This is a genomic window from Candidatus Pandoraea novymonadis, assembly GCF_003004665.1.
Classification (GTDB): Bacteria; Pseudomonadota; Gammaproteobacteria; order Burkholderiales; family Burkholderiaceae; genus Pandoraea; species Pandoraea novymonadis.
This window is the reverse complement of sequence record NZ_MUHY01000001.1, coordinates 403700-461370: the sequence shown is the minus strand read 5'-3', so window position 1 is coordinate 461370 and position 57671 is coordinate 403700. Positions and strand designations below refer to the sequence as shown.

Sequence of the window (57671 nt, the reverse complement as noted above, 5' to 3'; positions counted from 1 at the left end):
TCGATGATTCGTAGTCCATCGATAGTGTGATTGGACTCAAATTGTAACGTAATGACTTCTTCTCCTGCATCGATCTTTGCAATACAGAGTGGCTTGGCCATGAGTCGCAAACGATGGGTCTCGATAAGCGCTTTGCCTTGCTCTGGCAATTTTCCGAAACGGTCGATGAGTTCTTCCTGAATTTTGTCGATAGCAGCATCTTCGGTACAGTTCGCAAGTTTTTTGTAAAGTGATAGTCGTTCTTGTACGTTAACACAATAGTTACTGGGCAAGATGGCGGGTAGATGAAGATTAATTTCTGTAGTGACTTGCAATGGTGCCATGAGATCAGGTTCACGACCATCCTTGAGTGCGCTGACAGCATTTTCGAGCATGTCAGTGTAGAGTTGAAATCCGATTTCGTGGATTTCTCCCGATTGCTTACTACCAAGTACTTGTCCTGCACCACGAATCTCTAGATCATGCATCGCGAGATAGAAACCCGCACCCAGATCTTCCATTTGCTGAATGGCTTCGAGACGTCGCCGAGCTTGTGTTGGTAGTGCCTGTGGATCCTGAACAAGGAGATAAGCATAAGCTTGGTGATGAGATCGACCTACGCGACCGCGTAGTTGATGCAATTGTGCTAAGCCAAATTTATCAGCACGATGCATCAGAATTGTATTCGCTGTAGGGACATCGATGCCGGTTTCAATGATTGTTGTACAGAGAAGCACATTGGCACGTTGTGTCACGAAATCACGCATTACGTGCTCGAGGTCGGATTCATGCATCTGCCCATGAGCGACGACAATTCGTGCTTCTGGCATCAGCGTCTGGAGGTGTGTGCGTTGATTTTCGATGGTTTCTACTTCATTGTGGAGATAATAAACTTGTCCCCCACGCTTGAGTTCGCGAAGCATAGCTTCACGTATCACGCTATTTTCCTCGCGCCGCAAAAAAGTTTTGATAGCCAATCGTTTCTGTGGGGCGGTAGCAATAACGGAGAAATCGCGTAGACCTTCGAGGGCCATGCTGAGTGTTCGAGGAATAGGGGTGGCTGTCAGAGTTAGTATGTCCACTTCTGCTCGGAATGCTTTGAATGCTTCTTTCTGTCGAACACCGAATCGGTGCTCCTCATCTATTATTACAAGACCTAAGCGTTGAAATTGAATATCATTTGATAATAGTTTATGTGTGCCGATAACAATATCAATTTTCCCTTCGTTGATTGCTTTGATGCTTACGTTGATTTCTTTTGTTCTCTTGAAGCGTGACAGTTCGGCAATACGTATAGGCCAGTCAGCAAAGCGGTTCGAGAATGTTTGAGCATGCTGTTCGGCGAGCAGTGTAGTGGGCGCAAGGATCGCGACTTGCTTGCCATCTAGTACGGCGATGAAAGCTGCTCTCAAGGCAACTTCTGTTTTTCCAAAACCCACGTCGCCACACACTAGACGATCCATAGATTTTTGACTGGACATATCACTTATGACAGCGGCAATAGCAGCAGTTTGGTCAGGTGTTTCCTCAAAACCGAAACTATTGGCAAATTTTTCATATTCCTTTGGTTGCAGATTAAAAGCATAACCTGAGCGAGCGGCTCGGCGAGCATGAAGATTGAGCAGTTCGGCTGCAGTATCACAGATTTGCTGTGCGGCACGTCGTTTAGCTTTTTCCCATTGCCCAGAACCGAGCATATGCAATGGAGCACTTTCTGGATCGGCACCGCTGTATCGAGAGATGAGATGAAGTTGTGAAACGGGTACGTAAAGTTTACTATTACTCGAATATTCGAGGTGTAGGAATTCTGTTTCACCTTCTCCTAGATCCATGCTGATGAGCCCTAGATATCGTCCGATACCGTGTTGGCTATGAACTACCGGATCACCAATTTTGAGCTCAGCTAAATCACGAAACACTGATTCGACAGAGGTGGCTTGCTGTTGGCGTTTACGTCCTGTACGACGTGCGATGCCTTCATACAATTCCGTCTCTGTCAGGATTGCAAGATTTTCCGATGGCACAGAAAAACCTATTGCTACAGGCGCGATGGTGATAGAAAAGCATGCATCGCTTTCTAAGAAATCAGCTAATGAATTAACGATAGAGGGACCTAAGGCATACTTCCGTAGCAATTGTAGTATTGTTTCACGACGTCCAGCAGAATCGACGCACAATAAGACGCGTTCAGTCGTTTCACTTAGATATCCACGCAAGGCCGAGAGTGGATCTTCATTGCGGTGATTGATACCTAGTTTTGGTAGGGCAGTTGCCCAACTGCTATCTCCTGGGGCAGTGAGTGTCAGTCGTGCAAACGATTTTGCAAGAGTAAAAAATTCCTGATGTAGTAAGAATAATTTTTCAGGCGGTAACACAGGTCTTTCGTGATCATGGGAGAGGAATTTGAAGCGTTGTTGTGTGTCGTTCCAGAAGCGTTGTATAGACGAATCAAGATCACCAATAAATACCAGATGAGCATCTTTGGGTAGGTAGTGGAAGAGCGTGGCAGTTTCATCAAAGAAGAGTGGTAAATAGTATTCGATACCGCCGGATGGGATTGCTGAGCCGATGTCCTTGTAAATTAAACTACGGGTGGGATCTCCTTCGAAAACTTCTCTCCATCTTCTTCGAAAGGCCGTGCGTGAGGCTTCGTCGAATGGAAATTCTCGTCCAGGCAGTAGTCGCACTTCCTTAACAGGATAAACACTGCATTGGGTATCAGGGTCGAATACACGGATACTCTCAATAGTATCGTCAAATAAGTCGATACGATAAGGTCTCGATGAGCCCATTGGGAAGATATCAATTAGTCCACCCCGCACGCAGTATTCCCCAGGGCGCATAACTTGAGTGACGTGCTCGTAACCGGCCAGTGTCAGTTTCGATTTTAGGTTTTCTTGATTAAGGCGCTCACCTTGATAGAAAAAAAAGGTGTAAGCGGCCATAAAACTGGATGGAACTACTCGGCATATGGCAGTAGTGACGGAAATAAGTACGATATCACAAAGTTTTTCTCGAAGATCGTGGAGGGTGGCCAGTCGTTCGGAGACTAAGTCTTGATGTGGGGAAAATGTATCGTACGGTAGTGTTTCCCAGTCTGGAAGACGACGTACGCGCGCAGCAGGAGCATACCAGCTCAGCTCCTCCTGAAGCCGGAGTGTATCGGTGGCTTCTGAACAAACCACGGCCAGTGATGGCACGGTATCACGATAGGTTTCAAAATACCTGGCGATGAGCAAAGCGTCTGCAGAACCATATGTACCTTTGAATACAAAGCGTTGACCCATCTTAACAATTGAGATGGGTGCGGGTATTGTGCTGCTATGAACTGCGGATTTTTTTGACATTAAGATCCATCGAAACTTTATTTTAGTATGTATGGAGTCTGTGTGATGAGAAATGCTACGCACACAGGCTGTAATGGCAGTGTTCCAAGGGGAGTAACACGACGGATTCCCGAAATGCTAAGTATTATAAAATTTTAGTTTTACTTATATCTATATTTATATTGTGACCGACCAAATTTTTGCACTTATACCATGCGCCGGCGCCGGTTTGCGGGCCGGTCTCAGTATTCCTAAGCAGTATTGTAGTGTGGCTGGCAGAGCAATATTGCACCATGCTTTAGCTGCATTCGATGCCTGTCCAGAATTTTCACGAACACTAGTCGTGTTGGCTCCAGATGATAATCATTTTGATGCGCATTATTTCAGAAATCTTCGTTTTTCGGTTAGGCGTTGTGGCGGAAGATCGCGTCAGGAATCTGTATTGAACGGATTACACGCACTTAGCGATTTTGGTGCACACGATTCCGATTGGGTGCTGGTGCATGATGCAGCACGTCCTGGCATTACAACGACGTTAATTCGAAAGTTGATTAGCACACTGTATAATGATCCCGTTGGCGGTTTGCTGGCTTTGCCTATTGTCGACACACTGAAGAGTGGTGTTTTTTCGGTTGGTTCATCGGGTTTAGCTGAGGTCAGAAAAACGGAAACGCGTGATGGCTTATGGCAAGCTCAGACACCGCAAATGTTTCGTCTTGGTATGTTGTGTTTGGCGCTTGAAAAGGCGTTAGATTCGTGTATTGAGATCACGGATGAATCGAGTGCGATCGAGCGACTAGGTCACCATCCTAAACTAGTGTGCGGTAGTTTGAGAAATTTCAAGGTAACGTACCCTGAAGATTTTTTTTTGGCAGAGACTTTGCTAAGTACACCGTGTGAGTTTGACTGATGGCTGCTTCATAAGCGCAGCATATTTCCATATCTTTTGATTATATGACTGGCATAACTGCCACGAGGATTTCCAAATGAGTATTGCAGCGTTGCCTAATTTACGTGTTGGCCAAGGTTATGATGTCCATGAATTGGTACCAGGTCATCAACTGGTCATAGGTGGGGTAAATATACCTTTTGAAAAACGTCTATTTGGTCACTCGGACGCTGATGTTTTGTTACATGCGGTTACTGATGCTGTGTTGGGTGCATCAGCGTTGGGGGATATCGGAAGATATTTTCCGGATACTGATCCACAATTTAAAGGCTTGAGTAGTGTTTTTCTGCTTAAAGAGACGATGCATCGTGTTCGTCAGGCAGGTTACGAACTGTTGAATCTCGACTGTACGGTGATTGCACAAGCGCCTAAACTTTCACCATACATTGATGCAATGATCGTAGTAATTGCTGGTGCGTTAGATACATTAAAAACACGGGTAAATGTTAAAGCAAAAACCAATGAAAAATTAGGATATCTTGGGCGTCAGGAAGCGATTGAAGCCCAGGCGGTTGTTTTGCTTGTGGAGATGAGATCATTCTAACTGTAGAAGAGTATGAAAAATGCTATCTTAAAATCTTGTGTAGATGTTTTTCGTCCTATTGCCGTTTCAGCATGTATCTTAATGAGAATTGGTATCTGCTTTTATGCACAACTAAGCGGATCATGAGAGTTTCAACGAAATTATCAAAAAGCCCCGCGAAAGCGGGGCTTTTTGAGTAAACCTTACAGCGTTGCGCCGCCAATAGTTCGATTACATGAACATAGTTCATTCGTTTGTAAACCGTCGAGAATTCGTAGAACTTCTTGCGGATTCCGACCGACGTTTAGGTTATTGACCGACACGTGTTGAATCGTGTTTTCTGGATCGATAATAAAGGTGGCACGTAGAGCAACTCCAGCTTCTTTATCGCGAATTCCAAGTTGATCGATTAGAGCTCCTTTGACGTCCGCAAATGAGTAATGATTTAGCTTATTCAGATCCTTGTGCTCACGCCGCCATGCCAGTTTTACGAACTCGTTGTCAACCGATCCACCTAGTAGTATCGCATGGCGTTTAGAAAATTGATCGTTTAGCTTACCAAATTCAACAATTTCTGTTGGGCAAACAAAAGTAAAATCTTTAGGATAAAAATAGATAATCTTCCATTTTCCAGGGAATGAAGCTTCGGTAATGTCTTCGAAAGCTGAAACATTGTTTTCTTCGTGATGGTTAAATCCTGGTTTTACAGCCTTGACTGAAAAGGATTCTAGTTTTTCTCCAACGGTTTTCATCTATTTACTCCTTAATTGTTCACTGAGTTTTTTGAGCTGGCGAGTTATTATGATTTATGACTTTTTTTACAAAGAGATTTTGGCGATCCAGATTGGATGTAAATGTATTAAATATTACGGATAAAAACATTATGCACTATTAAAAAATATCAATTTTTTTGGTCATCGGATATGACATAGTTAATGTTCACTTTGTATTTTTTATCAGAGTTGATTTTATTTAGCTGAATCGTTTTTAGTAACTAGGTTGATATTCCATAATTAACAAAAACACTTACAATGATATTGGGTTCACTGGGGATCGTACACTATTTTAGTGATGAGTTGCTCGAGTAAGGTGTTTAATACACTTTATTATCAATGGTAGGAATTCTTTCGTATCGAAAAATTAAATGCACTTCATCATCGATGTTTTAGTTCCTTATGGAAAGCGAATGCCGGCAATGACCATTTGTCCCTGGTAACTAATGATGAAAGCATGGCCGGTTGTGGCAATTTTCTTTGTAAAAAATATTTTTATTAAATGGAATGGTTAGAGGAAGCCTCTATTGTCCGTGAGGCAAGAAGTGGTTCTGCGGCAGCCTAGTGGTAATCGAAATAGAGAAGTCGAGGTAGTATATTTTCCCAGGGAGTATATTTTCAATCTATCTATGCAGTATTTTGACCCAAATTGGTTCCATTAGTAATGACAAGTACGTAAGCTCCCTATCAGTAAAGGGTTTAGAGTTTCGCCTTGTAAGGTTTTGCCTGGTAAGCGTGCTAATCTAGCTTCTTCGGTTAGCAGGGGCTAAATTTTTTATTATAGTAGTTAGATGTCGCTAAAATTCACTCAGTATCGTCGACAATTCGACCTGTTTCATGTAAAATAAACGCCGTTTTGCGTTAATAAACGATAATCGATTGGGTTACTTTTCACTAGACTTAGTATTAGCAGGGTTTTTATTGCGTGAGTGGCGAAATTGGTAGACGCACCAGGTTTAGGTCCTGACGAGAGAGATCTCGTGCCGGTTCGAGTCCGGCCTCACGCACCATGGAGGTTCTAGAACACGAGTTCGTGTCACTATGCTGAGAGTTGAGGTAATTGGTAAGATGTCTAATGCGCAATCGTCTTAATTAAACTTTTCAAGTCAAAACATCTCAATGCAAAGACGGACATGAAATTATGCCGTGTTTGGCCTGTTGACTTAGATCGAGATTTTTACATCTGTCGTACCTAGCTGTTTAACTTTTTCGATTTTGTTTATCGCAAATAATTCTTGCGAATTTTTTTGGAAAATGTGTTGTTAGTTCAGTACCAGTTGATATTAAAATTCGACAATGGTGGTTTGTCTTCCCCTCGCGGATTCCGATGATGTCTTTGAGTTAACGATTTTACGAGGTTGTTGTCATGATGGAGCAAGCCGCAGTGACTCGCCAAACGTTTGATGACGTTATGGTTCCGAATTACTCCCCAGCGACGATGATACCGATTCGAGGATTGGGTTCGCGAGTGTGGGATCAGATAGGTAACGAGTATATCGATTTTACAGGTGGAATTGCGGTCAATGGTCTAGGCCATGCCCATCCTGAATTGGTAAGGGTAATTCAGGCGCAAAGTGAGAAGATTTGGCACGTTGGGAATGGTTATACTAATGAGCCAGTTCTCCGTTTAGCGCGTGGACTTACGCAAGCCACATTTGCTGAAAAGGCATTCTTCTGTAATTCTGGATTGGAGGCGAATGAAGCGGCATTGAAGCTGGCACGGCGTTATGCCACTGATCATGCTATAGCACGTAATGGTGTGCAGAAGAGCGAAATTATCGCTTTTTATAACTCTTTCCATGGCCGTTCGTTATTTACGGTGAGCGTTGGTGGTCAAGCAAAATACACCGAAGGTTTTGGTCCACTGCCGCAGGATATCAAACATCTGCATTACAATAACCTAGCTGCTGTTGCAGCCTCTATTTCTGAGAAGACATGTGCGGTGATCGTTGAACCGGTGCAAGGTGAAGGTGGGGTGATGCCGGCTGATCCTTTATTCTTGAAGGGATTGCGTCAATTATGTGATAAGAGTGGTGCCCTCCTAATTTTCGATGAGGTGCAAACAGGAATGGGCCGTACAGGATTTTTATATGCGTATATGCATTATGGAGTGGTGCCAGATATTCTGACAACTGCTAAGGCATTGGGCAATGGTTTTCCAATTGGTGGGCTTTTAACGACATCGAAGATTGCTGCTAGTTTTTCACCGGGTACGCATGGCTGTACTTATGGTGGAAATTTTCTTGCTGCAACCGTGGCTGGTCGTGTGCTCGAATTGATTAACACCAAAGACATTTTGGATGGGGTGAAAGCACGTCACGAACGTTTTATTACAGGTCTAGAAGCGATTAACGCGCGTCACGGCGTGTTTGCGAAATTTCGTGGTATGGGACTATTGCTTGGTGCAGTACTTAATCCTGCTTTTTCCGGAAAGGCAAAAGATATCGTAGATGCAGCTCAGAATGTTGGCTTAATGTTGCTTGTGGCAGGACCCGACGTGATTCGTTTTGCTCCACCGCTTAATATCCCAGAAGTTGACATAGATGAGGGTCTTGCTTTATTCGAGAGAGTCGTGAACACTGTATCCTTATCTAATAAGGTTTGTTGAGATTTCCGCTATATCAAAAGAATACCCCGTATAGTGTATGAGAGGATGTCTTATATATTAAATCCTTTCCTCTCTTGATTCTGAAGAATAAGCGTCGTCGGAGGAGATATATGTCTGGCGAGATTGACCAATTTAGGCCATCAAACTTTTTTAAGAGACCATTAAGGATTTTGTGGTTATGGAATCTCATCACTTCTCTTCTTGATCGAATTCGCGATAGAGCAGTAGTAATTTGTAAGATAAACTATACAATTTTTCATTAGAATGATGTGATGTCTGCATATTCTGGATATATATGTATTTGATGCTGTTATTACTCAATCAGCTTTTAAGTACTAGGGTTCTGAATGTAATAACGAGATATTAATTTAAATTTTTATTCTTTATTCTGAATCTTTCATATTGCTTATTTTTTTGACTTTACTAAATCAGTTTTTATAGCCAATTAACCACGATACTCCTTTATTTTCATTATGTGTCTGATCACAACTCTTGCAGGTCTATGCTATGGCCGTTTTTATGGAGGCGTCCTTGTGGTTATCTTGCTTGCTGGGGGAGTGCCTTTTTTTGCAGAGGCGGCTGGTAAAAATAAAGAACCTTCAGCATTGAAGACAGCTAAAAAAACGTTAGAGAAGAAAAGACTGTGCACGAATATGAAGCCATTTGTCAAACGTACCACCTTAACGTCTGTTGCCAGACGGGGTGGTATGGTAGAAATAAAAAAAGATATACGTGTTAAAAAAAATGGTATTTCGATCAATAATGTTCGTCGAGCGTCTAACAATATTGTTTATAAAAATGCTAGGAAACGTAGTGTTGGTACCTATCGAAAAGTTAATTTTTCACCGACTCCCCAGCGTTTATCTGCTGGACGGATATTTGGTTTGCATGAAGTGCCAGATGTATTAGCATTACGCTCTAGTGTTGCTTATGTGCTAGATGCACATACTTCCGAAGTTCTCTTAGAAAAGAATTCACGAGCAGTTTTGCCAATAGCTTCTATCTCGAAGTTGATGACAGCAATGGTAGTGCTTGATGCCAAGCTACCAATGACAGATATGATGGTAATCACGGATGAAGACCGTGATTACGAGAAAGGGACAGGCTCGCGTCTTGCTATTGGTTCGAAGCTTAGTCGTGAAGATATGTTGCATATTGCGCTAATGGCCTCAGAAAACCGTGCTGCTTCTGCATTATCACGTTATTTCCCAGGGGGACGAGCTGCTTTTATTGCAGCCATGAATCATAAAGCGAAAGAGTTGGGCATGCATGACACGATCTTTGCAGATTCAACTGGGCTCACGAGCCAAAATGTATCGAGTGCGTTTGATTTAGTTAAGATGGTAAAGGCGGCTTATCAGTATCCAGAGATACGACGTTTCTCTACCGATAGCTCTTATGAGGTGAGCACTGGGTTAAGGGAATTGCTTTATCGTAGTACTAACTATCTCATGGGGCATAGTGATTGGGACATCGGCTTACAGAAGACGGGTTACATTTCTGAGGCAGGTCAATGTCTCGTGATGCAAACTACAATCGATGGTCGGTCCATGATTATGATTTTGCTTGATTCAACAGATAAATACTCGCGATTTGCAGATGCAATACGTGTTCGCAAGTGGTTGCAAGAAGGCAGGACCGCGTCATTCCCACATATTGCCAACAAGTTACCGCGCACACAGGCCGCTGCTGGCTGCGAGCAGAATTCGTTTTTTTCCATAGCTGCTGATGTGAGTCAGTCTTTATGATTTTTCTAACATAAAAAATACCTATGTCGGTTGGCTAATAAATTCAAATTCAAATGTTGTTAAGCATTTGAATTTGTCTAATTCAGACTAGTTTTGGGTTGGAAAAATAAATCTAAAGAATCAGTATTGTGATTAAATACATTCTAAATTTTAGCTTCTTATTTAAGAAGAGTTATTTCACTGGATTATCAGGGAATTCATAAAATCGAATCTTTCGCTCTTCATGACCCTTCCTCTTTATTATTACGAATAATCACTTGATGAAAAAGTGAATTCGATATCTAGCCAATTTCATGATGGTTGGTCTTCTCTCTATTGCAGAAACGAGTTTTCATGGCAAAATCATCACTCAATTATTTTTGAAATTCAAGAAATGTAAGAATATGCAGTACCGTGCATTCAGATTTTATGGTTATATATCCCTTATAAGATTGTCGGGGACTTTGAGGAAACTCAGTATTATGAGTGTAATCAGCTGCAGTACCTAGACTAGAAAGTATGGCATAGACATCTTTTTTGAATTATTATGGATTTTAGATGCCTGCTGAAAAGAATAGAGTTAATTTATAATTCGACAAGCGCTTTTTGTTTGAGCAATGCTTCCACGCACTCTCGTACTAGTACCGGCCCTCGATAAATTAATCCACTATAGATTTGAACGAGAGTCGCGCCAGCGTCAAGTTTATCTCGTGCATCTTTGCCAGAGAGAATTCCGCCGACACCGATGATTGGAATGGCATCGCCTAGCTCAGCTCGTAGAGCACGAATAATGCGATTTGACGCATCGAACAAAGGTCGACCTGACAAACCACCAGTTTCATTGGCGATAGGTAGATGGTTGACGCTATCACGCGATATTGTGGTGTTAGTGGCAACAACGCCGTCAACTTGATGTCGAGTGAGTAAGCTCGCAATTAGTTTAATTTGTTCGTCCTCAAGATCAGGGGCAATTTTTAGGACGATGGGCACATAGCGATCATGTCGCTCAGATAGTGTGTATTGTTTTTCTTTGAGAGATCCGAGTAGAGAATCGAGCTCTTTAGATTCTTGTAGTTGACGTAGATTTTTGGTATTTGGTGATGAAACGTTGATGGTTATATAGTTTGCATAGGGGTAACACTTTTCTAGACAAATTAGGTAATCGTCCACGGCATTTTCGATGGGTGTGTCGGCATTTTTACCGATGTTCAGACCTAATGGGCCTTTCCAGCGCGTAGATTGTATGTTTTCTAAGAATTTTTCGATACCCGCGTTATTGAATCCCATTCGGTTAATGATGCCATGTGCCTGTGGCACATGAAAAAGTCGTGGTTTGGGATTGCCTAGTTGTGGACGGGGAGTAATGGTGCCCACTTCAATGAAACCAAAGCCGAGGGTGGCAAGACCATCAATACAGTTACCGTCTTTATCTAGACCAGCAGCAAGACCTACTGGATTCGGAAAGGTAATACCCATGACAGTAAGAGGATTTTCTGGAAGGCGTTCACTCATAAGATTCGCTAAACCTAGTGATGCAGCCTTACGCAATATCGAAAGTGTTATGTGATGAGCTCTTTCGGCATCGAGCGAGAATAGGGCGCGGCGGGCTAAAGGATAGAGCATCGAGAGCATGATAGATATAATTTAGTAAATTCAAAGAGAGCTCATTGTATCGGGTGTTGCGATGTGCCGAGGATATTTGTACGCTTGTAAATAAAATGATCACGTTGGATATTGAGCGTTTTAACACTTTAAGCACTTAGATTCTCGAGTAGTAGGGTCGGACCTTTTAAGATGTACTTACTGCATTTGTGTAACAGTAATTTGATTGAGCGCACACTATACTATGCCCTGTGGGCGGGCTCCGTGGACCTAATGTGTGTTATGACAATTGGCGTGAAATAAAAATTGTCAGGTTGCTTGCTTTTTGAATAAGATTCATTCTATAATTACTTCATTCAGACGCGGGGTGGAGCAGTCTGGCAGCTCGTCGGGCTCATAACCCGAAGGTCACAGGTTCAAATCCTGTCCCCGCAACCAATTCTTAGTTAGGAACGCCGTTAATAATTATTCTAGTGCTAGTGGCGTTTTATTTTTTCTCATCTAAAGAAAATCTGTGTTTTTTCTGAGCATTCAATTTGAGATATAACTTTCAAAGTTCATTTTTTTGAGTCTCTCAAATATCGAAAGATCCTTATATAATTAAAGGATATCTTTTATAAGAAGAAGACTTTTTTGGTTGCGACGGTGGCCGTAGCTCAGTTGGTAGAGTCCTGGATTGTGATTCCAGTCGTCGTGGGTTCGAATCCCATCGGTCACCCCAAAAAATATTCTTGCTTTCTTATATTGCTGCTCGCAGCAGCAGGGGATCATTTTTAACCTAACAATTGGATGCCACTCCCAGTGAGTGTTTGATTGGCAGGGAAAAGATGACCACAGGGGACGAGATTCTATAGAATAACTATATTTAGAATTTTGCCTGGATGCAATATTCATTATGATAATTCTCCTATCGCCTGCTAAGACCCTTGATTACGAAACACCATCTCAAGTCAAAACTCACACTGTCCCTCAATTTATCGAGGAGGCCGCAGAACTAATTGAGGGTTTACGCACGTTGAGTCCTGAACAAATTAGTTCATTGATGCGTATTTCAGCATCGCTAGCCGCTATTAATTTTTCTCGCTACGCTGAATGGACGCGGAATTTTGATGCTAATAATGCGAAACAAGCCATATTGGCTTTTAATGGTGATGTTTACGAAGGGTTATCAGCACGGACCTTGTCCGCTGTTCAACTCGAATTCGCTCAGAATCATCTCCGGATCTTTTCTGGCCTTTATGGTGTTTTGCGGCCGCTCGATTTATTAAAACCTTACCGACTTGAAATGGGTACTCGCTTTGCAAATTCTCGTGGTCGTGACCTCTACACTTTCTGGAGTGAGCGTGTGACACATTCACTTAATGCGTTATTGCTTGAATACCAACCATCGCGTCGTGTATTAGTTAATTTAGCTTCCCAAGAGTATTTCAAAGTAGTCAATCGTCGTATCGTCGATGCGCCTGTTATTACTCCTGTCTTCGAAGACTGGAAGGGCGGCAAGTACAAGATTATTAGTTTCTATACTAAGCGTGCACGCGGAATGATGGCGCGGTTCGCTATTGAGAATTCTATCTCCGATATCCATCAGCTTAAGAACTTTTGCAGTGAAGGTTATGTGTTTGATGTCAACGTATCGTCTGAAGCGCTATGGATTTTTCGTCGCAAAGTCATTTCATAAATAGTTATTTTAATGTGGAATTTTTCTATATTAAAAGTTTAACGTAATGACTTGATTCTTTGCTGATGAGAGTTGACTCAACGTGCGTTTTTCTTTTTGCGTTTACGGTTCACTGCATTAGCGCGCGAATTGGATTGTGAATACTTGTTTGAATGTGCTGTTGATTTTGGAGCCTTAATCGTCAGAAATGGCGTTGTATAATCGAATGCCATCATGTGTCCATCCGCGTAGCCACAGCGGATATGTATGGTGTCTGCCTCACCGTTATTTCGTTGACCAATCCCATCTAGAGTGACGACTTGTGTGACGTAAATTTTTTGTTTATCTTGATCGAACGGACCATCCCATGCCTCTATTTTTGCATCATCTTTGCTCGTGGCATCGGGGTTGTATTCGAACATGGAGTAACGGGGGAGTGTTGATATTACAAAACTGGCATGGGCTGCACAGTCCGCGATCAGCAGCTCTACATGACGTTCATTCACAAATTTTTTTACAAGTGAATGGTGTTGTTGGAGTGTTACCGCATGTGTGGCATTGGATAAAAAAAGTGCTGCAGTTGCAGCTGTATATAAGAAGATACGAATTAGAATTCGATTAGACATGTCGATAAATATCTTCTGGATGTGTTATCCGCAAGGAATGGCTCTAGTTGGATCCAAGTAAATGATGCTAATAAGCAAGATGCTGTGACATCTATTGATAGATATAGTGAGTATCCAAAGTTTAAAAGATGTGTTTCATCCTAAATATGGGTGCATGTGTGAAGGATTGTCTTTAGAAATGCTCATTTTTAGATTGTTTCTAAAAACCTATATAAGTGGTACAGATACACATCGAGTACATACAAGATTCTATATTCCTAATTTTTTAAACCATAAGCGTTACTTAAGTAGTTCACACAATAATTGACGTTATTTTAGACTTCGACACTGTTACATTAATTGAGAAAATAGTTGCCAGTCTAAAGTTTCTCAGCTTTTGCCTACATAAGGTAACCTCAAGATTTTGAACTGATAGGATGGATGATAGGACCGTTTATGGGGATATTCTATAATCGGCAACATTACTTACTATGTACGAGCCGAGATATATTTTTTCTAATTCTGAAACCTTGTTGGAGGAAATCACTGATGACATTGTTTGATCGTAAGTATTTAGTATCCTGCTTGGTAGTCAATGTATTAATGTAGGGCTGACTAAAAATAATATTATCAAGGAAATTGTCCCTCATTTAGGATATTAATTAATGAAAATGTGGATGATTGGGCTCTATGTCCTCCGGCATTTCCACATGTACCACTTCACCTATAGGGTCAGGATAAAGAGGTGTACCACAATCTTCGCAGTATTCAGGAACGAAGAGGCTAGCGTGTTTTCGTATTTTGGTGATTCCACATGTCTTGAGCAAGTTTATTAGCATTTCAACTGTATCATTTTCGACCTCGCCGTTTTCACTGCCATATAAGGGCCAAACCATGCCATAAATTACATCGTTGCTGTCTCGTTGTGTGAATGAAATACGGTACTCATCAATATTTTTTTCGCCGAAACCTGCAATAATGGCTCGTAGTTCTATCGGTTTTAATGCGAGCCTTTCTTCTAAGTAACGTAATCCTGTTCGAATTGTATGTGGACGTATGCGTTCGTCGGCTTCGCGGCAGCTGGCATAATAAGCATCTGGTAGCAGAGTTTCGATCTCGCAGCCTGGTAGTAGAGCACCAAGGTTAGGGCCACATTGGGCAGCCCATTGCTCTCGGCAATGAATACGTTCAGAGTGTCGTGCGCCATCTTCTTGCCAACGGAACATTGGAGAGTCATATGGGACTGCGATAGCAGCGAGTAAAAAGCGAGGGTCTGCGAAGATCGGTGCGGTTTCTGGTAGATCTCTCGTCAGTTGAGATGCTTTTTCACGGTCGATTGCAGCCTGTACTAACCGTTGAGTTAGTCGCCATGCTTCGCAATGTGTGCGTGGTAGCTGATCGATGCTATATAGGAATGGAGAAAAAAAAACACGTCCTTTTTCTGCAACTATATGACTTTCAAGGTGATTTGAGATTGATAACAATAACTCTGATTTGATCGGGCCCGATGGAATGGAATAGCGTGTCCATGCTAGCATTGGTATGGCGATAAGAAGGCCATCCCACGATTGTCCTTCTCTGTCAATTTCTGCCGATTCACTTTGCGACTCAATGAGGTTGGCGAGAGTACCATAGACATCACTATGGTTGGTTTGTAGATGTTCGAGGGCGTTGTCGAGCGTAGATTGATTACCTTTTTGTAAGAGACGAAATAGAAGTTTATTAAGTTGTCGCTCCCAGAAACGGTCTTCTATACGACTGCTGGATGCAGCAAGTGCAAGGGTATGGCTGACAAGTTTTTCAGCATCAGGCGTTAGACGTTTAGTGGTACGTGAGCGCATAGCGTTACAAATCATATATCGGGATAAAGCCGAGATTGTACGGCATGCTTGTCATCGTCGGATCGAATCGGTGGTCAATTGATACGAATGTCAATATTTTTATACCGCCATTGATTGACGCGTCTCTAGATGCAATAAGTCATACTTACGACTCAGTCCAGCGGCGTAGCCTGTCAATGTTCCATTAATACCTAATACACGATGGCACGGTATGATTACAGAAATTGGATTAAGTCTAATAGCATTACCTACCGCACGAGTGTAATTGACGCCTCCAATAGTCAGTGCAATGGCGCTGTAGGTGGTTGTTTGACCGTATGGAATGGTGCATAGTTTTTCCCAGACAACCTGCTGAAATGGACTTCCATGGTTAAGTAACCTAATACTGAATATTCTGCGACCATCGTGAAAAAATTCATTGAGCTGCTTGTTTGTTTTTTGGAGTATCGCCAGTCCTTGACCATTTTTCCATTCAGATGATATTTTTGGAAAATATTTCTGTCCTTCAAAATATAGACCGGAGAGTGCATTACCATTAGAGAGTAGTAAGATATTGCCTAGTGGGCTGTTGTAACAGGTTTGGTAGATCATTTTAATACCTTAGAAGATATGTGGTTTAATGTTCTCCAGAAACTTAATGTTGCATAAGCTCAACAGTGTTACTTATTTTTTGCGAAGCAGCAGAGTATTAGCAGCCAGGCTTCTTATAAACCTAACGAATACACATAAAAAATATTAAATACCTTACCTAAAGATGTATTGGCAGAAATCGTTTTTGCACCGATACGTTAAAAAAGTTTTTATGAGGTATTTCGCTTGACTTTCTTAAGTTTTATTTATTATTTCTCAAGTTAATCGTTAATTAAGGACAGCCTTAACATACTTTTTGCATATTTGCGGTATGCGGGAAGAAGGAACTGTTTAGAAATCTAAAAATTATCCTGGTTTGCTCAGAAAAGTTTTAGTACGAGGCCGCTAGTCAATAATGTAATTCAAAACACAAAACACAAAACACAAAACACAAAACACAAAACACATAAGTTCGAATAACGGTCTTAGGTGGTGCTAAATAGTTATGGTGACTCTCATTGATAAGATTCGCCTTCAATTTTTTATTCTTTGATTATACTGACACGTTTCCTCACGAAGATCGTGATAGACGATAGATAATCCAATTTTAAAAGTATTAACCTATGTTTGGTAGTGACGACTGAAGTGCTTAGGACACCGATTTTTCAAAGATAGCAAAGCTGTAGAGGATTTTAAAAAAGTATTAAATTCCCAAAAGGGATCGATCGGAATGCATCCAGGTGGTCTTTTATTCAGCTGTGCAGAGCAGAGGATTAATGAGCATTTAAGTGTTTTAGGAACCACTGAAGGACAAGAAATTACAGGATGCGAGTTCAAATAGTATTTGAAAAATAGGTGATAAAAAGTTGCTGGTCGTTCTATCTACAACAGAAAACGTGCATTTCAAATGCAAGTAATTTTTCTGGAAAATATAGAGGGATTAGATCCTGTTTGATGAGAAATAGATATGTGTAGTTTTGAGTTTGGCAGATTATAGAGTCAATAATTGGATCGAGTGGATTTATAAGGTGCGGATTTTTTAGGGGACATTGGGGTGGCCATAAAAGACCCCAGAAAATCCTAGGGTCTTTGTACAGAGGAGAGAATTTCGTATTTTACCACTCTCGAAGTGCGCTTTTTATAGCAGATTTATGCCACTAGCAGTTGACGCAGTACGAAGGGCAGAATGCCACCATGTTTGTAATAATCAACTTCGATTGGTGTATCGATACGCAACAGCACTAAAACTTTTTTGATTTCACCGCTTTTGCGATGGATTACTAGAGTGAGATCTTGCTGTGGCTTAATTTTTTCTGTCAATCCTTGGATATCGAAAGTTTCGTTACCAGTGATATTAAGCGAATCTACACTGTCTTCACTCTTGAATTGTAAAGGTAACACGCCCATGCCGACCAAATTGGAGCGGTGAATTCGTTCGAATGAACGTGCAACTACTGCCTTGACTCCCAGCAATTGTGTACCCTTGGCTGCCCAGTCGCGTGATGATCCAGTCCCGTATTCTTCTCCAGCGAACACGATTGACGGCGTGCTTTCTGCCATATACATCATGGCGGTGTCGTAAATTGATAGCTGTTTTCCGCTGGGTTGATGTATTGTTAGACCTCCTTCTACTCGAGAGCCATCAAACTTCGCGGGGATCATCAAATTTTTGATACGGATGTTTGCAAATGTACCACGCACCATCACTTCGTGATTACCTCGACGAGAGCCGTAACTGTTGAAGTTTTTCTGTAAAACACCATTTTCTAGGAGCCACTTACCGGCCGGGGATGTTTCTTTAATTGAGCCTGCTGGGCTAATGTGATCGGTCGTGACAGAGTCGCCAAAAATGCCTAGAGCACGTGCTCCTATGATTGATTGGATCTTGGGTTTTAACTCTATCGTGAAATTTTCGAAGAAGGGTGGCTTTGCAATGTATGTTGATTCCGGCCAATTATAGACCTGGCCCTTTGAACCTTTTACTCTGGCCCAGAGAGGGCTTGGTGTCTTGACGGAATCATAGTTTTCCTTAAAGGTTTTAGCATCCATGGCGAACTTCATCAGTTGTTGAACTTCATGGCTAGATGGCCAAATATTACTCAGATAAATGTCACGCCCACCATTGCCTTTGCCAAGTGGTTGAGTTGTTATGTCCCGAGTTATGCTTCCGCAAATGGCATAAGCGACGACTAAGGGGGGAGAAGCGAGGAAGTTGGCACGAATGTTCGGATGAATACGAGCCTCAAAGTTACGATTTCCTGACAGTACTGCTGCGGTTACGATATCGTTCGATATGATCACGTCGTTTAATTCCGGCGTCAGATCGCCAGCGTTGCCGATGCAGGTTGTGCAACCATAAGCTGTTACGCCGAATCCTAACATTTCTAGATATGATAGTAAGTTTGCAGATTGCAGGTATTCTGTGACAACACGACTTCCTGGGGCGAGTGATGTCTTGATGTGTGGTGCTACTTTTAGGCCCGCTTCGACAGCTTTTTTTGCTAGCAGGCCTGCGGCTAGCAACACGCTTGGATTCGAGGTATTGGTACACGAAGTGATTGCGGCGATCAGCACGTCCCCATTCTTTACATTGATACCGTTTGATGTTTGGTAGGTAGTGTTGAGTTGCTCGACTGTTTTATTGAACCCATTTTCTGCAATAGGTTTGGTAAATAATTTTTCGAATGTTGATTTGACGTTGCTAATTTCTATGCGGTCTTGCGGTCGCTTTGGGCCAGCCAGCGATGGGCTGACAGAATCTAAATCAAGGGTCACGACCTTGGTATAGTCAATATCACCTGTTTTGGGTACGCCAAATATCTTCTGTGCTTTAAAATATGAAGCGAAGGCATCAATTTCTGATTTTTCGCGACCAGTACCTTGGAAGTAATCGATAGTTTTTTCATCGACTGGAAAGAAGCCCATCGTTGCACCATATTCAGGTGCCATGTTAGCAATAGTTGCACGGTCGGGTAGCGTTAGGTTTTCGGTGCCATCACCGAAGAATTCGACAAACTTGCCAACTACCTTCTCATGACGCATCATTTCCGTGATAGTTAGGACCAAGTCAGTTGCAGTGACGCCTTCACGCAGGTGACCTTTGAGTTCAACCCCAATAACATCTGGTGTCAGAAAATAGACGGGTTGGCCAAGCATAGCGGCTTCGGCTTCAATACCACCAACACCCCAACCGACTACGCCGATGCCGTTGATCATTGTGGTGTGGCTATCGGTACCAACCAAACTGTCTGGATAATATACATTATCATCTTTCTTATGCACGCCTGGTGCAAGATATTCTAGATTGATCTGGTGGACTATGCCATAACCTGGTTGTACTACGCCAAATGTCTCAAACGCTTGCATCCCCCACTTCATGAATTGATAACGCTCGTTATTGCGAGAAAACTCTAGCTCCATGTTCAGATCAAGTGCCTTCTTCTCACGAAAGTGATCGATGGTGATAGAATGGTCCACAACGAGATCAACTGGTACTAGTGGTTCGATACGCTTCGGGTTAGTCCCCATGCGCTCAGCAACGTTACGCATGGCGGCTAAATCAGCTAGCAGTGGAACTCCAGTAAAGTCTTGCAACACAACCCGGGCGACTACAAAGGGAATTTCGTCTATGCGGTCTGCATTCGGTTTCCAATTGAGGAGTTGCTTGACATGAACTTCGTTTACCTTATTGCCATCGTAATTACGAAGGATCGATTCTAAGACGATGCGGATCGATATCGGCAAACGATCAACTTTGACACCGAGTACTTTTCCTAGTTGTGGGAGCGAATAAAACTTGCCTTTTTTGTCGCCGTATAGATTGAACTCTTTGAGCGTTTTGTATAGGTTATGGACCATAATCTTTCCTTGTGTGATACAGAGAAATTAAACAAGTGGTTCCTGTGATTTTTGGAGTTTGACAGTGATGCCTGGATCTCTGCAACAAATGGGGAATGGCGGGTCGAAGAAACGATAAATAGATGCATCGTTTCAAAATTTCAGTTTTTTTGTTATTTTAACAATGCATTTGATTGAATAGGAAGATTCTTGGCATCCGTATCCATGGCATGTGTCATGCACTCGTCAGCAAGACGGCCATGCTGTTGTTTTGAAAACAACATTGCTTTGGTTGGAATCACGACAAGATCCAAACCTGATTTAACATCATGGAAACGGTTTGCACCTGTTGTCGATTCTTGCCGTAGGAGTTTGTAATTCTTACCTTTCCATGACATAGTAAGCACCGCGTCGAGCTTCATATGACCGGTAATTTTTATTTCTTTCCCGTTGGCACAGGTCCATAATTCAGTATTTTCTGGGATATGGCTTGTTTCCATTACAGCAGTGAAATCCTTCTTTTTTCGTGGAAATGTTTTCTTTTTTTCGATTTTTTTCGAAGTGATCTCCTTATTGGAAGCTGATACATTTACCGCCATGGCTGGAAGTAATGCATTAGTCGAGAAGAGCGTAAGAATTGCAGTCAGGCAAAGCCTTTTCATAATCAATATCCTAATGAGTTTGAAGAAAAGCCTCTATTCTGTTGGACTCACACAGCGCCTGAATATAGTTATACAAATTTTTCTATTCTTTTGGCAACCTTGCTCTGCAAGGTTGCTTAATTAACGGTATGGCTGAGGCTACTGAAACTAGAAGTTTTGATAAAAAATGATTCACTCGAATTGAAGTCGGACTTTAAAAAAATACATGAAAAGACTGATGTGCTATTCATTTTTCCCAAAGAAAACACATTGCTTTTAATTATATGAGGAGATGAGAATCGTCGGTAGGTATCTATCTGATAAATGTGAAATGCTGTATACCTACCGATCAACGCGATAGATCTTAAGTAAACAATTAGGCAAGCAGATCTGCTACGCCGTCACGTTCTTCTTGCAACTCTTGCAATGTCAAGTTCATACGCTCACGTGAGAAGGCGTCAATTTCCAGGTTTTCGACACGCTTATATCTCCCATTCTCGCAAGTGACTGGCATACCATAGATCATATCTTTGGGGATATCGTACGAACCGTCCGACGGGATTCCCATTGTTACCCACTTACCATTCGTACCGAGCACCCAGTCGCGTACATGATCAATGGCTGCATTTGCAGCGGAGGCTGCTGACGACAAACCACGTGCTTCAATGATGCTGCCACCTCGTTTGCCGACTGTTGGCAGAAAAATATCTTTATTCCACACATCATCGTTGATCATTGCCTTGACGCTTTGACCGTTGATCGTGGCGAAACGGTAATCAGGATACATCGTAGGCGAGTGGTTACCCCACACGATAAGTTTTTCAATAACTTTGACCGATGTTCTTGTTTTTGTAGCGATTTGTGAAAGTGCTCGGTTGTGATCTAGACGTAACATGGCCGTGAAGTTCTCTTTTGGAAGAGCAGGCGCAGACTTCATGGCGATATAGGCATTAGTATTGGCTGGGTTACCAACCACGAGTACTTTGACATCACGTTTTGCCTCTTCGTTCAAAGCACGGCCCTGCACAGTGAAGATTTCCGCATTGGCATGGAGCAGATCCTTGCGTTCCATGCCTTTACTTCGGGGACGTGCGCCAACAAGCAGGGCAATATCGATATCCTTGAAAGCTACTTTTGGGTTGTCTGTGGTAATGACGTTTTCGAGCAGCGGAAAGGCGCAGTCATCGAGTTCCATCACAACACCTTTAAGGGCTGCCTGTGCCTGTGGAAGATCCAGCAGCTGTAGAACGATAGGTTGATCCTTGCCCAACATATCGCCATTGGCGATACGGAAGAGAAGGGAATAGCCGATTTGGCCGGCGGCGCCAGTGACGGCGACGCGCATTGCGGGTTTTGCCATGAATGTCTCTCCAGAGGTGCGCAATTTCTGCGAAGCTCATTGGAGGCTTGCTATCCCCATTGGCATGTTGAATATTGGCCATCCCGTGCCACATGAAGCCTTTTAAATATCTGTGCCAACGGAATTTGGGCTGCTCGGGAGGATTGCTGTAAGCCTCAGAATCTATGAGCACTAACATACAACAGGCGTTCAGGCCCGATTACCTTTTTAAGTTTAGAAGTGGTCACTACGAATGTCAACAATATCTTATATAGGATATTGTTCTACTGTGGATCCAGATGGACGAGTGTCGTGGTTTGTGGTCAAATCCGTGCTGGATATCCATTTTACCAGTAGTAACGGGACTACCAATGCTGATCCTAAACAGAAATGTGCATCTGATGGCGTCTGGATGCTAAGACCTTTTGTATTGGAAAAGCATGGAGGATCATCACAAAAATTTAGCTCCTTTTATCAGCAGATCAAGTTTTTTGATTAAGCAGAGTTTGTAAGTCTGTAATCTTGTGAATAGCGAACTGGTGAGACGATCCCAAGCGAAATCGAATTAGCTGTTCGTTATAAAGTTAGTCAAGACACAGTCCGTAAAGCTATTGATGGATTGGCGGTAGATAATTTTTTGATTCACTGGAAATGGCAGGGCACGTTTGTTGCCACGCACATGAAGACCGCGTTAAGTTTCGGTTTCTACGCTTGTCGCTTAATTGATTATCGTCGTTTGCGTTTGCCGGTTGAGATTGTTCGTCAATTAGCTTTAAAGACAGTGGATTGTGTAATTTTGATCCGTCGCATCCTCGATTTTTCGGGGGGCGCCCAACACTGCTCGACGAAATCTGGTTGCCAGCAGCGTTGTTTCGTTGGCTGATGGCTTAAAGGATTAATGAGTATGAAGGCCTTATGTATGGGCTTTTTGAAGATAAATTTGGTACGAGGATAATTCGAGCGGCAGAAAAGATCCGTGCAGTTTGCCGAAGATGAACATATTAGCACTTTACTTAAAGTACCAATGGGGTTTCCTCTATTAATTTTGGAGCGCATCTCTTACACGTACAGAGATAAACTAGTAGAGGTTTGCCGAGGTTGGTATGTGACCATAGAATATCATTATCAGAATGATTTAATATTGGTGGGGCTGTTCTTTTTTAAAGCAAGCGGCGTAGTGTCTCAATAAGAGGACTTTCTGATCGATTATGTATGTGCAATACACTAGAAACAGCGCTAAAATCACGGGCTGTTGTCACTACATGGGGTTAGGATGGCTGAAGCAGTAAAAAAAGAGAGGCCGGTTCACAAGAATATTGGTATAGGGCAGATTATTACCTATCGTCTTCCACCAGCTGGCATTGTATCAATCTTGCACCGCATCAGCGGTGCTTTGATGTTTCTTCTTTTGCCGTTTTTTTTATATCTCTTCGAGCAGAGTCTAACATCTGAGCTCAGCTTCGACGTGATGCATGACATCGTTGCTAATAGTTTCGTTAAACTTATGATACTTCTATTCTCTTGGGGCTTCCTGCACCATTTTCTGGCAGGTTTACGCCACCTATGTATGGACATGAATCATGAAAAAATCAGCAAGGAAGGTGGTAAACGTTCTGCAGTGCTCGTGTTGTTTTTTTCGCTAATTTTAACCGCTTCGGTTGCTCTCAAATTGTTCGGGGTGTTTTGATGGCACACAACAATATTGGTTCGAAGCGTCTAGTTGTTGGCGCTCATTATGGCCTTCGTGACTGGATTGCTCAACGTCTGACCGCGGTTATCATGGCCTGTTATACGATTATTTTGTTTTTTTGCTTCTTTTTTACTAAGGAATTTTCCTACGAAGAGTGGGCTGGAATTTTTGCTCGTCAATGGATGAAGCTTGCAACGTTTGTTGCATTTCTTGCGCTTTTCTACCATGCCTGGGTTGGTATTCGCGACATCTGGATGGACTATATCAAACCCGTTGGTTTTCGTCTCGCATTACATGCATTGACGATTGTTTGGTTTGTGGGTTGTGCCGGCTACGCCGTTCAGATTTTGTGGAGAGTGTAAAGAATGATTGCTATCAAAAATTCGCTGCCTCGTCGGCGTTTCGATGTCGTCATTGTCGGTGCAGGGGGCTCTGGCATGCGTGCATCTCTCCAACTAGCCAAGGCTGGTTTGTCCGTCGTGGTATTGTCTAAGGTATTCCCTACCCGCTCTCACACAGTGGCTGCACAAGGAGGCATTGGGGCTTCGCTTGGCAATATGAGCGAAGATAACTGGCATTATCATTTCTACGATACGATCAAGGGTTCAGATTGGCTTGGTGACCAAGATGCTATTGAATTTATGTGCCGACAAGCCCCGAATGCCGTTTATGAGCTTGAGCATATGGGTATGCCATTTGACCGTAATGTTGACGGTACTATTTATCAGCGTCCGTTTGGTGGGCACACAGCCAATTACGGTGAGAAACCCGTTCAACGGGCTTGTGCGGCGGCTGACCGCACTGGTCACGCGCTTCTTCATACCTTATATCAGAAAAATGTTCAAGCGAAGACGCGATTCTTTGTTGAATGGATGGCGTTAGATCTGATCCGTGATGAATCGGGTGACGTGCTCGGTGTTACGGCGTTAGAACTGGAAACCGGCGAAGTTTATATTCTCGAAGCAAAATGTACGCTTTTCGCGACCGGTGGTGCCGGTCGTGTCTATGCGGCTTCAACAAATGCTTTCATTAATACCGGGGATGGTTTGGGAATGGCTGCACGAGCGGCCATTCCGCTCGAAGATATGGAATTCTGGCAATTCCACCCGACTGGAGTCGCCGGTGCGGGTGTTTTGATTACCGAAGGTGTGCGTGGCGAGGGTGGTATCTTACGAAACTTAAATGGTGAACGTTTTATGGAACGATATGCGCCGACTCTAAAAGACTTGGCGCCTCGTGACTTTGTATCTCGTTCTATGGACCAAGAAATTAAGGAAGGTCGTGGTTGTGGTCCGAATGGCGATTATGTATTACTTGATTTGTCACACATTGGTGCTGAGACAATCATGAAGCGTCTTCCATCGATTCGTGAAATTGCGCTGAAATTCGCCAACGTCGATCCTATTAAAGAAGCGATCCCAGTTGTGCCGACGATTCATTATCAAATGGGTGGTATTCCGACTAATTATCATGGTCAGGTTCTTGTCCAAGAAAATGGAAAATCGGTACCTGTTAATGGTTTTTATGCAGTGGGTGAGTGTTCGTGTGTCTCAGTACATGGAGCGAACAGGCTAGGTACGAATTCACTGCTTGACCTCGTGGTATTCGGTCGTTCGGCGGGAAATCATATTATCGATTTTGTGAAAAGTCATGGTGAGCATAAGTCCCTCCCAGCTGATGCCGCAGATCGTTCGTTGTCGCGTTTGGATCGTCTCGAAAAATCGTCCGCTGGTGAGTACCCTCAAGATGTGGCCAACGATATTCGTAAAATCATGCAAACGCATGCAGGAGTGTTCCGTACCATGGACCTTCTGGCCGAAGGTGTTAAGAAAATCAAGCAAGTCGCTCAACGTGTCGCCAACATTCATCTAAAGGATAAATCGAAGGTTTTCAACACAGCTCGCATGGAAGCACTGGAAGTAGATAATCTGATCGAAGTGGCTAAGGCGACAATAATTGCTGCGGAAGCCCGTAAGGAAAGCCGTGGTGCACATGCGCATCGTGATTATCCTGACCGTGACGATATGAACTGGATGCGCCACTCTCTCTACTTTAGCGAAGATAACCGTTTGGAATACAAGCCGGTGATGATGAAGCCACTGACTGTTGATTCGGTTCCACCTAAGGCAAGGACGTTCTAAGGGATCTATAACATGATAAAACGTATTTTTGAAGTCTATCGGTATGATCCTGACAAGGATGCACTCCCATACATGCAGAATTACGACGTTGAGCTCGATGGTCACGAACGAATGTTGCTTGATGCATTGGTTAAGCTGAAGAAACTCGATGAAGGTATTTCTTTCCGCCGTTCATGCCGTGAGGGTGTTTGTGGTTCGGACGCTATGAATATCAATGGTAAGAATGGTCTGGCGTGTCTCACTAACATGAATGATTTGCCGGATAAGATTGTGCTTAAGCCATTGCCAGGTCTACCTGTGATTCGTGACTTGATTGTTGATATGACGGATTTCTTTAATCAGTATAATTCGATTAAACCATTTCTGATCAACTACGAGCCACCCCCAGAGAAGGAACGCTTGCAGTCACCAGAAGAGCGTGAAGAATTGGATGGTTTGTATGAATGTATTTTATGTGCATCATGTTCCACGTCATGTCCAAGTTTTTGGTGGAATCCGGATAAATTTGTTGGTCCTGCGGGCTTATTGCAAGCTTACCGATTTATCGCGGATAGCCGTGATCGTACCACTGGCCAGAGACTTGATGATTTGGAAGACCCCTATCGTTTATTCCGTTGTCATACAATCATGAATTGTGTTGACGTCTGCCCAAAAGGACTGAATCCGACGAAAGCTATTGGTAAAATCAAAGAGCTGATGGTTCGTCGTTCAGTGTGATAGATATTTTATGACTCATAATCACCAGGCGGATCCTGTCAAGCGTGCTCGTCTTCGATGGCGTGCTCGTCGCGGTTTGCTCGAAAATGATCTTATTTTGGAGCGATTTTTTGCGAAGTACGAAACATCGCTCACAGATGAAGACGTGGGTGCTTTGACTGAATTACTCGATTTGAGTGACGTCGATTTAATGGAGTTACTAATGGCCCGTAAAGACCCTGAAGAAAATTCGAACGGGCTGGCTGTCCAGCGTTTGCTGGTTCTGTTGCGTGCAGTGTAGGTTTAGTATTTTTTGAGGAAGGGATATGACTCCGTCTGATGTTAAAGCCACCTTATCTTTTTCTGACGGTTCGCCAAGCGTCGAATTGCCTATTTATATGGGGACGATGGGCCCGGATGTAATCGATATCCGTAAGCTGTGTGGTCAAACGGGAAAATTCACGTATGACCCGGGGTTCATGTCGACAGCTGCATGTAATTCAGCGATTACATATATTGATGGCGACAAGGGTGAGTTGTTGTATCGTGGCTATTCAATTGAACAACTTGCTACTGGCTGTGATTTTCTTGAATCGGCTTATTTGTTGCTTAAGGGTGATTTGCCCAACGAAGCTCAAAAAAGATCATTTGTTGATACTGTAACTCGTCATACGATGGTACATGAGCAAATGAATTTCTTTTTTCGTGGTTTCCGACGTGATGCACATCCAATGGCTGTATTAACAGGTTCGGTTGGTGCTCTTTCCGCATTTTATCATGATTCACTGGATATCAATAATGCGATCCATCGTGAGGTTTCGGCTATTCGTTTGATTGCTAAGTTACCTACATTGGTTGCTATGGCATACAAATATAGTATTGGTCAACCATTCGTGTATCCAAGTAATGATCTTTCATACACTGCAAACTTTATGCGTATGATGTTTGCGAATCCTTGTGAAGACTATAAGGTCAATGATGTGCTGGTACGTGCCCTCGACCGTATCCTAATTTTACATGCCGATCATGAGCAAAATGCATCAACCTCCACAGTGCGATTGTCGGGATCATCCGGTGCAAATCCATTTGCATGCATCGCAGCAGGTATTGCTTGTTTATGGGGCCCCGCACACGGTGGGGCAAATGAAGCGGCCCTTAACATGCTGGAACAGATTGCTTCACCAGACAGAATTCCTGAGTTCATCAAGCAAGTGAAGGATAAAAATTCAGGTGTTAAATTGATGGGTTTTGGACACCGTGTCTATAAGAATTATGATCCTCGTGCTAAGTTGATGCGTGAGACATGTTACGAAGTTCTCAATGAATTGGGCCTGCATGATGATGCATTGTTCAAGCTTGCAATGAAACTTGAAAAGATTGCTTTGGAAGATGAATACTTTGTATCACGCAAGTTGTACCCGAATGTTGATTTTTATTCTGGCATTGTGCAGCGAGCCTTGGGTATTCCTACCTCGATGTTTACCTGTATCTTTGCACTGGCTCGTACGGTAGGCTGGATTGCCCAGTGGACAGAAATGATAGCTGAGCCAGATCAGAAGATTGGTCGTCCGCGTCAGTTGTTTGTAGGTCATGTTCCTCGTGAAGTTAAGCCAATTAACAAGCGTTAATTCACTTGGTGCTAAAGAATGTATCTATTCTATTAAATTGTTCTCTCACAAAAAATGATGGCAATTGCTGCCGTTATTTTTTGTAGTTGGCTAATAAAAATATCCTGATATTGGACCACGACCGCCTACAAAAAGCGATTATACTTCTCGGAAATAAATGAAAAGTCGGACTTAATGGAGTAAGCATAATTTTATGTGCTGCCTGAAGCTATCTAAATTCTCTAAGATATTAAGAGGCTAGTCAATATCTTAGAGAACTTGCAAAAATCCGTCAGAATTAGTTCGCATAATCTATATTAACTTCTAAGTTAATAAGATGATATAAAATCAGTAAATAATCTCATTTTTGATGATATCAAAAACTGATTTTTATCATATTACCCTTGGTAATCCTCAGCAATTAATGTTTCTTAGCACAATCTAAGAGGATGTGTTATCCGTTGGGGTAATTTTTCGCAAGATGGCGTCTACGCAGACTTCTAGTCTCACTGAGAAATTATAGTGTTTTTTAGTCTATCTAGGTCATCCAATGATGTGGAGTCCTAGCGAGGATTTTTATCATCAGACAATATTTTCTGAATGGAATTCGTATATGACTTTAGATACAGCAGTGCATTCACCTGATTATGTTAAGCACTGATCTTATTGACGAATACAATGAGTTTTGCTTATCGCTTTATTTGAACGGGGAATTTTTTTCTTATGTTTTTTGGGACAGTAAGAGTATTTGCAAATACTTAATTTGGTGCCTATAAGCATTGATAATGGTTTGGACACTTTGAGCTTATATAGGCCCCTACATACTGGAACCTTTGGGTGAATTATTTTGATTAAACGATTCTTTATATCTGGATATGGAAGTTTTGAGGTGTTGAATTATTATAAAAACACTCTGGCCCAAGCAAGTCAGTGATACATCAATATTTTTTAACTGCTTCTTTTCAATGAGCGCGCGCTTCGGATGAATACGTGTATCAAATCTCGTACGCTAAAGCGCCAATTTAAGAGCTTTTTGATATCAGTGCGCGCTATCTTAATAGTACATTGTAATTGAATTACCTTGTACTAATGAATTTTTTGCTAGAAATTTCTGTCGCTCTATTGAAGAAGAAAGTTAAGTGTTATTTTCTGCTTGTGATTGATGCGCAATGATATCTGAATTGAAAAAGATGAGAGATTTAAATGAATATTGAAAGCATCACTAGGATAGTGTGTAACACTATTGATCGTGATAGCGGGATTAATCTGATCAATGGGAATGACAATTTTGTTAAACGAGTTATAACTGAAAACGGGGGAAATGTTAATATTGAAATTGAGTTTGGATATCCTGCAATGCGCCGATTTGAGGAAATACGTGAGCATATTGTGGGGGAGGTTTCAAGGATACCTGGTGTAGTAAGTGTCAATGTCAGAGTTAATCAAAAGATTGCAGCCCGTGCTGTGCGACGGGGTATCAAGTTATTGCCTGGCGTGAAAAATATTGTTGTAGTTGCTTCTGGTAAGGGTGGTGTTGGGAAGAGCACCACAGCAGTTAATCTTGCCTTGGCGCTTTCATATGAAGGAGCCAGTGTTGGTATTTTAGATGCCGATATTTATGGTCCCTCTTTACCAACATTGCTGGGCATCTGTGATAAACCGCAAACAAAAGATGGAAAAATGATGCAACCTTTGGTTGCTCATGGTTTACAAGCGAATTCCATTGGGTTTCTTATTGAAACTGATAATCCCTTAGTTTGGCGTGGTCCTCTAGTTGCGCAGGCACTTTGGCAATTAGTAAGTCAGACACATTGGCAAGATCTCGACTATTTGATTATCGATATGCCTCCGGGCACTGGCGATGTTCAATTGACGTTATCTCAAAAAGTCCCTGTGACTGGTGCTGTAATTGTCACCACACCACAGGATCTGGCTTTGCTTGATGCGCGTAAAGGCCTGAAAATGTTTCAGAAGGTTGACGTGCCGATCTTAGGTTTAATTGAAAATATGAGTGTTCATATTTGTTCCAATTGTGGCTATAAAGAGGCGATTTTTGGCACTTCTGGTGGTGAGCGAATATGTCAAGATTTAGGTATTGATTTACTTGGCAAACTACCTTTAGAAATGAGCATCCGTATGCATGCCGATGCTGGATTGCCCAGCGTGATTGCTGAGCCTGATGGTAGGGTTGCTGAAGTTTATCGGGCTATTGCTCGCAAGATGACAGCAAAATTGATGGGGATCGCCAAGGATATGACAAGTAAATTTCCACCCATTGTAGTGAAAAAAAAATACGATAATGAGTGATATCGACTGGACATACTTTCTCATGAACATGAGAATAATCACGTGCAATTTTTCCTTTTACGAATTTCTGAGTTTCCGTTCAATATGAGCATTAAGTCCGATAAATGGATTCTCCGCATGGCTAAAGAGCAGGGCATGATTGACCCTTTTGAACCATGCCAAGTTCGCGCTACGCAGGATGGCCAGAGAATTGTCAGTTATGGTATGTCGAGTTATGGCTACGACATTCGATGTGCTGCCGAATTTAAGATTTTCACGAATATTAATTCAACGATTGTTGATCCCAAAAAATTTGATGAAAAATCTTTTGTTGATTTTTTAGGTGACGTTTGCATTATTCCACCGAATTCTTTCGCGCTTGCACGCACGATTGAGTACTTCCGTATTCCGCGCAATGTTTTAACTATTTGTCTCGGCAAATCAACTTATGCTCGCTGCGGTATCATCGTCAACGTTACGCCTTTTGAACCGGAATGGGAAGGTTACGTCACTTTGGAGTTTTCAAATACCACTCCGCTCCCAGCAAAAATTTATGCCAATGAAGGAGTGGCACAAGTGCTATTTTTTGAGGCTAATGAAGTTTGTGAAACTTCTTATAAGGATCGTCATGGAAAATATCAAGGCCAATGTGGCGTTACTTTGCCAAAAATTTAAAATTTGACGAGACTTCAGGACTTTTGCTGACGTGAATTCGATTGTAATTTTTTTAAAATAAAATGAGCCACCTTTGATCACGCGTTTGGCTCTTGTCTTTGAGGAATACTCATGAAATTCCGTTTTCCGATCGTCATCATTGATGAGGACTTTCGCTCAGAAAATATTTCCGGTTCTGGGATTCGGTCACTAGCTGAGGCTATTGAAGCAGAAGGTATGGAAGTGCTAGGTTTGACTAGCTATGGTGACCTAACATCATTCGCCCAGCAGGCTAGCCGGGCATCTAGTTTTATTTTGTCGATTGATGATGATGAATTTGGCCCCTTCAATAGTAATTCGTCTGCAGAATTGGAAGGTGAGCTTGCCTTAGCTATTGTTAATCTGCATGCTTTTGTTAAGGAGGTCCGCCGTCGTAATCCAGATATTCCGATTTTTTTGTATGGAGAGACCCGTACGTCTCATCATATTCCGAACGATATTCTGCGTGAGTTGCATGGTTTTATTCATATGTTTGAAGATACGTCGGAGTTTGTTGCTCGTCATATTATTCGGGAGGCCCGTGTATATCTTGACTCATTGCCACCGCCTTTTTTTCGTGCTCTCACGCACTATGCAGTTGATGGTTCTTACTCTTGGCATTGCCCAGGCCACTCAGGCGGAGTAGCTTTCTTGAAGAGTCCTGTGGGACAGATGTTCCATCAATTCTTTGGTGAAAATATGCTGCGAGCGGATGTCTGTAATGCCGTTGAGGAACTTGGTCAGCTGCTTGATCACACTGGTCCAGTTGCTGCATCTGAGCGTAATGCTGCCCGAATTTTTAACTCAGATTATCTATTCTTTGTGACGAATGGGACCTCCACATCGAATAAAATTGTTTGGCATGCTACTGTGGCGCCAGGAGATATTGTCGTAGTTGACAGGAATTGTCATAAATCAATTTTGCACGCAATAACTATGACAGGGGCTATACCATTGTTCTTGATGCCGACGCGCAACTATCTGGGTATCATTGGACCGATTCCGAAGTCGGAGTTTGAACCGGAAAACATTCGCCGTAAGATTGAGTCGAATCCATTTGCTCGAGAAGCGCTAAAAAAGAATCCTGATATCAAACCTCGTATTCTGACCATAACCCAAAGCACGTATGATGGTGTGCTGTATAACGTTGAAATGATTAAAGACGTACTGGGCAATACGATTGATACACTACACTTTGACGAGGCTTGGTTACCTCATGCTACCTTTCACGAATTTTATCGTGATATGCATGCGATTGGAGAAGGTCGCCCTCGTTCATCAAAAACAATTGTCTATGCGACGCATTCGACACATAAATTATTAGCGGGAATTTCTCAAGCATCACAAATTTTGGTTCAAGATTCTAAGGAAGAAAGCTTCGATATGCATCGTTTCAACGAGGCGTATCTGATGCATGCATCGACATCTCCACAGTACGCTATCATCGCTTCGTGTGATGTTGCTGCCGCAATGATGGAGCCACCAGGTGGTACGGCGTTAGTCGAAGAGTCAATTCTTGAAGCGATAGACTTTCGCCGTGCGATGCGCAAGGTGGCCAGTGAGTATGGTAACTCGTGGTGGTTCTCAGTCTGGGGACCGCAATATCTTTCTGAGGAAGGCATTGGTAATCGTGATGATTGGATATTACGTGCGAATGAACGGTGGCACGGTTTTGGTCCATTGACAGATGGCTTTAATATGCTTGATCCGATAAAAGCAACAATTATCACTCCAGGACTTGATGTTGAGGGAGAGTTTGGTGAATCGGGTATTCCCGCTGCAATTGTCACGAAATACTTGGCAGAAAACGGTATTATTGTTGAAAAAACTGGTTTTTACTCGTTCTTTATTATGTTCACCATTGGTATTACTAAAGGTCGTTGGAACTCAATGGTGACTGAACTGCAGCAATTTAAGGACGACTACGATTACAATCGTCCCCTATGGCGTGTGTTACCTGAATTTGTTCAGAAGTTTCCGCGTTATGAACGTATCGGTTTGCGTGATCTGTGTGATCAGATCCATAACCTTTATAAGATCAACGATGTGGCGCGCGTTACCACGAAGATGTACCTAACTAACGTGCAACCTGGAATGAAACCAACGGATGCATTTTCCAAGCTTGCTCACCGCCACATTGACCGCGTCCCTATTGATGATCTTGAGGGGCGTGTCACGAGTGTCCTGCTTACGCCTTATCCGCCTGGTATCCCACTTTTAATTCCTGGTGAAATTTTCAATGCCAATATTGTGCAATACTTACGTTTTGCGCGTGATTTTAATGAGTGTTTCCCCGGTTTCTATACAGATGTTCATGGACTTGTCGTTGAAGAAATAGATGGGCATTATGAGTATTTTGTCGATTGTGTACGTGAATAAAATGTCATGATTAAACTCACTGCACGGCAGAAGTAAGTTTAAAAACTTGTTCATCAAGCCATTGAACGTACAAGATTTCCTTTAACACGAGCTGGAATTTCCTCCAAACTTTTTTTGTCTACCAATTTTGCAGAAGGGCATTTGCGTGAATTAGCAAGAAAAGGTGTCATTGAGCCTGCAGCATGGCAATTACGTGGTATTTGCCTGAATCGAATCGATTAAACCGGAGATATACTTTATCTTGCCTCATATGCGGCCGATTCGGCTATCGTTACCTCTTGTATGTCAACTTGTGGCCGGCAGGAGGTATTCCCATTCTTTCGAACTCTTGAACTTGTTGCAAACATCTGGCATTTCAATTCGTGATTCAGGTATGTTAGATGGTGATCTACTGGCCAGTGCAATGCACTACGGATGCAATTGGAATGTCAAATAGTTGTGGTACGTCTTGGCGACGTTATCACTGTGTGAAGTATTTGCATCGTGTGAGCGATTGTATTGAATTGATCGTCGAATATCATGATATTTCGAATATTTTTGTCCAGGAGAATAGTAATAAATTCTCTCTTGAAAGTATTGCTGTTGGACTGATCCGGGACATGAGATTTTTCTACCGTGAATCCTCATGTCATAAACATCATAATAGCTATGGTTAGATTTACTTTTTTCTAACTAATTTTGTCATTCGTAGCTATTCGAACTTACGATTAAGGTTGTAAAAACTCAGTTGAGTTTGGTCAATTTTTTTGTCATTTTAGCCATAATTAGCTAGTTTTTTATATTGGTATGGTTTTTTATCATGAAAGAGATTGATGATTTTGATACTAAGCGTCGCTTCGGTGGTATTGCCAGGCTTTATGGTGAGTTGGGTTTGAGCATTCTGCGGTGTGCCGATGTTGCTATTATTGGTATCGGCGGTGTTGGATCTTGGGTCGCCGAAGCTCTGGCACGTAGTGCCGTTGGTAAATTGACATTGATCGATCTCGATAATGTCATGGAAAGTAATACAAACCGCCAGAATAACGCTCTGAATGGTAATTACGGTAAGTCGAAAGTGATGGCGATGGCTGAACGTATCCTAGCAATTAATCCATTGTGTTCAGTCATAGAGATTGAAGATTTTGTAGAAGTCGATAATCTCGATACTATACTTGGTTCCGGCCATGATTGGATAGTCGATGCTATTGATAATGTTCATGTCAAGACAGCGCTTATTGCATGGTGTGTGGAACGCAAACAAAAATTGATTACTGTAGGTGGTGCGGGTGGGCAGGTAGATCCGACTCGTATTCGCATTGATGATTTGGTGCGGACTATTCAGGATCCATTGTTATCCAAAGTCCGTGCAAAGCTTCGCAGACAGTATGGTTTTAAGCGGGACCCAAAAGCTAAATTCAATGTGCCTGCAGTGTATTCAGATGAACCACTTATTTATCCAGAAATACCTCAAGTCGAACGTCCACTTATGAATATTAAGACACCTCAAGGGCTGAATTGTGCGGGTTTTGGATCTAGTATGTGCGTGACTGCTGCTTTTGGTATGGCTGCTAGTGCTTATGTGCTGCGAAAATTAACGGGATGCTAAAAATGGACATATTTTACAGATCACTATTCAAGGTAATTGAATATCTAAAAATACAGCCCTATGGTAATAATATCTTATTTTTCTTAAACATCGTTGATGAGAGTAGCAATCCTGTTCTTGTTAGAAGTGCACATATTTTGTATCGGATACTGACAGGTTTTAGTAGTTAAAGTTTATAAAAGCGCTTGCGTAACTAGTAAGAATTATAGATAATGTTCACTTTAATGCGCGGCTGTAGCTCAGTTGGATAGAGTACTTGGCTACGAACCAAGGGGTCGTGGGTTCGAATCCTGCCAGCCGCGCCAGTTTTTAGTTTTGAAAATGGTCTGAATGCGAAAGCGTTGAGACCATTTTTGCATTTTAGTTAATGAGATGAATAACGATTCAGATTTTTTTGCGATATAAAAAATTTTTAGGAGAATTTCTCCAATGTTCAGTAAGGATGAGTTTCTTTCAGAAAACTGATGATTTCCTCTTCATAAAATACATCAAGTCATCTCTTTCCCTCTGCAAAAATGAATTTTTTTCAGACGAAGACATACATGGATCGTAAAAATATTTTCTATTTATAGGTCGAAAGATATATTTATATTGTATTGTGCAGCAATGCGAGCTATTGTGATTAGCATCAGAATATTCTCTAACTGATGTTGGGCTCAACTTTATTTATATAAGTAAGGCTAGTGGAGATATCTGCTTCTGTTGTGAAGGCATCGGCGAAAAATGATTCCTTAGGTAAGCCATTTTTTTGGATAAAGTCTCGTCGAGCGGAGTCGACCATTATAGGAGCACCGCAAGCATAAACTTCATAATTCGATAGATCAGGCAGATCTTTCATTACCGCATGATGTACGAAACCAGTACGACCATTCCAGTGGTCTTCGAGAGTGACGTTTGATAGGACTGGGACGAACTGGAAATTTGGCATGTCATCCACCCATTGTTTTGCCAGTTCATATTGGTAAAGGTCCTTACGTGTATGTGCACCCCAGTAGAATGTTATCGGGCGAGTTATTTGCTTATGAATTGTATGCTTGACTATGGCTTTTATTGGTGCGAAACCTGTTCCAGAAGCAACGAGTATAATCGGCTTTTCACTCTCTTCCCGTAGGAAAAAAGTACCAAGTGGTCCTTCAAATCTAAGAATTTCGCGTTCCTTCATCGTTTGGAAGACATAATCCGTAAATCGTCCGCCAGGAAAATGACGTAGGTGTAGTTCCAATTCACCTTCTTCGTGAGGAGGAGTCGCTATAGAGTAGCTGCGCCGTTGACCATCCTTAAGGATGAATTCGATATATTGGCCAGCTAGATATTGTAATCGTTCGTTAGCTGGTAGCTGTAAACGCATAACTATTACGTCATCTACCACACGTTCAAGGGTTGAAACACGACATGGTAGGCGTTTAATGCGAATATCATCTGCTATTTTAATTTCTCGACTTTGAATGGTTAGATCACTTTTGGCATGTGCGCAGCACAGCAGAGTAAGTCCTTCCATTTTTTCTTCGTTTGTGAGCGCTGCATGAGAGTGGGTGCTATGCACTATTTCACCATCGATAACCTTGGCTTTGCATGAGCCGCAACCACCATTTTTACAACCATAAGGTAGGTTGATGCCATGGCGTATGGCAGCAGATAGTACCAGTTCGCCGGATTCAGTCTGAAATTGACGTCCACTGGGGACAAGGGTGATGTTGTAAACCATACTATGATCCAAAAAATGAAAAATTAGACGAAACAATAGCTAAAAAGCTTTTAGTAAGCTGTATTTATCTATGAGGGCCTTTTTGTCGACGTGTGGTATGTGGTGCTTGATGTTCCGGTACATGTCTTCTTGTTTTTTGACAGTATTACGAATCGCTACGGGGTTTCGTACCATCGAAGCTTACTTTCTTCTCGAAGCTAGCATTTCTTGTGCAATTTACTCAGATATCTGGTTAAATCTCTTATTCTACCGGAGTGGCTGCTTATCGATGGTCAAGCGTGTATTTTAGTCATATCCTAAAGAACGATTATTCTCGATCCAGATTTCAAATTTGGAAAATGCTATTTTGATTAATGAGATGCCTAACCTAGGGTAGTTCATTATGCTTATTACGTGTTCTATAGACTTTGAGCGTAGCGTTTGCTGAAAAATCTCTTTTCTAACAGGAATCGAACTCAGAAAAGCACCATGCTGTATGGGTCATTATTATGAGATTATTGCTGTTCATGTCTGTAACTTTTTGTTACTTGATTAGTGACAATAATCTTGCTAACGAGTTGTGCTAGGACATCTTGCGTCTATTCAAATTTACTGATTCCGTATCGCAGTTATGGTGTTCAGATCCTTTAATTTTTACAAGGAAAGTGATGAGTGACAGACGAAGAAGTTAGTAAAATCAAGTATTTTTTCTTCATATTCATGATGAAAGTCAGGATAGCAGTGCATTGAAAAATTTACTTTTAATCGTGTTATTGGCGTTGTTGTGAATGCGGCCGTTTCCAAGGCCATTTACTATTTTGCTTGTAGCCGTGATTCCATTTAGGTGGTTTATCGTTGATTTTCTATCTTGACACTGAATTTGCCATTATCGATGGAAGAGAGATTAAACTGGAGGTGAAGTTGTTCAAGGTGCTCGATACTTTCACAGTACAAGCATTTATTGAAATTTTAATTCAAAGGCTCGGTAGTTGTAGCATAGTGAGCATATTTTCTGGTTCTGACCTTACGAAAAATCTCTATCTCTTAGTAATTTTTTTTGATGAATACTCCGTTCTAGAGTTTTCTTAGTCGACTTGAGTCGCGCAACCTGTTCGATAATTAAAATGGGCCTATCCCATTAGGGGATAGGCCTAGCTGGCTAAAACTAGAGAATGAATTTGTTAGTTTAACAATGAAAAACTGTCGGTCAACTCAGCTCAGTAATTATGAAGGCACGTTAGCGACATCATTCACCTCGTTTTCACCAGTGTGATGACACATATGTGATCCGCTTTTAACACCCCAATAATAGAATCCTAGTGAGAGTGACGCTACTATCAGCATATCCAAACCATATGGAAAGAGGCCTAGCCCACCGAATTCACGACTACCAATATACGAGCATAGAGCAAGAGTTGGCAAGTATCCGATCATCCACCAAGCTGCTTTTAGATCACGTCCAAACCCCTTCCATCCAGCTTTTGCCATGTAGTAGAAATAGACAGGAAGTGCCACTACTACAAGTAAGATAATCTCTCCCGTTAGAGGCCAGCGGGCCCAGTAGAGAATCAGTGAGGCACACACGAATGCAAAGGGCGCAATCAAAGAGAGGCCTGGTAGGCGAAGCGGACGTGGAAGATCTGGTGCTGAGAGACGGAGGGCCATTACGCTGATCGGGCCAGTCAGATAGGAAATTACTGTGGCTACCGAAATAACCGCTGCCAGCGAATCCCATCCACGGAAAAAGAACATGAAGACTAGGGCTACTGCTAGATTGAACCACATCGCCTGACGGGGGACACCATAGATAGGGTGGACCCGGCCGAAGATGGCAGGTAGTGTACCGTTACGCTCCATTGCATAAATCATACGACTTGTGGTTGCCATATACGTTGTGCCTGTGCCACTCGGGCTTAAGAAGGCGTCAAAATATAGGACGATAGCAAGCCAATTCAATCCAAGAGCAATAGCCAATTCTGCGAATGGTGAGCTAAAAGTTACCATATGCCATCCATTGGCCAATTGGTTTGGTGATAAACCTCCCAAGAATGCGATTTGCAGTAGAATGTAAATTATAGTTGCCAGTAGAATTGAGCAGATTACGGCTAAAGGGATGCTGCGGCCTGGATTACGTGCCTCACCTGCAAGATTGATTGGACTTTGGAATCCATTGAACGCAAATACAATGCCGCTAGTTGCTACTGCTGTTAACACAGCTGACCAGCCATTCGGTGCAAATCCACCAAGCTGAGGCGCAGTGAAGTTCTCGATATTAAAGCTCGCGATGAGTAGAGCAGCGATGGTTGCTACAGGAATAGCAAATTTTATAAGTGTGATGGCTGTATTCGCTTTGGCGAAGAACTTAACGCCCCAATAATTAAGGAGGAAGTACACAATTACCAAAATTGCTGATAGTAGGACTCCGCTAGTGGTTAGCTCTCCATTTAAGAATAGTTGGCCTGCCCAGGCGTAGGGCCATGTGCTCATATATTGGATGGAGGCTTCTGCTTCAATTGGGATTACCGATACAATCGCTATCCAGTTAGCCCAGGCGCTTATAAAACCTACTAAACTGCCATGTGAATAACGTGAATACCGCACCATGCCGCCAGATTCTGGGAACATGGCACCGAGCTCGCTATAAGTGAGTGCGATGGTCATAATCATTACCGCACCGATTACCCAAGCCAGCAAAGCTGCTGGACCAGCAATCTTTGCGGCTTGCCAAGCGCCGAATAGCCAGCCTGAACCGATAATCGAGCCGAGGCCCGTCAACATCAGTGCGAACGGACCGATGTTACGCATGAGAAGTTTATTTTCCATTATTCAGTCTTTCTCCGGCCGTGGATGGCAAATTGTTTGGGAAGGACGTTGCATACGGAGGTCAACGCTGGCCAGAAAAGTAATACCGTATGATGGTGATCACTTCATCTGGCATTGCTTAGGTTTTATCGAACTTTCGCGAGAATTTTGTGCTGCACTCGTTAAGATGGGAGAGGAGTGGCACTGGTGAACTTACCTTACCCACGAAAAATGCCCTGATTCTACCTGACTTATTAGATGCTTGTAGAAGTTTGTAACAAATTCAGCTATAAAACATACTTTTTTTACTTGAAAAACAACGGATAAACAAACTAAGCAATTGTACTAGATCTGGTGGAATGTTTAGTTAATTGGTATGAAAAATTCTACTGACAGCTTAAGAGTAAGGTAACAACGTTAAAATTTCAACTGCTTATAGAGTGTAGCCATCCGTATATCGATATCCGGTGTCATTTCAATGGGTATACCCCATTCTCGCGATGTTTCTCCTCGCCATTTATTGGTAGCATCAATACCCATTTTTGAACCGAGTCCAGGTACTGGTGAGGCGAAGTCAAGATAATCGATTGGGGTCTCGGAAACGAGTGTCGTATCACGACTTGGATCGACGCGTGTCGTGATTGCCCAAATTACTTCTTTCCAGTCACGAATATTGACATCTTGATCAACTACCACGATAAATTTTGTATACATAAACTGCCGAAGGAAGCTCCAGACACCGAACATTATGCGTTTTGCGTGTCCGGGATAAGCTTTTTTTATCTGGACGATAGCCATCCGGTAACTACAACCTTCAGGTGGGAGATAAAAATCGGTAATCTCTGAAAATTGTTTTTGCAGTAAGGGAATGAAAACTTCATTGAGTGCGATGCCGAGAATCGCCGGTTCGTCAGGCGGCTTTCCAGTATAGGTTGAGTGATAGATACTGTTTCGACGTAATGTGATGCGCTCGATCGTAAAAACGGGGAACCATTCTTGCTCATTATAATAACCAGTATGATCACCATATGGGCCTTCGAGTGCATGTTCATAATTTGCTGTAGCGCCTTCGGATGGAGGAGGAACTCCCTGAGGGACATTGGGTTGTAGTTGTGATGGATAAATAAAACCTTCAAGCACGATTTCAGCACGTGCCGGGACCCGTAATTCGTTCAGTCCAGGTGTTAGACATTTGGCAAGCTCAGTGCGAGCACCACGTAGCAGGCCTGAAAATTGATATTCTGAAAGCGTATCAGGTACAGGCGTTATTGCGCCAAGCATGGTTGCAGGATCGGCTCCAAGTGCTACGGCAATCGGAAATGGTTTGCCCGGATTGGCCAATGCAAATTCTCGGAAATCTAGAGCACCGCCCCGATGAGCTAACCAACGCATAATGACCTGATTATGGTTGATGACCTGTTGACGATAGATACCAAGATTCTGACGCTTTTTGTATGGTCCTTTTGTGATGACGAGCCCCCATGTAATTAATGGTGCTGCATCACCTGGCCAGCAAGTTTGAATAGGTAGCTTGGCGAGATCGACATCATTACTTTCCCAGACAATTTCTTGGCACACAGGACTACTAACGTTTTTTGGCGCCATATCCCATATGGCTTTGATTAGAGAGAGAAACTTTCTCGAATCCTTGATGCTACGTGGAGGTTCTGGTTCCTTCAACGCTGAGAGTAGATGACCGATATCGCGTAGAGAATTAAGAGCATTGTCACTGTCTTCAACACCCATACCAAAGGCTACGCGTTTGGGTGTTCCAAAAAGATTTGCCAATACAGGGATATCATAGTCAGTTGGATGCTCGAACCATAATGCGGGGCCACCAGATTTGAGGACGCGATCTGTTAGCGCAGTCATTTCCAACACTGGCGAGACAGGGACCTCAATACGCCGAAGTTCACCGGAGTGCTCTAAGCGTGTAGCGAAATCACGTAGATCACGATATTTCATAAATATAAAATTTTGATGAATATTTTTAAAAAATATATTACTAACTTTCTTAGTTTTTGAAAAATTTGTGAAATTATACTGATTTATATTATGTGGATTTTTAGAGATTCAGTCAGATTTTATTAATTCTTCTGAGAGAAAGTATCATCGGTCGATGATTTGGATGTCAGTGATGGATACTGTAACTATCACATTGGAGAATGCTAGAGTAACCTGGTTAACTATGAAGTGTAGGCGAGTTTTTTGCCTGTTTGCACTGACAAGAATTATTTTCTGCGGAGAATAATTTAGACAGATAAAACATTCAATTTGACCAGAATACCAGCTGCTGGAATCGCGATGAGGAGATGATTTTTTATGTAAGCGGTATTATGCAGATGAGATTTTTTTTAATATCAGCAGGAGAGTCAATCAAGTAGATTGCACAATCCACATCAATTTCTATCTTGACCTATACGGAGAAATATTTGAAATATAACGGTACATTTTAGTCACGTTAGGTATTCTTCCTCTTTTAAGAATAATCTCGAAGTCGTTCTGATCTTAATAAAAAAATTAATCGACTTTATGTGGTGGTGGTTGTGCTAAGCCTAGGAAGGTGCTTCTATTCTTAGTGTCTACAGTCGATATTCCGTTTGGCACCGACTTCTTCTGGGCGAGCATTAGCAGCAAATTTATCTAGTACACCATTGACATAGCGGAAGCCATCGATACCCCCGAAGGTTTTTGCTAATTCCACGGCTTCGTTGATAACCACACGATATGGGATATTGGGTTGATAAACCAGCTCGTAGGCTCCCACTAATAGTACAGCATGTTCGACAGGTGATAATTCAGTATATGGGCGGTCTAGATAAGATTGAAGCTGTTTTGATAAATTGTCAGATTGTTTAATACTACCTTCGAGGAGAGTATTAAGATGGACACGATCAGCTTTGTCATAGCCTGGAGTGGTGCACAAATATGCGTTGATATCGTTCGCATCACCATGCGAGATTAGCCACTGATATAAACCTTGCATCGCAAATTCGCGTGAACGGCGGCGAGCACTTTTCATTACAAGTTTTCCTCTTTAGTATTTTTACTAAGAATACTCATCATGTTGAGTTTGTCGATAAGGTTTGCCATTTCTACTGCTACACGGGCTGCGTCTCTTCCTTTTTCGTTGGCACGAATTTCCGCTTGTTCTTCGTTTTCTGTTGTCAGTACCGCATTTGCAATGGGCAAATTGAATTCGAGGCTTAGATTAGTGATGTTGGTCGCGCTTCCTGTGGACACTAGCTCAAAGTGATATGTTTCGCCGCGGATGACTGTGCCTAGTGCAATAAGAGCATTAAATTGTTTTGATTTAGCCATACGTTGCAGTGCAAGTGGAATTTCGAGTGCACCTGGAACTGTAACTAGTATTACGTCTTTGTCGGTGACACCGAGTCGTTTGAGTTCGGTCACGGCAGAATCGCGTAGTTGTAGACAGATAGAGTTGTTAAAACGAGATTGTACAATACCGATGCGTAGACCATTACCCTTGAGTTCTGGTTGAAATTCTCTAATTTTCATACTGTATTTTCTCAAAAAATGCCTTTAGATAGATGAAACCAATTACAACTATATTATAGTTCCGAGTATAGGCTATCATTTTTCGATATGAAAATACGCATGTCATGATATTTGCCTGTATCACTAGGTTTTTTGATGAAAACCTGTGATTTCTAAGCCATACTCACCTATGTTGTGAATCTTCAATGGTGTTTCTATCAGCCGTATTTTACCTACACCAAGGTCACGGAGGATTTGTACTCCTGCGCCATGTGTTCGTAATTTACCTGTTCGACATGTGCGAGATTTGGTTGTTATAGGTTCGCATCCGTTCAATGTTGTGAATTGTGAAAAAAGATGATTTGCATGGTCTGTGCAGTTGAGTAGAATTATGACACCTTGACCTATACGAGCGATTTCTTTCATGCTCTCACTGAGAGTCCATGATTCTTTTTTTGTGTTACTTTCGAGTAGGTCGAGTATCGAAAATGCTTCGTGTACACCCACCAATATTTCTTTCTGCGAGCGCAGCGTACCCTGGATCAGAGCCATGTGTTCTCTGCCACCTAGTTTATCGAGGTATAGCTTAGCTTGAAAAGTACCGTAATGATCTGTTTTTATCTCTCGTGTAGCTACCATTTCGATTACTGATTCATTGCGAAGTCGGTAATCAATCAGATCGATGATAGTGCCGATTTTGATCTTGTGCTCCTGGGCAAATATTAACAATTCTGGCAGACGTGCCATGGTACCATCGTCGTTCATAACCTCACATATCACTGCAGCAGGTTGCAGTTTGGCTATTCCAGCTAGATCACATCCAGCTTCTGTATGTCCCGCACGCGCTAAAACTCCACCAGGCTGAGCGATGATTGGGAACACATGTCCTGGTTGGACGATATCCTCTGGACGTGCATTTTTAGCTATAGCTGTCAGCACTGTGTGTGCTCGGTCATTTGCTGAAATTCCTGTTGTCACGCCTTGAGCAGCTTCGATGGACTGCGTAAAGGCAGTACCGTATCGAGTACCATTGTGCTGTGTCATTAGCCCGAGATTCAACCGTTTGCACTGAGCTTCAGTGAGGGTAAGGCAAATCAGGCCGCGGCCGAACTTAGCCATGAAGTTGATCGATTCAGGTGTAGTGAATTCAGCAGCAATGATCAGGTCACCTTCGTTTTCACGGTCTTCCTCGTCAACTAGGATAACCATCCGACCGGCCTTGAGCTCAGTGAGGATTTCTTCAGTAGTAGAGAGGGATGTAGTGAGCATAAGGAATAGCAAATGGCTGAATTTAGAAGGACTCTATTTTACGCTAAGCTAGTATTAGTTAGCGTTCGATTCTTGTCTGCAATCTCATCGAAAATAGATGCTTACTGATGGGGTAGTAGCTATCTTAATGATAGTAAATAGATTGTATGAGTAAAATGATAGCGTTTCTACAATCAAGCACACAAAATGTAAGTAGGATATTTGATATCGTAGTTGACTTGTAAATTTTTTCTGAACTGACTAATTGGCGCGACACATCCAACCCAAAATCCTAACTATAATGAGCCCTCTCTAGGGGATTTTGGGGGCATTCTCTTTGATTAGTCGTGATCTGTTTCTCTCGAATGGATCGCCACACCAAGTTTTTTTGAGTTCTTTTGAAAAAAAGAAGCGTATATCAACTTATTTGATTTCGATATCCTCCCGCTTTTTGAAAAGCAGAAACTATAAATATATGATCTAGAAATTCTTGAAGAATTTCATTTCTTCTGAGAATAGAAATTACTTTTTTCTCTCATTTTTAATATAGGAGGAAGTTTCTAGATGTTTAGTTGAGAATAACATTCGTTCTACATAGCGGGCGACGAGGTCAATCTCCAGATTGACCTCGTCGCCTACTTTCAAATATTTGAGAGTTGTAATTTTCATCGTATGGGGAATGATATTAATAGAGAACTCGCAGCCGTAAACTAGATCATTAATCCGATTGATAGTCAAACTCACACCATTAACCGTTATAGATCCTTTATAAGTTAGATACTCGCTTATTCCTTTTGGTGCGAGAATATGTAATTCGTGAGACTCGCCGACTGTAGAGAAGTAAGTCACACGACCAAGTCCATCGATATGGCCTGCCACGATATGGCCGCCTAGACGATCTTGTGGGCGAAGTGCTTTTTCGAGATTCACTTCGTCGTTATTATTGAGTTTTTTAGTTTTCGATAAACTTTCACGCGATACGTCAACGTTGAATGATGTTTTATCCTTAGCGATGACAGTCATGCAAGCACCTTGTATTGCGATACTGTCTCCAATGACCACATCTGAGAGATCCAGGGCAGGAGCAAAAACGTTTAGGCGAACGCCAAAGTTGGGATTGCTATCGATTTGTGTGACACTATTGATGCGGCCTACCGCGGTAATGATCCCAGTAAACATGAAAATACTCCTTTATATCGGTCGAAGCCACGGTGTTAAGTACGACGTACACGCGCTAGGATACGCAGATCATCTCCTATCATCCGGGCATCATGAATTTGCAATGACACACGTGAATTGAGTTCTGCTACTGCTTGCAGATTGAACATACCCTGTGCATCACCTAATAGGCATGGGGCGAAATAGGTCAATATTTCGTCGACGCATTTTTCACGTAATAGTGAGCCGCTTAGCTTGAAACCAGCTTCTACGTGTAGTTCGTTGACCTGACGTTCGCCTAATATGTAAATTAATTTAGGTAAATCTACTTTGCCATCGGCATTTGGCAGATTGAGTAATTCGATTCCGAGTGAGCGAAAAAATGCTATACGATTCGGTAAGGCATTTGCGCATACCACGAGTACATTCCTATCGGCTAGGATACGGGCAAAGGGTGCAACGGAGAGTTGGCTATCAACGAGAACTCGTAGTGGATGGCGAGAGGTATTGACAGCACGCACGGTCATGGCCGGATCATCCTGGCGTACCGTACCGATGCCGGTCAAGATTGCACAGGACCGAGCGCGCCATGCATGTCCATCGACACGGGCTGCTTCACCTGTTATCCATTGACTTACACCGTTATGTAGTGCAGTTTTTCCATCGAGACTGGCGGCTATTTTTATACGTACCCATGGTCGACCATGTAGCATGCGCGAGACGAAACCTATGTTAAGTGTGTGGGCTTCTTTTTCAAGCAACCCGCAATGGACTTGGATTCCTGCTGCACGCAAGCGTGCTAGACCTCTACCAGCAACTTGCGGATTTGGATCTTCCATTGCTGCAATCACTCGTTGAATCCTGTAGTTTATTAGTGTATCCGCGCAGGGTGGTGTGCGGCCAAAATGGCTACAGGGTTCGAGGGTTACATAGGCTGTGGAATTATAAACACTGAAACCCTTGGCTTTTGCATCCTTAATTGCGTGAATTTCTGCGTGATCTTTTCCAGGCGGTTGTGTCCAACCTTCTCCGATAATACGACCTTGCGAGACGATAACACACCCGACGCGTGGATTTGGTGATGCCGTCCACAAACTTTGCTCAGCTAGTGAGAGTGCGCGGCGCATGAAATCGAAATCTTGATCTGAAAACATAAGAGATTCCAACGGCGATGCATTAGCTTCGCCCAAAATAGCAAGCTTACCGTATTTATGTGATTGAGCGTTTATCTATGTAAAATGTAAAGAGCATACTGGATTGTTTATGAATCTGGCACGAAACTATTATCTTGATCGAAAAGATGGGGCTATGTCGTGTGGGGGGGTAAGCTTTTCTATGCTTTCTAGTTTTAATTCCAAGTTTGAATAGTTTTCCGATATAAATTATCAATCTTTAAAAGATTATTAGAAGCTATTTTTACAGCGTATTAAGCGATTTCCAGAGAATGGTGATTTTTTGCTACAAGATTCCAATCTTTCCTATGAGGCAGAATTTTCCCTACATGGATTAAAATTCGACCTCCCTCCCGTTTTACTAGGTTTGAGATGAAATTGTTACACCCCCTGATTTTTTTAGGTCTTCAATCTAATTGGACAGCCTCATCTTTTTTAATTGCTCATATCCGCATAGGGACATGTAATGTAGAAAACATACATAATATCAACCATCGACATAAATCAAGTGCAGTGGATAGTGATAGTTTTAGGAAAAAAATAGGGCATGGAGTAGAAAAACGTTCTAATTTTTTACTATAGATTACCGTAGATTAGAAAAAATCCTGTTTATTATTCAATCCTGAATGACTTTTATGAGGATTCGTGTTGATTACGCCAAAATTGAGGCAAATGCTTCATAAGCTGCGCTGAATGTAGCTTCAAGGATTGCATCGTCATGTGTAGCTGATACGAAGCCGGCTTCGAATGGACTTGGAGCCAAGTAGATGCCTCGAGCGAGCATTGCGTGAAAGAACTTATTGAACTGTGCGACGTTGCTCGTTGTTACTTCAGAAAAACTTGTCGGCACTGTGCTGCGGAAATACAAACCGAACATACCACCTACGCTGTCCGCACTAAACTGAATACCGGCGGCATGTGCTGCTTGTGTTAGTCCATTGACAAGTTTCATAGTTTGTGAACTAAGTTGTTCATGGAAGCCTGGAGCTTGAATCAATCTGAGCGTCGCAATACCTGCAGCGACGGCAAGTGGATTCCCAGATAACGTACCTGCTTGATAGACCGCGCCTAGTGGCGCGAGATGGGCCATGATATCCCGACGACCACCAAATGCTGCAGCCGGCATGCCACCACCAATAATTTTTCCAAGGCAAGTTAGATCCGGGGTGATGTTGTATAAACTTTGTGCCCCCCCTAGACTTACCCGGAACCCACACATAACCTCGTCAAAAATTAAAATAGAGCCATGTGTATTACATAATTCCTGTGCTTTTCTTAGGAAATCAGATGTGGCGCGTACAAGGTTCATATTGCCAGCCACTGGTTCGACGATTACCGCTGCAATTTCATTTCCTTCGCTCTCAAAGATACTTCTCAATTGTTCTACATTGTTGTACTCTAATACCAATGTGTCACGTGTGACTGTTTCTGGCACGCCAGCTGATGATGGCGCGTTACGCGTTGAATCAGCAAAAGTTAGTAGACCTGAGCCCGCTTTTACGAGCAAACTGTCGGCGTGTCCATGATAACAACCTTCAAACTTGATGATCTTATTGCGTTGGGTGAAACCACGTGCTAGGCGTAAGGCGCTCATTGTAGCTTCCGTCCCTGAGGATACTAGCCGTACTTGCTCGATGGACGGCATTAGTTTACTGATCTCCTCAGCTATTAGTACTTCGGCAGCAGTCGGTGCGCCGAATGAGAATCCTGAATGCAATGCTGTCTCAACAGCTTCGACAACCTCTGGATGTAAATGACCGAGGATCATTGGCCCCCAGGATCCAATGTAATCAATATAGCGTGTGCCTTCAACATCCCACATATAGGGACCTTGTGCTCGCTGAATAAAGCTTGGTGTCCCACCAACTGAACGGAAGGCGCGGACCGGAGAATTGACGCCACCAGGAATGGTTTGCTGAGCTCGCTTGAATAACTGTTGATTGCTAGACATGCTAATCCAAAGATTAAAAAAGGCGATTATAAAAAGTATGGCTTTTATTTTAACGGAAGCTATCAGAATTTTGTGATGTTATTTTCCGATTAATATTTTTTGATTTTGAATTTTTCAACTTCTATTTGTTACCAATAAAAAGAATTAATCCATCAAAAATATCGTTTTCCTAAGGGAGTGATTACCAATATTAATTGGTTGCGTAAGAGTTTATAAAAAAGTCATTGTCAGAATGGTGGAGAACGCTGGCGCGTAGTACATTCCATTTTATTTAGGGTCGTAACCAACCTCTAGTGATCGGCCCCGCGAGTATTTTTCGGTAAATTCTCTCTAATATTACACATGTAATGTGGCTGATTTCCCCTGTTATGGTCGTTCGCATGATCAGTGCCACTACAACAGCGACAGTTAGTGCTCCCAGCATATCAATCGGCCAATGCACACCCAGATAAATGCGAGCCCAAGCGACCGGCAACGCGCATAGGATTGATAACCAGCCTAATATTCGTGAGAAGCGCTCTGCTGTATTTAGCAATAAAAATGCAGAAGAAAACATAAGAGTACCGTGATTACTTGGGAATGCGGGTGTTGACTTGTGTGGAAGCCAATGTGTTCCAACACCTAAGATAAATGGGCGTGCCTCGATCCAAAAGAGGCTAATCATTTTGTTGATCGCCAATGCGAGAAGGAGTCCCAATAAGCAATGCACAGCATTCAAACGACATTTTCTACCTAATAGCCAGAGTACTAAGAGCCCAATTGGTATGATGAAAATTAAGTACTCTGCAATGCCTATCGCAATAGTGATCTCTTTAGGACTGCTGTATGCAGAGGCATTAATCCAAAGAAATAGCGCCTTATTTAGGTTTTCCATGAGACGAGAAAAATAATGTAGTGGCACAATTCACTGTCAAGTTAACCCAACTATTGTTGGGCGTGATTAAATGCATAGTTGAACTATAGATACGTAGTGCTATATAAATGAATAATGACGGCAATCTATCTTTAAAATCTAGCTAGAGTAAATAGCCCGTTTTCTCTTTGTTATCTGTCTTGATTTGATGATATTTAGCATCGAAGTGTATGGAAGGTAAAACTGTTTTTTGAAATGGGAAAGATGTTCCTTGCACTTTGTCTTAGATAAAGTCTACATATCAAAAATAGCTCACTCATTTGGCATGGAGCGTGCAATTCTTGATCTTTGCACATGCAATGTGTATTTAAAAAATTATCTTTGATTATTTTTGATAAAATTGATTTTTTTGAATTTGACGCTGAGTATTCCCCAGTATTTGTAATTTAATAGATAACTACCTTTATGAAGGCTTTCGAAATTTAAATGTAATGGACAGAAATTAAAAATCATTTCTACGATAGAATTTGCGGCTCAGGTGGAGGATTTGGTGCATTGATGATATGACCGAATATTTCCGTTTATCATTTATTCGAGTAATTGGTGATTGTGCTCATTTTTTCTTCGGCCAGTACGAAGAAAAAAGAAAGCAACGATTATCAATTATCTTGCAAAAATTTATACTTTCATTAGTTTTCTAAACGTATGGCTTCAAGTTTCCTTTGCGAATTGTAGTGTCGCCTTATTAGTAGATACATAGTAGACGTTTTTTGAGGGATAGCTAATAATACATTACATGGTATAGTGACGGGGTTTCCTCGGTCCATTGAGGGGGTTGTCTGCTTAAGAGTTACCTAGCTTCAGAAAGCAAGAGTTGAGTTTTATAAATTGCGTTTGAATTAATTGAAATAAATTATTGTGGGTACACATTTATATTGGAAATGGCAAGGTGGTTAATTGTCAGTTCAGATTTCACATGTGTGTTTTTAACAGTGAACGCTTTTACGTGGGCTGTATATGCATACAGGTGTATACAGCGCAGCAATACTGTAAAAAAAGTTAGATATTTTCGAATACACGGTAATATTCGTCCTCTGACGAATCACGAGATTGAGGTAACATGTCCGAAAAAGAACCGGTCCATCCAACACGATTGATTTCCGATCCGGTCGAAGCGGTCGAATATTTGAAGAAAATTTACGAAGCCAATACGGCCTATCTGCGCGCTGCGTTTGATTCGTTTTCCGGCGAAGATGCGCATGTTACACGTCGCATTTCTGGGCGCTATCCATTTATTCGAATTACTACGGAAGACATTACACAACTTGATACACGGTTGTCATATGGATTTGTGTCTGGTCCAGGCACTTACCAAACTACTGTCACCCGTCCTGATTTATTTGCTAACTATTACGTTGAGCAATTGCGTCGATTAACCATTAATCATGGTGTTTCCTTTGAGATCGGTGTTTCAAACGAATTAATTCCCGTTCATTTCGCTTATAAAAATGGCGTTTATTTGGAGGGAGGGCTTGACCAAATGCATTTGCGTGCTATGCGTACTGTATTTGATGTGCCTGATCTGCGCAGTATGGACGATAGTATCGTGAATGGCACTTACGCTGATAGTGGGGATGATGTACGGCCTCTAGCTTTGTTTACAGGTCCACGGGTTGATTATTCATTACACCGACTTCGTCACTACACGGCTACATCGCCTGAAAACTTTCAGAACTACGTATTATTCACAAATTATCAGTTCTATATCGATGAATTTGTTGAGTTAGGCCATCAATTAATGAGCGCTACGAATGATCCTGACGAGCGTGCTTACCGCAGCCAGTATTCTTCATTTGTTGAGCCGGGCAATGTTACGACATGGAATGCTAATATCGAAGTGCGCACCTCAGAGGGTATGGCGCCATCACGTTTGCCGCAGATGCCGGCCTATCATTTGGTTCGATCCGATGGTTCTGGTATTACGATGGTTAATATTGGTGTTGGTCCGTCAAATGCTAAAACAATCACAGACCATATTGCTGTACTGCGTCCACATGCTTGGATTATGCTTGGCCACTGTGCTGGGCTCCGTAATTCTCAACGCTTAGGAGATTATGTGTTGGCGCATGGATATGTTCGCGAAGATCACGTGCTTGATGCAGATTTGCCGCTTTGGGTGCCTGTGCCTCCGCTAGCTGAAGTACAGGTAGCGATAGAGAATGCAGTTGCAGAAGTGACACAGTTGGGTGATTATGAACTAAAGCGTGTGATGCGTACAGGGACTGTTATGACGGTTGATAATCGTAATTGGGAATTGTGTGATCATCGTGAACCAGTACAGCGTATGAGTCAGAGTCGCGCTATCGGACTTGATATGGAAAGTGCGACCATTGCGGCAAACGGTTTTCGTTTTCGTGTTCCCTATGGCACGTTATTATGTGTATCGGATAAACCTTTACATGGGGAGCTGAAGTTACCAGGCATGGCCGATCGATTTTATCGTGAGCGAGTGGATCAACACTTAAAGATTGGTATTAAAACGATGGAACTGCTACGTGATAGCGGGTTGGATCGTTTGCATAGTCGGAAACTACGTTGTTTTAATGAGGTCGCATTTCAGTAACCCCAGACGCTTCTTCTTTTCTTGTCCTTAGCTTCCTGATTTTTTGAATAGAATGACAAGTTTTTACTAGGCAATTGTGTAGGATAAGAGAGCAGGAGGGGTCTATTGATTCTTAATTTTTTAAAAAAGATGATTTTATGGTGGGGCGTGAGTGACTCGAACACTCGACCTACGGATTAAGAGTCCGCTGCTCTACCAACTGAGCTAACGCCCCAAAGAATCGATGATGATATCGATTTTATTCTTATGAGTCAATTGCTATTAGTTAAATTAGAAAAATGATGCAGCAATGCCCGATATTTTTTCTGGGGCGCATGGAAGGTAGGCTTAATGATTTTAAAAAGTTGCACGTTCCAGTGGCTGTTATTTTTCGGCGGAAATCGTTTTTTATGTACTTATCACTCTATGTCGATGAGCAATGAAAAATTTCTTGAAATTTACTATTCGCATATCTACATTATCTCGATAAATAAGTGGAGTTATGAAGTCTCGGATTGTTAATTTATGTAATATGTTGTACATGCGTTTTCTTCTTACATGTGAGCTGTGATATTCGGCGTTAAGGTGACTTTTTTTTGAGCCTGTTGAATAAATTCTTTTTATGCAATAGGAAACCTTTATATTTCTAATAAGAATTAGAATCAGGTGTGCCTATGAGGCTATCAATGAAAAGTTCTGAAATGGGCTAAATTTGCCTAAGCACCAATCCATGGAAGCCCTTGGAAGCACCAACCATTGATCGATTTTCGATGCCCTTTGTGGTCTTTCTCGCCTTCAAATCCTTCAAGTACGTTATAGGCATTCATAAACCCTGCTTGGGCAGCAGCATTGGCAGCTTCTTCGGAGCGAGCAGCGCTACGGCATAAAAAAAGCACCGGAATATCAAGTGGAGTTTGCTCTTTCAATTGTTCAATAAATTTTCCATTTGGTGTCCCTCCGGGGTAACGTAACCATTCGATCCAGAAATATTGATTCTTAGGAATCAGTGGACGACCAACCCAATCCAGTTCTGCCCGTGTACGAACATCAATAAGTTGCGTATAAGGGTCTGCTTGGAGCCAAGCGAGTGCTTTTTGCGGTGTTATTGAACTGACGTAGTTTAAATTTTTTGTATCGCAATGATAATCAGCTTTTTTTTGAGGACTATTATCGTTTGATTTTTTCATAATAACGTAGTCTATACAGCGATAGCCTTCAGTTGGTAGTTGAATATTGTTTTGAAGAGAGATATTGAACGAAAGTAACAATGAACATTTTTTGCCTATATCTTCTTAAGACACTACCATGTCATGGTCTTCAAGAGGTGAGTTGATGTCTTGCTTTTAAAATTTATAGAATATGTGAGATTGTGATCGTTCGGTTGCTTAATCTGCCTAGAACCCTGGGCTGGATCTTTCGGGAGATATTATGGGCAAATCAATAGCAGATGTAATCAAGTTGATTAAGGAAGAGGATGTCAAATTTATTGACTTCCGATTTACCGATACACGTGGAAAAGAGCAGCACGTTTCGGTACCTTCATTACATTTCGATGCGGACAACTTTAAAACTGGACATGCCTTCGATAGCTCATCCATAGACGGTTGGCAAGACGTTCAAGTTTCAGATATGTTGCTAATGCCAGATCCTAACAGTGGCTACATTGATCCATTTTATGAAGAAAGTACATTAGTATTAGTTTGTGACGTAATTGAACCCTCGGATAGTAACGCTTATGAGTGTGACCCGCGTTCGCTTGGTAAACGAGCAGAATTATATCTGAAGAGCACCGGTTTGGGTGATACGGCTTTCTTCGGTCCAGAACCAGAGTTTTTTATTTTCGATTCAGTTCAGTGGAACACCGATATGTCTGGAACTTTTTTTCGCATTAATTCAGAAGAAGCTTCGTGGTCATCATGGAACGATTTCAATGGAGTTAATACAGGTTACCGTTCGGGTGTGAAAAGTGGATATTTTTCAGTTGCGCCAGTGGATAAATTCCAAGATATGCGTTCAGAAATGTGTATATTATTGGAGCAAATGGGGGTGCCAGTCCAACTGCATCATCATGAAGTTGCCGTAGAAGGTAAAAATAAAATCAGAACTAAGTTTTCGACATTGGTTCAACGGGCTGACTGGACTCAGATTTTGAAGTATGTTGTCCATAATGTTGCGCACAACTATGGAAAGACAGCTACGTTTATGCCTAAGCCGATTGTTGGCGATAACGGTTCAGGTATGCATATTCACCAGTCTGTCTGGAAGGATGGTAAAAACCTTTTTGCGGGTAATGGTTATGGTGGGTTGTCAGAATTCGCGCTGTACTACATTGGCGGTATAATTAAACACGCGCGCTCCCTTAATGCCATCGTGAATCCGTCGACGAATTCGTATAAGCGCTTGCTTCCACACTTCGAAGCACCTGTAAAGTTGGCGTACTCAGCCCGTAATCGTTCAGCATCGATTAGGATTCCTTATACAGCCAATCCCAAGGACTGTCGAATTGAAGCTTGTTTTCCTGATTCGATGGCTAATCCATACTTGGCTTTTTCCGCTATGTTGATGGCTGGTCTTGATGGTGTGCAGAATAAGATCGATCCGGGTGAAGCTATAGATAAAAATTTGCATGATTTTCCGCCTGAAGAAGATGCAAAAATTCCAACTATTTGTTCGAGTCTTGAACAAGCTTTGAACTATTTAAACGAAGAACGTGAATTTCTGACTCGTGGTGGTGTGTTTACCGATGCAATACTGGATTCATACATAGCACTGAAGATTGAAGAATCGCGTCGAATTTCTATGACAACGCATCCTCTCGAATTTGAAATTTACTATTCGTTATAAACTTCGTGACTGGTGCTTTTGGGATGATCTCGTAGATTCGATTTTTTCCTGTTTCCTATAGAACAAATACCAAATGTTATTTTGGTAGAGATACTTTTTATGACAATGGCTAAAATAATGCTTCCATTACATAAAAAATTGAAGTTTAGGGTAATCGACCAATGTCACTATCAATGATGAGTAAAATTTAGGAATTGGTTTTGGAGTTCCTATGTGCGAGTTTTGATGCTTTACCAAATTTTCAAAAAAATCTTTTGATTTGGAGTGGCGGCGTTAATGGTTAGACGAATTCTTATCACGGGTGCAACTGGGCAGGTTGGTTGGGAACTGAAAAGAACGCTGCAAGGCGTAGGTGATGTACATGCGCCGACACACACACAATTTGATCTTAATGATTTTGACAATATGGTGCGTGTGATTCACGCATACCAACCACATTTGATTGTTAATACCGCAGCATACACGGCCGTCGATCGTGCTGAGCAGTCACAGGAGGATGCATATCGAATTAACGGGGAGGCTCCGGGTGTACTTGCCGATGAGGCTAAGAAAATTGGTGCATTATTGGTGCATTATTCGACGGATTATGTTTTCGCTGGGACAGCTAAGATTGCATATCGGGAAGACAATGCTGCTGCACCACAGAGCGTTTATGGGCATACGAAACTTGCTGGTGAGGCTGCTATTGTTCAAAGCGGTGCTAATTACCTGATCCTACGTACCAGTTGGGTTTACGGTATGCGAGGCAATAATTTTCTACTGAAAGTTTTACGTGTCGCCCGTGAGGGGAGGGAGCTTCGAATTGTTGCTGATCAGATTGGAGTTCCAACGTGGTGTCGTACACTTGCGGAAATGACCGCACAGATCATTGTTCAGGGTTTTCGTGATGGCGGAATCGACCCTAATTTTTGGCAGGTTAATGGAGGTATCTATCATCTCACATCGCAAGGCCAAACCTCTTGGTATGGTTTTGCTAAAGCTATACTTTCTCGTACTGCATTCTCGATACAACCTGTAATCAACTCTATTAGCACTGCTGATTACATATCGGCTGCAAAGCGGCCTGCCTATTCTGTGTTGAATACCGATAAGCTTGCTCGAACGTTTGGGTTACGTGCACCTCATTGGTGTGCTGCATTGGATCTTTGTTTGCGATAAATAAAGGTATTTAGTTTTTGTGCTATCGAAATTTTTTTGTACGTTTTTTGCTTGACTTAAAAATATTTGAGCGTTGTGATGACAGGAGCATGATCGGAGGGTTTTTCCCATGTGCGAGGTGTTCGATCAACCTTGCAGTCGATACAAACTTCGGTGAGTGCTTGACTAAGGAGGATATGGTCTATGCGCATGCCTGCATTACGACGGAATGCGTTCATTCGATAGTCCCACCAACTGAAAGTTTTTTCTGGTTGTTTAAATAAGCGAAACGCATCGTGTAGGCCTAGGTTTTCTAAGCGTGAAAATGCCTTGCGTTCTTGTGGTGACACAAGATTTTGTCCTTCCCATTTTTGTGGGTCGTGTACATCACGATCTTCTGGTGCAATGTTGTAGTCACCGAGTAAAGCTAAGCGGGGGTATTTTTTCATTTCTTCAAATAGCCAATAAGTTATGGCATTCAGCCATTTCATCTTATAGATGAACTTCTCTGATTCTAGAGATTGTCCATTTGGAAAATATCCGCAAACGATGCGTATCCCGGCAACCGTGACCGCGATAAGACGTTTTTGATCATCCTGAAAATTAGGTAAGTTGTGGATAACATCAGTCGCTTGACCTATACTTTTCTGATTGATAAGGATTGCAACACCGTTATAAGTTTTTTGTCCCGTGAAGTAAGCGTTATATCCTGAGTTGGCAAGTTCATCGATTGGGAATTTTTCATCGCTCAACTTTAATTCCTGAAGGCAAAGTACATCGATTGAATTGAGTTTTAGCCATTCTTGTACGTGTCTCAGGCGGATTCTGAGGGAGTTGACATTCCAGGTTGCAATTTTCATAAATTGATGATTTTTTCTATGATCCGAATCTGCTTATTCTTGTCTTGCTACCACTATGGGGCTTATGCCGTGTTGATGTAAAAAACATGGTAGATTTTTAACGTGCTATGGGTTACCTTGTGCGGCTAACCTAATTGACAGGGATCGGCTTGATTCACTGACATTGGGCCATACCCTCTTGCTTTTTTAGATGGATAGTTGCATATCTATACGCATTATTAGCCAGCTTGACTATCAATTATTTTTCCAGAAGAGTTTGAAGATTAATCATATATGTCCCACATTGTCTTGATTTTGTAGGGGGATAAAATTTTTTGGAAATGCAGGGAGTTATTAAGTTACTTCAGAGTTCAGATATTAGCAGGTAGTAATTGATTCTCTTTATGAGTATGCAGTGGAAAATGGATGGCTATCGTCGAATAGATGATGTTGGAACACTAGTTAAAAGAGAATAAAAAGGCAGTCTTAAATTTTTCGTTAATATATAGAGTAATAATTTTTCGGGGCAATTGTGAATGGTGTTTTTCCATAAAGCAAGAGCATATATATACACGGGGAGAGTTTTCTAACAGGTCCGGGATAAAAAATGAAACGCTGTCCATGGAGTGAGGGTTTCAAAGAGTATAGACAATACCATGATGAGGAGTGGGGTGTGCCACTCCGTGATTCTCGGATGTTATTCGAGCTATTAATGCTTGAGGGTGCGCAAGCTGGGCTTTCGTGGGCTACTATTTTGAAGAAGCGTGATAATTATCGTCTGGCATTCGACAATTTTGACCCTGTAAAGATTGCATCTTATAAGGAA

Annotated in this window: 42 protein-coding genes, 5 tRNA genes and 2 pseudogenes (2 of these 49 running past the window's edge); 27 read left to right on the top strand and 22 right to left on the bottom strand. The window is 42.1% G+C overall.

Annotated elements, in window-relative coordinates:
* Positions 1-3326: the 5' portion of a transcription-repair coupling factor gene (gene mfd, locus BZL35_RS01970; protein ID WP_106182382.1), read on the bottom strand. Its footprint begins 145 nt before the window's first position; 3326 of the gene's 3471 nt are visible here — the first part of the coding sequence; the start codon lies at positions 3324-3326; its stop codon lies beyond the left edge, outside the window.
* 163 nt (positions 3327-3489) lie between these two features.
* On the opposite strand from mfd, the gene ispD reads away from it, so the two are divergent.
* Positions 3490-4215, top strand: a complete 726-nt coding sequence (gene ispD, locus BZL35_RS01965) for a 2-C-methyl-D-erythritol 4-phosphate cytidylyltransferase (protein WP_106182380.1) — start codon at positions 3490-3492, stop codon at positions 4213-4215.
* A 76-nt stretch (positions 4216-4291) separates the two neighbouring features.
* Complete coding sequence (gene ispF / locus BZL35_RS01960) at positions 4292-4798, top strand: 2-C-methyl-D-erythritol 2,4-cyclodiphosphate synthase (protein ID WP_106182378.1); 507 nt, start codon at positions 4292-4294, stop codon at positions 4796-4798.
* A gap of 182 nt (positions 4799-4980) precedes the next feature.
* Here the strand turns inward: ispF and BZL35_RS01955 are convergent, their stop codons facing one another.
* Positions 4981-5529, bottom strand: a complete 549-nt coding sequence (locus BZL35_RS01955; protein ID WP_106182376.1) for a peroxiredoxin — start codon at positions 5527-5529, stop codon at positions 4981-4983.
* Between the two features lie 944 nt (positions 5530-6473).
* Between BZL35_RS01955 and BZL35_RS01950 the strand changes: the two genes are divergently transcribed.
* From BZL35_RS01950 to BZL35_RS01940, 3 genes are all read left to right on the top strand, one after another.
* Positions 6474-6560, top strand: a tRNA-Leu gene (locus tag BZL35_RS01950).
* A gap of 359 nt (positions 6561-6919) precedes the next feature.
* Positions 6920-8158 (top strand): aspartate aminotransferase family protein, encoded by a 1239-nt coding sequence (locus tag BZL35_RS01945; protein WP_219860855.1) that lies wholly within the window; start codon positions 6920-6922, stop codon positions 8156-8158.
* Between the two features lie 473 nt (positions 8159-8631).
* Positions 8632-9906, top strand: a complete 1275-nt coding sequence (locus BZL35_RS01940) for a serine hydrolase (RefSeq protein WP_106182371.1) — start codon at positions 8632-8634, stop codon at positions 9904-9906.
* 564 nt (positions 9907-10470) lie between these two features.
* Here BZL35_RS01940 and BZL35_RS01935 read toward each other — a convergent pair.
* A complete protein-coding gene (locus tag BZL35_RS01935) occupies positions 10471-11517 on the bottom strand; it encodes a quinone-dependent dihydroorotate dehydrogenase (RefSeq protein WP_106182369.1) in 1047 nt (348 codons plus the stop codon).
* 331 nt (positions 11518-11848) lie between these two features.
* Between BZL35_RS01935 and BZL35_RS01930 the strand changes: the two genes are divergently transcribed.
* From BZL35_RS01930 to yaaA, 3 genes are all read left to right on the top strand, one after another.
* Positions 11849-11925 (top strand) — tRNA-Met (locus BZL35_RS01930).
* 207 nt (positions 11926-12132) lie between these two features.
* Positions 12133-12208: transfer RNA gene (locus BZL35_RS01925), tRNA-His, on the top strand.
* Positions 12209-12382: 174 nt separating this feature from the next.
* Positions 12383-13165, top strand: a complete 783-nt coding sequence (gene yaaA / locus BZL35_RS01920) for a peroxide stress protein YaaA (protein ID WP_106182367.1) — start codon at positions 12383-12385, stop codon at positions 13163-13165.
* 77 nt (positions 13166-13242) lie between these two features.
* Here the strand turns inward: yaaA and BZL35_RS01915 are convergent, their stop codons facing one another.
* The 6 genes from BZL35_RS01915 to BZL35_RS01890 form a co-directional block, all read right to left on the bottom strand.
* A complete protein-coding gene (locus BZL35_RS01915; protein ID WP_106182364.1) occupies positions 13243-13770 on the bottom strand; it encodes a BspC domain-containing protein in 528 nt (175 codons plus the stop codon).
* Between the two features lie 641 nt (positions 13771-14411).
* Complete coding sequence (locus BZL35_RS01910) at positions 14412-15590, bottom strand: DUF2863 family protein (RefSeq protein WP_106182844.1); 1179 nt, start codon at positions 15588-15590, stop codon at positions 14412-14414.
* A gap of 99 nt (positions 15591-15689) precedes the next feature.
* Positions 15690-16181: a methylated-DNA--[protein]-cysteine S-methyltransferase gene (locus BZL35_RS01905; RefSeq protein WP_106182362.1), complete on the bottom strand. Its 492-nt coding sequence runs from the start codon at positions 16179-16181 to the stop codon at positions 15690-15692.
* Between the two features lie 1128 nt (positions 16182-17309).
* Positions 17310-20018, bottom strand: a complete 2709-nt coding sequence (gene acnA, locus BZL35_RS01900) for an aconitate hydratase AcnA (RefSeq protein WP_106182359.1) — start codon at positions 20016-20018, stop codon at positions 17310-17312.
* Positions 20019-20170: 152 nt separating this feature from the next.
* Positions 20171-20659 carry a hypothetical protein gene (locus BZL35_RS01895; RefSeq protein ID WP_106182357.1) on the bottom strand — a complete coding sequence of 163 codons (489 nt, stop codon included), beginning with the start codon at positions 20657-20659 and terminating at the stop codon, positions 20171-20173.
* A gap of 355 nt (positions 20660-21014) precedes the next feature.
* Positions 21015-21998: a malate dehydrogenase gene (locus tag BZL35_RS01890; protein WP_106182355.1), complete on the bottom strand. Its 984-nt coding sequence runs from the start codon at positions 21996-21998 to the stop codon at positions 21015-21017.
* A gap of 511 nt (positions 21999-22509) precedes the next feature.
* Between BZL35_RS01890 and BZL35_RS05075 the strand changes: the two are divergent.
* From BZL35_RS05075 to BZL35_RS01825, 15 genes and pseudogenes are all read left to right on the top strand, one after another.
* Positions 22510-22660 (top strand): annotated as a pseudogene (locus tag BZL35_RS05075) (GntR family transcriptional regulator); the annotation flags it as partial.
* On the top strand, positions 22657-22860 hold the full coding sequence (locus tag BZL35_RS05055) for a hypothetical protein (RefSeq protein ID WP_245916322.1): 204 nt from the start codon (positions 22657-22659) through the stop codon (positions 22858-22860). The pseudogene BZL35_RS05075 and the gene BZL35_RS05055, both read left to right, overlap by 4 nt.
* Before the next feature lie 93 nt (positions 22861-22953).
* Complete coding sequence (locus BZL35_RS05070; RefSeq protein WP_275541528.1) at positions 22954-23166, top strand: UTRA domain-containing protein; 213 nt, start codon at positions 22954-22956, stop codon at positions 23164-23166.
* 84 nt (positions 23167-23250) lie between these two features.
* Positions 23251-23664, top strand: a complete 414-nt coding sequence (sdhC, locus tag BZL35_RS01880; RefSeq protein ID WP_106182353.1) for a succinate dehydrogenase, cytochrome b556 subunit — start codon at positions 23251-23253, stop codon at positions 23662-23664.
* A complete protein-coding gene (gene sdhD / locus BZL35_RS01875) occupies positions 23661-24029 on the top strand; it encodes a succinate dehydrogenase, hydrophobic membrane anchor protein (protein WP_106182350.1) in 369 nt (122 codons plus the stop codon). The genes sdhC and sdhD overlap by 4 nt, the downstream gene beginning before the upstream one ends.
* A gap of 3 nt (positions 24030-24032) precedes the next feature.
* Positions 24033-25808, top strand: a complete 1776-nt coding sequence (sdhA, locus tag BZL35_RS01870) for a succinate dehydrogenase flavoprotein subunit (RefSeq protein ID WP_106182348.1) — start codon at positions 24033-24035, stop codon at positions 25806-25808.
* Between the two features lie 12 nt (positions 25809-25820).
* Entirely contained in the window at positions 25821-26525 is a 705-nt protein-coding gene (locus tag BZL35_RS01865) for a succinate dehydrogenase iron-sulfur subunit (protein WP_106182346.1), read from the top strand.
* Between the two features lie 10 nt (positions 26526-26535).
* Complete coding sequence (locus BZL35_RS01860) at positions 26536-26805, top strand: FAD assembly factor SdhE (RefSeq protein WP_106182343.1); 270 nt, start codon at positions 26536-26538, stop codon at positions 26803-26805.
* Between the two features lie 25 nt (positions 26806-26830).
* On the top strand, positions 26831-28132 hold the full coding sequence (gene gltA, locus BZL35_RS01855) for a citrate synthase (protein WP_106182341.1): 1302 nt from the start codon (positions 26831-26833) through the stop codon (positions 28130-28132).
* Positions 28133-29314: 1182 nt separating this feature from the next.
* Complete coding sequence (apbC, locus tag BZL35_RS01850; RefSeq protein ID WP_106182339.1) at positions 29315-30418, top strand: iron-sulfur cluster carrier protein ApbC; 1104 nt, start codon at positions 29315-29317, stop codon at positions 30416-30418.
* 84 nt (positions 30419-30502) lie between these two features.
* Entirely contained in the window at positions 30503-31072 is a 570-nt protein-coding gene (gene dcd, locus BZL35_RS01845) for a dCTP deaminase (RefSeq protein WP_106182843.1), read from the top strand.
* 111 nt (positions 31073-31183) lie between these two features.
* The gene (locus BZL35_RS01840) at positions 31184-33469 is read left to right on the top strand and encodes an arginine/lysine/ornithine decarboxylase (protein WP_106182337.1); all 2286 of its coding nucleotides are present in this window, start codon (positions 31184-31186) and stop codon (positions 33467-33469) included.
* 57 nt (positions 33470-33526) lie between these two features.
* Positions 33527-33691: pseudogene (locus BZL35_RS05090) on the top strand (LexA family protein); the annotation flags it as partial.
* 577 nt (positions 33692-34268) lie between these two features.
* Entirely contained in the window at positions 34269-35054 is a 786-nt protein-coding gene (locus BZL35_RS01830) for a tRNA threonylcarbamoyladenosine dehydratase (protein ID WP_106182335.1), read from the top strand.
* A gap of 228 nt (positions 35055-35282) precedes the next feature.
* A tRNA-Arg gene (locus BZL35_RS01825) sits at positions 35283-35359 on the top strand.
* Positions 35360-35694: 335 nt separating this feature from the next.
* Here BZL35_RS01825 and BZL35_RS01820 read toward each other — a convergent pair.
* The 10 genes from BZL35_RS01820 to BZL35_RS01770 all read right to left on the bottom strand — a co-directional run bounded on the left by BZL35_RS01820 (position 35695) and on the right by BZL35_RS01770 (position 49444).
* The gene (locus BZL35_RS01820; RefSeq protein WP_106182333.1) at positions 35695-36759 is read right to left on the bottom strand and encodes a CDP-6-deoxy-delta-3,4-glucoseen reductase; all 1065 of its coding nucleotides are present in this window, start codon (positions 36757-36759) and stop codon (positions 35695-35697) included.
* A 1203-nt stretch (positions 36760-37962) separates the two neighbouring features.
* Positions 37963-39561 carry an APC family permease gene (locus BZL35_RS01810; protein ID WP_245916321.1) on the bottom strand — a complete coding sequence of 533 codons (1599 nt, stop codon included), beginning with the start codon at positions 39559-39561 and terminating at the stop codon, positions 37963-37965.
* Between the two features lie 396 nt (positions 39562-39957).
* Positions 39958-41505 carry a UbiD family decarboxylase gene (locus BZL35_RS01805; RefSeq protein WP_106182328.1) on the bottom strand — a complete coding sequence of 516 codons (1548 nt, stop codon included), beginning with the start codon at positions 41503-41505 and terminating at the stop codon, positions 39958-39960.
* Positions 41506-42115: 610 nt separating this feature from the next.
* Positions 42116-42562, bottom strand: a complete 447-nt coding sequence (gene nusB, locus BZL35_RS01800; protein ID WP_106182326.1) for a transcription antitermination factor NusB — start codon at positions 42560-42562, stop codon at positions 42116-42118.
* Positions 42562-43062 (bottom strand): 6,7-dimethyl-8-ribityllumazine synthase, encoded by a 501-nt coding sequence (ribH, locus tag BZL35_RS01795; RefSeq protein WP_106182324.1) that lies wholly within the window; start codon positions 43060-43062, stop codon positions 42562-42564. Before ribH ends, nusB begins: the two co-directional genes overlap by 1 nt.
* A 123-nt stretch (positions 43063-43185) precedes the next feature.
* Positions 43186-44310, bottom strand: a complete 1125-nt coding sequence (ribBA, locus tag BZL35_RS01790; protein ID WP_106182321.1) for a bifunctional 3,4-dihydroxy-2-butanone-4-phosphate synthase/GTP cyclohydrolase II — start codon at positions 44308-44310, stop codon at positions 43186-43188.
* A gap of 501 nt (positions 44311-44811) precedes the next feature.
* Positions 44812-45468, bottom strand: coding sequence for a riboflavin synthase (locus BZL35_RS01785; RefSeq protein WP_106182319.1), 657 nt, complete (start codon positions 45466-45468; stop codon positions 44812-44814).
* Between the two features lie 35 nt (positions 45469-45503).
* Entirely contained in the window at positions 45504-46601 is a 1098-nt protein-coding gene (gene ribD, locus BZL35_RS01780; RefSeq protein WP_106182317.1) for a bifunctional diaminohydroxyphosphoribosylaminopyrimidine deaminase/5-amino-6-(5-phosphoribosylamino)uracil reductase RibD, read from the bottom strand.
* A gap of 670 nt (positions 46602-47271) precedes the next feature.
* Positions 47272-48570: a glutamate-1-semialdehyde 2,1-aminomutase gene (gene hemL, locus BZL35_RS01775; RefSeq protein WP_106182314.1), complete on the bottom strand. Its 1299-nt coding sequence runs from the start codon at positions 48568-48570 to the stop codon at positions 47272-47274.
* Positions 48571-48841: 271 nt separating this feature from the next.
* Entirely contained in the window at positions 48842-49444 is a 603-nt protein-coding gene (locus BZL35_RS01770) for a phosphatase PAP2 family protein (RefSeq protein WP_106182311.1), read from the bottom strand.
* Positions 49445-50543: 1099 nt separating this feature from the next.
* Here BZL35_RS01770 and BZL35_RS01765 point away from each other — a divergent pair.
* Positions 50544-52046 (top strand): AMP nucleosidase, encoded by a 1503-nt coding sequence (locus BZL35_RS01765; RefSeq protein WP_106182309.1) that lies wholly within the window; start codon positions 50544-50546, stop codon positions 52044-52046.
* 138 nt (positions 52047-52184) lie between these two features.
* Here BZL35_RS01765 and BZL35_RS01760 read toward each other — a convergent pair.
* Positions 52185-52260: transfer RNA gene (locus BZL35_RS01760), tRNA-Lys, on the bottom strand.
* A gap of 481 nt (positions 52261-52741) precedes the next feature.
* Positions 52742-53212: a rhodanese-like domain-containing protein gene (locus tag BZL35_RS01755; RefSeq protein WP_106182307.1), complete on the bottom strand. Its 471-nt coding sequence runs from the start codon at positions 53210-53212 to the stop codon at positions 52742-52744.
* Between the two features lie 241 nt (positions 53213-53453).
* Here BZL35_RS01755 and glnA point away from each other — a divergent pair, with 241 nt between their 5' ends.
* Both glnA and rfbD read left to right on the top strand, forming a co-directional pair.
* A complete protein-coding gene (glnA, locus tag BZL35_RS01750; protein WP_106182304.1) occupies positions 53454-54869 on the top strand; it encodes a type I glutamate--ammonia ligase in 1416 nt (471 codons plus the stop codon).
* Between the two features lie 276 nt (positions 54870-55145).
* Positions 55146-56027 carry a dTDP-4-dehydrorhamnose reductase gene (gene rfbD, locus BZL35_RS01745; RefSeq protein ID WP_106182302.1) on the top strand — a complete coding sequence of 294 codons (882 nt, stop codon included), beginning with the start codon at positions 55146-55148 and terminating at the stop codon, positions 56025-56027.
* A 56-nt stretch (positions 56028-56083) separates the two neighbouring features.
* On the opposite strand, the gene xth is transcribed toward rfbD, so the two are convergent.
* Complete coding sequence (gene xth, locus BZL35_RS01740; protein WP_106182299.1) at positions 56084-56866, bottom strand: exodeoxyribonuclease III; 783 nt, start codon at positions 56864-56866, stop codon at positions 56084-56086.
* A gap of 586 nt (positions 56867-57452) precedes the next feature.
* Between xth and BZL35_RS01735 the strand changes: the two genes are divergently transcribed.
* A protein-coding gene (locus BZL35_RS01735; protein ID WP_106182296.1) for a DNA-3-methyladenine glycosylase I crosses the window boundary here: on the top strand, positions 57453-57671 show its 5' end (the start). 375 nt of this gene lie beyond the right edge of the window; the window shows 219 of its 594 coding nt (coding positions 1-219); its start codon is at positions 57453-57455; the stop codon falls past the right edge of the window.

Bases quoted from the DNA above. Each gene is read 5' to 3' on its own strand.
- BZL35_RS01810 (WP_245916321.1), bottom strand. From the start codon at position 39,561: ATGGAAAATAAACTTCTCATGCGTAACATCGGTCCGTTCGCACTGATG.
- BZL35_RS01865 (WP_106182346.1), top strand. From the start codon at position 25,821: ATGATAAAACGTATTTTTGAAGTCTATCGGTATGATCCTGACAAGGAT.
- BZL35_RS01840 (WP_106182337.1), top strand. From the start codon at position 31,184: ATGAAATTCCGTTTTCCGATCGTCATCATTGATGAGGACTTTCGCTCA.
- sdhC (WP_106182353.1), top strand. From the start codon at position 23,251: ATGGCTGAAGCAGTAAAAAAAGAGAGGCCGGTTCACAAGAATATTGGT.
- BZL35_RS01915 (WP_106182364.1), bottom strand. From the start codon at position 13,770: ATGTCTAATCGAATTCTAATTCGTATCTTCTTATATACAGCTGCAACT.
- glnA (WP_106182304.1), top strand. From the start codon at position 53,454: ATGGGCAAATCAATAGCAGATGTAATCAAGTTGATTAAGGAAGAGGAT.
- BZL35_RS01940 (WP_106182371.1), top strand. From the start codon at position 8,632: ATGTGTCTGATCACAACTCTTGCAGGTCTATGCTATGGCCGTTTTTAT.
- yaaA (WP_106182367.1), top strand. From the start codon at position 12,383: ATGATAATTCTCCTATCGCCTGCTAAGACCCTTGATTACGAAACACCA.
- BZL35_RS01935 (WP_106182369.1), bottom strand. From the start codon at position 11,517: ATGCTCTCGATGCTCTATCCTTTAGCCCGCCGCGCCCTATTCTCGCTC.
- BZL35_RS01890 (WP_106182355.1), bottom strand. From the start codon at position 21,998: ATGGCAAAACCCGCAATGCGCGTCGCCGTCACTGGCGCCGCCGGCCAA.
- BZL35_RS01805 (WP_106182328.1), bottom strand. From the start codon at position 41,505: ATGAAATATCGTGATCTACGTGATTTCGCTACACGCTTAGAGCACTCC.
- sdhA (WP_106182348.1), top strand. From the start codon at position 24,033: ATGATTGCTATCAAAAATTCGCTGCCTCGTCGGCGTTTCGATGTCGTC.
- BZL35_RS01785 (WP_106182319.1), bottom strand. From the start codon at position 45,468: ATGTTTACTGGGATCATTACCGCGGTAGGCCGCATCAATAGTGTCACA.
- ribBA (WP_106182321.1), bottom strand. From the start codon at position 44,310: ATGCTCACTACATCCCTCTCTACTACTGAAGAAATCCTCACTGAGCTC.
- ribH (WP_106182324.1), bottom strand. From the start codon at position 43,062: ATGAAAATTAGAGAATTTCAACCAGAACTCAAGGGTAATGGTCTACGC.
- acnA (WP_106182359.1), bottom strand. From the start codon at position 20,018: ATGGTCCATAACCTATACAAAACGCTCAAAGAGTTCAATCTATACGGC.
- BZL35_RS01910 (WP_106182844.1), bottom strand. From the start codon at position 15,590: ATGCGCTCACGTACCACTAAACGTCTAACGCCTGATGCTGAAAAACTT.
- BZL35_RS01770 (WP_106182311.1), bottom strand. From the start codon at position 49,444: ATGGAAAACCTAAATAAGGCGCTATTTCTTTGGATTAATGCCTCTGCA.
- BZL35_RS01895 (WP_106182357.1), bottom strand. From the start codon at position 20,659: ATGAAAAGGCTTTGCCTGACTGCAATTCTTACGCTCTTCTCGACTAAT.
- gltA (WP_106182341.1), top strand. From the start codon at position 26,831: ATGACTCCGTCTGATGTTAAAGCCACCTTATCTTTTTCTGACGGTTCG.
- ispF (WP_106182378.1), top strand. From the start codon at position 4,292: ATGAGTATTGCAGCGTTGCCTAATTTACGTGTTGGCCAAGGTTATGAT.
- dcd (WP_106182843.1), top strand. From the start codon at position 30,503: ATGAGCATTAAGTCCGATAAATGGATTCTCCGCATGGCTAAAGAGCAG.
- BZL35_RS01830 (WP_106182335.1), top strand. From the start codon at position 34,269: ATGAAAGAGATTGATGATTTTGATACTAAGCGTCGCTTCGGTGGTATT.
- BZL35_RS01765 (WP_106182309.1), top strand. From the start codon at position 50,544: ATGTCCGAAAAAGAACCGGTCCATCCAACACGATTGATTTCCGATCCG.
- rfbD (WP_106182302.1), top strand. From the start codon at position 55,146: ATGGTTAGACGAATTCTTATCACGGGTGCAACTGGGCAGGTTGGTTGG.
- BZL35_RS01955 (WP_106182376.1), bottom strand. From the start codon at position 5,529: ATGAAAACCGTTGGAGAAAAACTAGAATCCTTTTCAGTCAAGGCTGTA.
- BZL35_RS01905 (WP_106182362.1), bottom strand. From the start codon at position 16,181: ATGATCTACCAAACCTGTTACAACAGCCCACTAGGCAATATCTTACTA.
- BZL35_RS01860 (WP_106182343.1), top strand. From the start codon at position 26,536: ATGACTCATAATCACCAGGCGGATCCTGTCAAGCGTGCTCGTCTTCGA.
- nusB (WP_106182326.1), bottom strand. From the start codon at position 42,562: ATGAAAAGTGCTCGCCGCCGTTCACGCGAATTTGCGATGCAAGGTTTA.
- BZL35_RS01820 (WP_106182333.1), bottom strand. From the start codon at position 36,759: ATGGTTTACAACATCACCCTTGTCCCCAGTGGACGTCAATTTCAGACT.
- BZL35_RS01755 (WP_106182307.1), bottom strand. From the start codon at position 53,212: ATGAAAAAATCAAACGATAATAGTCCTCAAAAAAAAGCTGATTATCAT.
- BZL35_RS01945 (WP_219860855.1), top strand. From the start codon at position 6,920: ATGGAGCAAGCCGCAGTGACTCGCCAAACGTTTGATGACGTTATGGTT.
- ribD (WP_106182317.1), bottom strand. From the start codon at position 46,601: ATGTTTTCAGATCAAGATTTCGATTTCATGCGCCGCGCACTCTCACTA.
- apbC (WP_106182339.1), top strand. From the start codon at position 29,315: ATGAATATTGAAAGCATCACTAGGATAGTGTGTAACACTATTGATCGT.
- BZL35_RS05055 (WP_245916322.1), top strand. From the start codon at position 22,657: ATGAAGACCGCGTTAAGTTTCGGTTTCTACGCTTGTCGCTTAATTGAT.
- xth (WP_106182299.1), bottom strand. From the start codon at position 56,866: ATGAAAATTGCAACCTGGAATGTCAACTCCCTCAGAATCCGCCTGAGA.
- hemL (WP_106182314.1), bottom strand. From the start codon at position 48,570: ATGTCTAGCAATCAACAGTTATTCAAGCGAGCTCAGCAAACCATTCCT.